Annotated in this window: 48 protein-coding genes (1 of these 48 running past the window's edge); 24 read left to right on the forward strand and 24 right to left on the reverse strand. The window is 40.2% G+C overall.

What is annotated here, in order from left to right:
• Positions 1-164: 164 nt before the first annotated feature.
• Positions 165-578, reverse strand: coding sequence for a hypothetical protein (locus FNH22_RS25310; protein WP_143401304.1), 414 nt, complete (start codon positions 576-578; stop codon positions 165-167).
• A gap of 188 nt (positions 579-766) precedes the next feature.
• Positions 767-1,243 carry a hypothetical protein gene (locus FNH22_RS25315; RefSeq protein WP_143401305.1) on the reverse strand — a complete coding sequence of 159 codons (477 nt, stop codon included), beginning with the start codon at positions 1,241-1,243 and terminating at the stop codon, positions 767-769.
• Positions 1,244-1,407: 164 nt separating this feature from the next.
• Between FNH22_RS25315 and FNH22_RS25320 the strand changes: the two genes are divergently transcribed.
• The 4 genes from FNH22_RS25320 to FNH22_RS25335 are packed head-to-tail and all read left to right on the forward strand — an operon-like array spanning position 1,408 to position 5,489.
• On the forward strand, positions 1,408-1,713 hold the full coding sequence (locus FNH22_RS25320; protein ID WP_143401306.1) for an S-adenosylmethionine decarboxylase family protein: 306 nt from the start codon (positions 1,408-1,410) through the stop codon (positions 1,711-1,713).
• Positions 1,691-2,497: an ion transporter gene (locus FNH22_RS25325; RefSeq protein WP_143401307.1), complete on the forward strand. Its 807-nt coding sequence runs from the start codon at positions 1,691-1,693 to the stop codon at positions 2,495-2,497. The genes FNH22_RS25320 and FNH22_RS25325 overlap by 23 nt, the downstream gene beginning before the upstream one ends.
• Positions 2,484-3,932 carry a hypothetical protein gene (locus FNH22_RS25330; protein WP_143401308.1) on the forward strand — a complete coding sequence of 483 codons (1,449 nt, stop codon included), beginning with the start codon at positions 2,484-2,486 and terminating at the stop codon, positions 3,930-3,932. The genes FNH22_RS25325 and FNH22_RS25330 overlap by 14 nt, the downstream gene beginning before the upstream one ends.
• Before the next feature lie 42 nt (positions 3,933-3,974).
• On the forward strand, positions 3,975-5,489 hold the full coding sequence (locus tag FNH22_RS25335) for an NAD(P)-binding protein (protein WP_143401309.1): 1,515 nt from the start codon (positions 3,975-3,977) through the stop codon (positions 5,487-5,489).
• A 25-nt stretch (positions 5,490-5,514) separates the two neighbouring features.
• On the opposite strand, the gene FNH22_RS25340 is transcribed toward FNH22_RS25335, so the two are convergent.
• Complete coding sequence (locus FNH22_RS25340; RefSeq protein ID WP_143401310.1) at positions 5,515-6,291, reverse strand: hypothetical protein; 777 nt, start codon at positions 6,289-6,291, stop codon at positions 5,515-5,517.
• A gap of 15 nt (positions 6,292-6,306) precedes the next feature.
• A complete protein-coding gene (locus tag FNH22_RS25345) occupies positions 6,307-6,840 on the reverse strand; it encodes a hypothetical protein (protein WP_143401311.1) in 534 nt (177 codons plus the stop codon).
• Between the two features lie 481 nt (positions 6,841-7,321).
• On the opposite strand from FNH22_RS25345, the gene FNH22_RS25350 reads away from it, so the two are divergent.
• Together FNH22_RS25350 and FNH22_RS25355 are read left to right on the forward strand one after the other, a co-directional pair.
• A complete protein-coding gene (locus FNH22_RS25350) occupies positions 7,322-8,482 on the forward strand; it encodes an AraC family transcriptional regulator (protein ID WP_143401312.1) in 1,161 nt (386 codons plus the stop codon).
• 138 nt (positions 8,483-8,620) lie between these two features.
• A complete protein-coding gene (locus FNH22_RS25355; protein WP_143401313.1) occupies positions 8,621-9,703 on the forward strand; it encodes a hypothetical protein in 1,083 nt (360 codons plus the stop codon).
• 19 nt (positions 9,704-9,722) lie between these two features.
• Here the strand turns inward: FNH22_RS25355 and FNH22_RS25360 are convergent, their stop codons facing one another.
• The 4 genes from FNH22_RS25360 to fdhD all read right to left on the reverse strand — a co-directional run bounded on the left by FNH22_RS25360 (position 9,723) and on the right by fdhD (position 14,161).
• Positions 9,723-10,220 (reverse strand): hypothetical protein, encoded by a 498-nt coding sequence (locus FNH22_RS25360; RefSeq protein ID WP_143401314.1) that lies wholly within the window; start codon positions 10,218-10,220, stop codon positions 9,723-9,725.
• 253 nt (positions 10,221-10,473) lie between these two features.
• The gene (locus FNH22_RS25365) at positions 10,474-12,819 is read right to left on the reverse strand and encodes an FdhF/YdeP family oxidoreductase (RefSeq protein WP_143401315.1); all 2,346 of its coding nucleotides are present in this window, start codon (positions 12,817-12,819) and stop codon (positions 10,474-10,476) included.
• Between the two features lie 32 nt (positions 12,820-12,851).
• Entirely contained in the window at positions 12,852-13,223 is a 372-nt protein-coding gene (locus tag FNH22_RS25370; RefSeq protein ID WP_143401316.1) for a hypothetical protein, read from the reverse strand.
• 68 nt (positions 13,224-13,291) lie between these two features.
• Positions 13,292-14,161 (reverse strand): formate dehydrogenase accessory sulfurtransferase FdhD, encoded by an 870-nt coding sequence (gene fdhD / locus FNH22_RS25375; protein ID WP_143401317.1) that lies wholly within the window; start codon positions 14,159-14,161, stop codon positions 13,292-13,294.
• Positions 14,162-14,478: 317 nt separating this feature from the next.
• Here fdhD and FNH22_RS25380 point away from each other — a divergent pair, with 317 nt between their 5' ends.
• The 8 genes from FNH22_RS25380 to FNH22_RS32140 all read left to right on the forward strand — a co-directional run bounded on the left by FNH22_RS25380 (position 14,479) and on the right by FNH22_RS32140 (position 27,039).
• Positions 14,479-15,906, forward strand: coding sequence for an OFA family MFS transporter (locus FNH22_RS25380; RefSeq protein ID WP_221420352.1), 1,428 nt, complete (start codon positions 14,479-14,481; stop codon positions 15,904-15,906).
• Positions 15,907-16,283: 377 nt separating this feature from the next.
• A complete protein-coding gene (locus FNH22_RS25385) occupies positions 16,284-17,402 on the forward strand; it encodes a Cache 3/Cache 2 fusion domain-containing protein (protein ID WP_143401318.1) in 1,119 nt (372 codons plus the stop codon).
• Between the two features lie 170 nt (positions 17,403-17,572).
• Positions 17,573-19,396 carry a sulfatase gene (locus FNH22_RS25390; RefSeq protein ID WP_255518158.1) on the forward strand — a complete coding sequence of 608 codons (1,824 nt, stop codon included), beginning with the start codon at positions 17,573-17,575 and terminating at the stop codon, positions 19,394-19,396.
• 235 nt (positions 19,397-19,631) lie between these two features.
• Positions 19,632-21,731 (forward strand): glycoside hydrolase family 97 protein, encoded by a 2,100-nt coding sequence (locus FNH22_RS25395; RefSeq protein WP_143401320.1) that lies wholly within the window; start codon positions 19,632-19,634, stop codon positions 21,729-21,731.
• Between the two features lie 132 nt (positions 21,732-21,863).
• A complete protein-coding gene (locus FNH22_RS25400) occupies positions 21,864-24,608 on the forward strand; it encodes an AAA domain-containing protein (protein ID WP_143401321.1) in 2,745 nt (914 codons plus the stop codon).
• Positions 24,609-24,700: 92 nt separating this feature from the next.
• Positions 24,701-25,519 carry a 1-acyl-sn-glycerol-3-phosphate acyltransferase gene (locus tag FNH22_RS25405; RefSeq protein WP_143401322.1) on the forward strand — a complete coding sequence of 273 codons (819 nt, stop codon included), beginning with the start codon at positions 24,701-24,703 and terminating at the stop codon, positions 25,517-25,519.
• A gap of 5 nt (positions 25,520-25,524) precedes the next feature.
• A complete protein-coding gene (locus tag FNH22_RS25410; protein WP_143401323.1) occupies positions 25,525-26,460 on the forward strand; it encodes a GNAT family N-acetyltransferase in 936 nt (311 codons plus the stop codon).
• 417 nt (positions 26,461-26,877) lie between these two features.
• Entirely contained in the window at positions 26,878-27,039 is a 162-nt protein-coding gene (locus FNH22_RS32140; protein ID WP_185154404.1) for a hypothetical protein, read from the forward strand.
• On the opposite strand, the gene FNH22_RS25415 is transcribed toward FNH22_RS32140, so the two are convergent.
• A complete protein-coding gene (locus FNH22_RS25415; RefSeq protein WP_143401324.1) occupies positions 27,023-27,598 on the reverse strand; it encodes a Fic family protein in 576 nt (191 codons plus the stop codon). The two genes, FNH22_RS32140 and FNH22_RS25415, sit on opposite strands and share 17 nt — an antisense overlap.
• A 664-nt stretch (positions 27,599-28,262) precedes the next feature.
• Here FNH22_RS25415 and FNH22_RS25420 point away from each other — a divergent pair.
• On the forward strand, positions 28,263-29,681 hold the full coding sequence (locus tag FNH22_RS25420; RefSeq protein ID WP_143401325.1) for a B12-binding domain-containing radical SAM protein: 1,419 nt from the start codon (positions 28,263-28,265) through the stop codon (positions 29,679-29,681).
• 1 nt (position 29,682) lies between these two features.
• Positions 29,683-30,234, forward strand: coding sequence for a hypothetical protein (locus FNH22_RS25425; RefSeq protein ID WP_143401326.1), 552 nt, complete (start codon positions 29,683-29,685; stop codon positions 30,232-30,234).
• An 83-nt stretch (positions 30,235-30,317) separates the two neighbouring features.
• Here FNH22_RS25425 and FNH22_RS25430 read toward each other — a convergent pair whose 3' ends face one another.
• The 9 genes from FNH22_RS25430 to FNH22_RS25470 form a co-directional block, all read right to left on the reverse strand.
• Positions 30,318-31,859, reverse strand: coding sequence for a polyamine aminopropyltransferase (locus tag FNH22_RS25430; protein WP_143401327.1), 1,542 nt, complete (start codon positions 31,857-31,859; stop codon positions 30,318-30,320).
• A 442-nt stretch (positions 31,860-32,301) separates the two neighbouring features.
• Complete coding sequence (locus FNH22_RS25435; protein ID WP_143401328.1) at positions 32,302-33,165, reverse strand: DUF350 domain-containing protein; 864 nt, start codon at positions 33,163-33,165, stop codon at positions 32,302-32,304.
• A 27-nt stretch (positions 33,166-33,192) separates the two neighbouring features.
• On the reverse strand, positions 33,193-33,918 hold the full coding sequence (locus FNH22_RS25440; RefSeq protein ID WP_143401329.1) for a hypothetical protein: 726 nt from the start codon (positions 33,916-33,918) through the stop codon (positions 33,193-33,195).
• Between the two features lie 87 nt (positions 33,919-34,005).
• The gene (locus FNH22_RS25445; RefSeq protein ID WP_143401330.1) at positions 34,006-34,554 is read right to left on the reverse strand and encodes a DUF4178 domain-containing protein; all 549 of its coding nucleotides are present in this window, start codon (positions 34,552-34,554) and stop codon (positions 34,006-34,008) included.
• A 207-nt stretch (positions 34,555-34,761) separates the two neighbouring features.
• Positions 34,762-39,708: a DNA repair ATPase gene (locus tag FNH22_RS25450; RefSeq protein WP_143401331.1), complete on the reverse strand. Its 4,947-nt coding sequence runs from the start codon at positions 39,706-39,708 to the stop codon at positions 34,762-34,764.
• A 175-nt stretch (positions 39,709-39,883) separates the two neighbouring features.
• Positions 39,884-41,968 carry a flotillin family protein gene (locus FNH22_RS25455; RefSeq protein WP_143401332.1) on the reverse strand — a complete coding sequence of 695 codons (2,085 nt, stop codon included), beginning with the start codon at positions 41,966-41,968 and terminating at the stop codon, positions 39,884-39,886.
• A 10-nt stretch (positions 41,969-41,978) separates the two neighbouring features.
• Positions 41,979-42,617 (reverse strand): OB-fold-containig protein, encoded by a 639-nt coding sequence (locus FNH22_RS25460; RefSeq protein WP_143401333.1) that lies wholly within the window; start codon positions 42,615-42,617, stop codon positions 41,979-41,981.
• Between the two features lie 42 nt (positions 42,618-42,659).
• The gene (locus FNH22_RS25465) at positions 42,660-43,376 is read right to left on the reverse strand and encodes a PspA/IM30 family protein (protein ID WP_255518159.1); all 717 of its coding nucleotides are present in this window, start codon (positions 43,374-43,376) and stop codon (positions 42,660-42,662) included.
• A gap of 20 nt (positions 43,377-43,396) precedes the next feature.
• Positions 43,397-43,792, reverse strand: coding sequence for a YbjN domain-containing protein (locus FNH22_RS25470; RefSeq protein ID WP_143401335.1), 396 nt, complete (start codon positions 43,790-43,792; stop codon positions 43,397-43,399).
• Between the two features lie 216 nt (positions 43,793-44,008).
• Here FNH22_RS25470 and FNH22_RS25475 point away from each other — a divergent pair, with 216 nt between their 5' ends.
• Positions 44,009-44,788 carry a LexA family transcriptional regulator gene (locus FNH22_RS25475; protein ID WP_143401336.1) on the forward strand — a complete coding sequence of 260 codons (780 nt, stop codon included), beginning with the start codon at positions 44,009-44,011 and terminating at the stop codon, positions 44,786-44,788.
• On the opposite strand, the gene cls is transcribed toward FNH22_RS25475, so the two are convergent.
• Both cls and dinB read right to left on the reverse strand, forming a co-directional pair.
• Positions 44,783-46,240, reverse strand: coding sequence for a cardiolipin synthase (gene cls, locus FNH22_RS25480; protein WP_143401337.1), 1,458 nt, complete (start codon positions 46,238-46,240; stop codon positions 44,783-44,785). The two genes, FNH22_RS25475 and cls, sit on opposite strands and share 6 nt — an antisense overlap.
• 155 nt (positions 46,241-46,395) lie before the next feature.
• Positions 46,396-47,610 carry a DNA polymerase IV gene (gene dinB / locus FNH22_RS25485; protein ID WP_143401338.1) on the reverse strand — a complete coding sequence of 405 codons (1,215 nt, stop codon included), beginning with the start codon at positions 47,608-47,610 and terminating at the stop codon, positions 46,396-46,398.
• A 290-nt stretch (positions 47,611-47,900) separates the two neighbouring features.
• Between dinB and FNH22_RS25490 the strand changes: the two genes are divergently transcribed.
• Together FNH22_RS25490 and FNH22_RS25495 are read left to right on the forward strand one after the other, a co-directional pair.
• Positions 47,901-48,470: a redoxin domain-containing protein gene (locus FNH22_RS25490; RefSeq protein ID WP_185154405.1), complete on the forward strand. Its 570-nt coding sequence runs from the start codon at positions 47,901-47,903 to the stop codon at positions 48,468-48,470.
• 12 nt (positions 48,471-48,482) lie between these two features.
• Positions 48,483-50,258, forward strand: a complete 1,776-nt coding sequence (locus FNH22_RS25495; RefSeq protein ID WP_185154406.1) for a PAS domain S-box protein — start codon at positions 48,483-48,485, stop codon at positions 50,256-50,258.
• A gap of 14 nt (positions 50,259-50,272) precedes the next feature.
• Here FNH22_RS25495 and FNH22_RS25500 read toward each other — a convergent pair whose 3' ends face one another.
• From FNH22_RS25500 to FNH22_RS25515, 4 genes are all read right to left on the reverse strand, one after another.
• Positions 50,273-50,875: a tetratricopeptide repeat protein gene (locus FNH22_RS25500; RefSeq protein WP_185154407.1), complete on the reverse strand. Its 603-nt coding sequence runs from the start codon at positions 50,873-50,875 to the stop codon at positions 50,273-50,275.
• A 70-nt stretch (positions 50,876-50,945) separates the two neighbouring features.
• Positions 50,946-51,686, reverse strand: coding sequence for an alpha/beta hydrolase (locus FNH22_RS25505; protein ID WP_143401342.1), 741 nt, complete (start codon positions 51,684-51,686; stop codon positions 50,946-50,948).
• A 51-nt stretch (positions 51,687-51,737) separates the two neighbouring features.
• Positions 51,738-52,553 carry a DUF3108 domain-containing protein gene (locus tag FNH22_RS25510; RefSeq protein ID WP_143401343.1) on the reverse strand — a complete coding sequence of 272 codons (816 nt, stop codon included), beginning with the start codon at positions 52,551-52,553 and terminating at the stop codon, positions 51,738-51,740.
• Positions 52,554-52,610: 57 nt separating this feature from the next.
• Complete coding sequence (locus tag FNH22_RS25515) at positions 52,611-53,423, reverse strand: 2,3,4,5-tetrahydropyridine-2,6-dicarboxylate N-succinyltransferase (protein WP_143401344.1); 813 nt, start codon at positions 53,421-53,423, stop codon at positions 52,611-52,613.
• A 36-nt stretch (positions 53,424-53,459) separates the two neighbouring features.
• Here FNH22_RS25515 and FNH22_RS25520 point away from each other — a divergent pair, with 36 nt between their 5' ends.
• From FNH22_RS25520 to FNH22_RS25540, 5 genes are all read left to right on the forward strand, one after another.
• Positions 53,460-54,575 carry a glycosyltransferase family 4 protein gene (locus tag FNH22_RS25520; RefSeq protein WP_143401345.1) on the forward strand — a complete coding sequence of 372 codons (1,116 nt, stop codon included), beginning with the start codon at positions 53,460-53,462 and terminating at the stop codon, positions 54,573-54,575.
• Positions 54,576-54,842: 267 nt separating this feature from the next.
• Entirely contained in the window at positions 54,843-55,499 is a 657-nt protein-coding gene (locus tag FNH22_RS25525; RefSeq protein WP_143401346.1) for a metal-dependent transcriptional regulator, read from the forward strand.
• Positions 55,484-56,401, forward strand: a complete 918-nt coding sequence (locus FNH22_RS25530; RefSeq protein WP_143401347.1) for a metal ABC transporter solute-binding protein, Zn/Mn family — start codon at positions 55,484-55,486, stop codon at positions 56,399-56,401. Before FNH22_RS25525 ends, FNH22_RS25530 begins: the two co-directional genes overlap by 16 nt.
• A gap of 20 nt (positions 56,402-56,421) precedes the next feature.
• Positions 56,422-57,234, forward strand: coding sequence for a metal ABC transporter ATP-binding protein (locus tag FNH22_RS25535; protein ID WP_143401348.1), 813 nt, complete (start codon positions 56,422-56,424; stop codon positions 57,232-57,234).
• Positions 57,234-57,671 carry the 5' portion of an iron chelate uptake ABC transporter family permease subunit gene (locus tag FNH22_RS25540; RefSeq protein ID WP_143401349.1) on the forward strand. Its footprint extends 852 nt past the window's final position, so the window shows 438 of its 1,290 coding nt (coding positions 1-438); it begins with the start codon at positions 57,234-57,236; the stop codon falls past the right edge of the window. Before FNH22_RS25535 ends, FNH22_RS25540 begins: the two co-directional genes overlap by 1 nt.

Consider the following 57,671-nt stretch of genomic DNA (forward strand, 5'->3'; position numbering starts at 1 on the left):
AAAGGCGGCATAGGCTTAGGACAACTCTTGCCTTTTTGAAAAAGAAGCTTGCTAAACGTTAAATCAAAAACTCAATCCTTGTAAAAGTAAAAAGACCGCCTCAATCACTTTTGAGACGGCCTCTCATTCTCAATCAATCCTAAAAAACAACAACAAAAACTGTCTTACTTCCAGGCCACAGAACTACAGAAATCAGTGTTCCCTTTTCTTCGTGTATAATCCGTCACTGAATAGGTCAGCGTAATCTCATAGCCATCCAACCTACCCTCTCCCTCTATATAGTAACCATCTACCTCTTGTCCCGGAATGTATAAATAAGTACCGTCCACATCTGCAATCACATGTATACCAACACCATAAAAATTTTCAAGGTATACAGACTCATCATAAGCGTCGGATTTCACGATCCGGACCGGATATTCGGCATAACTATCGAAAGTTTCACTGTATTCGTCTACCTGATAATAACCGGTGAAATCATTCCTGTAATCGTATACCAATACCGGTTCTTCAATAATTATTTCACAGCTTGTGAATACGATCAATAGGCTAAAAGATAATAGTAGTATTTTTTTCATCCCCTTCGGTAATGGTGTATGAAGAGATAAACAATTATGAGGCCAAAAAGAAAAAATCAACGTAAAACACTGAATATCAGGCGGTAAAATAAAAAAAGAAATACGTTTAATATCGGACTGTTATCGCCTGAGATATAAAGAATTAATCACTAAAGCAGGTGCTTCAGACCTTCAATAAATGGCAAAAACTAGATGCGCCCGTGGAATTCATCGTTGAGCATAAAATTACCATTTTCCTGTACTTCCAGGTCAATTTTTGACAGGACTTCCTTGTCTTTTGTCAGGAAAAAGATGGTGTATTTATAAGAAGTGACCTTGTCTTTGAGGTCATCAGAGAAACCCATATCCAGTATATACACGTCAGCATCCGATTTGAATTTCTTGTTTTTGATAATATTACCTTCCACATTTTCTACCTTAAAGCGGAAATACTCTTTCGGAAGGCCATCAAATACAAATTTCACCTTTAAATAAGGCAATGGCTGTGAGGAATACCGATTTCCCTCAACGAGAGAGACTTGTTGATTATCCGGAGGTGTTCTGATCTTAAAGCTGTAATCTAATTCGAAAGAAAAGTTCTCCACATTTTCATAAGGTACCTTATGCTGTGCCGGCGCGGTAACGGTCACAAACAAAAGACACAGACTAAATAACACACGTATCATGACGATCTAAGATAAGTTGAGAGCTACAGTAGCTATTGCACTGTCTGGCAGCCAAATCCATTGTATTGAACAGATTGTCTTAAAATGCCGCCAACAGACTTAAGTTAGTATAAAAATACGTTAAATTTAAATTTTAGATTTAACCATATACTAGGTTTTAAGGCTTGGAAGCTAAGATTGATAATCATTCGGAATGGGTTCAGGACATTGATCCGGTACGTTTGAAACGGAACTTTGAAGAATTACTGTTGAGATCAGGCTTTGGCATCCTGAATTTCATGGAGCACTATTTCGAGCCTCAAGGGTTTACTGCTATCTGGCTGTTAGCTGAAAGTCATTTCGCCATACATACTTTTCCTGAAGAGCAAAAGACCTATATTGAGCTTAGTAGCTGCAATACAGAAATGTATGATCGTTTTCTAGTTCATTTGCAAGAATATAAAATCAATGAAACGCAGTTTTTCATCTAGGTACAAGCACCGGGTTTTAAGTACGATCAATAAGGCTGAGGAAGCAGATTATATCAGCAAAGGGTTTGATGTTTTCATCATGACCCTCATTCTCCTGAACGTTTTTGTGGTCATTACCGAAACCGTAGAATCTATTTACTCAGAATACAAAGCCATTTTTTACTATTTTGAGATTTTCACCATCACCGTTTTTTCAATTGAATACGTGGTGAGGATATGGGCATGCACATTGATCGAAAAATACCGGCACCCTGTGTTTGGACGTATCAAGTATATGTTTTCTATGGAGGCTCTTATCGACCTTCTGGCCATATTGCCATTTTACTTACCGCTTTTCTTTGCCATAGATGCTCGTTTCGTACGGGTTTTACGCTTGTTCCGTTTGATGCGTGTGTTCAAACTAGGCCGCTATTCAGTAGCCTTTCAGTTAATTGTTTCTGCTGTGAGCAAGCGAAAAGAAGAACTTCTCATTACGCTGACATTACTCATTATTATGCTGATTTTGGCTTCAAGCCTCATGTATTATATTGAACATGAAGTACAGCCCGACACTTTTACCAGCATACCTGCCACCATGTGGTGGGCCATTGCCACCCTCACTACCGTAGGGTACGGAGATGTTTATCCTGTCACGGCTTTAGGAAAACTGCTGGCTTCTACCATCGCCATTTTGGGTATCGGTGTTTTTGCGCTTCCTACCGGTATTATTGCTACCAGCTTTGAACGTGAGTTATCGGAGAGGGACAAAAACAAAAAAGCGGCCCGTCAGAATGAAAATAAGTAATACACTCAAAGAAACGATACGTTTCGCCGCGTTATGCCTGATCTTATTAGCCGTGGTAATGGACCAGATAGAGGCAGTAAATTATTATTTCGGTGAGACCATCAGTGACCCGATCATTGTTATGGCACTTGCTATGATCTCCTTTTTCTCAGGACATCGTTTTTTGCCAAAGGTAAACTATGTCAAGATAACGTTTCTGTCAATACTTCTGACCACTTTCACTTTTGGACTATTCCTAAGCCACCTGACGTACAGAACCTTTCCTTATCCAACAGTATTGACCTATACCTTTGTGGTCCTGTCTGCTTTTACTATTGCACTATGGACGCCCCTGGAAAGGAGGGGTAGCAGCTCAGCTCTATTTTTGCTGATTTTCCTGGTTGGAAGTATATGTTATTTCTTCATACCGTCTGTAAGGCCAGTCCATTTGGCCTTACCGGGTTTAATCCTGTTGTTATCTGAAGCTATATATAGTCAAAAATACAGATGGGTCACACTCTACCTGGTCTTTGCTTTTGGTAATGTATTGCTTTATCTCATACCCACCGCCAAAATACAATTGTATACCAGCCAAAAAAAGTACTACGACCCGGTTATCTATTCAAAAGAAACAGCTTTCCAGACCATAGATATCACCCAGTGGAAAGGTGAACGCTGGTTTTATTATAATAATGTTAACCAATTCAGCTCTATCGACCACTGGTTATATTTTGAACCTATGGTCCATCCCATCACACAATTCAAGAATGGAAAAAACAAAGTGCTGGTGATTGGAGGTGAAAACGGGATGATCGCAAAAGAGCTTTTAGCATATGATGATATAAAGCAAATTGATCTGTTGCCCATTGATACAGCTTTGTACCGTTTAGCCAAAACTTCTGATTTCTTCGTTGCCTTGAACGAGCATTCATTGAGCCATGACCGGGTAAGACTTAAGAAAAACACTCCATTTCATTTTCTGAATATGCACAAAGCGCATTATGACCTTATTTTTGTTGATATCCCTGACCCAGTAGACCTGGAACTTAATCAGTATTACACTAAAGAGTTCTACGAATTATGTCATACCGCTTTGAAGAATGACGGTCTGTTTATAACACAGGCAGGCAGTCCTTATTTTGCCACAAAGGCATTCCAATGTATAAAAAACACCATACAACGTGCCGGTTTTTCCTCTGTGCCAATGCATAACCAGGTGTTGACACTTGGCGAATGGGGTTGGGTCATTGGGTCCAAGAACAAATCGAAAGAAATGTTATTAGAAAGTTTAAAACAGCTTGAATTTAAAGATCCGGAAACCATGTGGCTGAATAATGAAGCCATGAATATGATGCTTTCTTTTGGAAAGTCTGCAATCACCAGGGACACATTGATCAATTCACTCAACACACCAATCGTCCATGAATATTACAGGGATGGTACCTGGAAATTTTAATTAAGTAGTCAAAACACTGAAACTACAAATCCTGGTCAATTCATGAACCGCAGAGACTTCGTAAAAACATCATCACTGATCACGTTACCACTGCTTTTAAAATCATGCCAGTGGACGAATGGTGAGTCGTCCTACCCTGTCCAGGTACATTCTGATGCCAAAACAGGGCATTTACTCTTTGAAAGTAAGACATTTCCGGAAACCATGGCTGATACTGTGGAGGTGCTGATCGTAGGTGGGGGTATAGCAGGTATGGCAGCAGCCTGCGAGTTAAAAGAAAAAGATTTCCTGCTCTGTGAGCTTTCGGGCCAACTGGGAGGCACCTCGTCAGCTTACCTGTCCGGCAACCTGACTTTTGCGCAAGGGGCACATTATGACATGGGCTACCCGGACTACTATGGTAAGGAGGTATTAAAACTATTGGAAGGACTTAATATTATTCAGCCCCAGCCCTGGAAGAACACCTGGGGGTTTGTAGATCAGCAGCACCTGATCATGCACCGGAGAAAAAATCAGTGCTTTGATCGAGGCGAATTCCGAAAAGAAGTCATCAGTGATACGCCTCTGAAAAAACCTTTTTTTGAATTAATGAATAAGTATCAGGGTCAAATGCCTTTGCCTACCCGGCTGATCCATGAGAAACATCACGAGCTCAACCAGCTTTCTTTTGTTGATTTTCTGCAAAATGAGTTGGATGTGAACGATGATCTTATTCGATCTGTAAGCTACCATATGAAGGATGATTATGGTGCAGACGCTTACCAGGTTTCTGCATTGGCCGGCATTCATTATTTTGCCTGTCGGCCTTATACGAAGGATATAGTTGAGCTTTTCTCACCTCCTGAAGGTAATCATTATTTTATCCGTAAGATGGCAGACTATGTTGGCCCTGAACGTTTAAAAACTACCCACCTGGTAAAAAGTATCGAAGAGGTACTGAATGGATTTAGTGTCAAAATTATTGACATTGCAACAAAGACGATTAAGGTGATAAAAACCGGAAAGATTATCTATGCCGGTCAGAAACATGCCTTGAAGTACATTTTCCCACAAGACTATTCTCTGTTTCAAGACGTGAGCTACGCTCCATGGATGGTGGTGAATGTGGTACTTAACGGTTTTAACGATAGTATGGGATATTGGCAAAATGAGATGTTAACAGAAGATGATACTTTCCTGGGCTTCGTAGACTCTTCCACACAGCACACGGCATCCGGGGATCATCGAATATTAACAGCCTATTACTGCCTGCCTCCTACTTCGAGGGAAGACCTGATAAACGCAGAAGTGAACAAGTCTCAAATAGCGCAAATGACGGTAAAACATCTGTCCGGTTATTTCGAAAAAGACCTTTCCAACCAGGTAGAACGCATAGACATCAAAGTAATGGGGCATGCTATGCCAATACCAGGTAAAAACCATTTGTTTAAGGATAAAAACCTGCACAGAAGCAATAAAAACATCGCTTATGCCGGAGTTGACAATGGCCGATTGCCTTTGCTGTTTGAGGCAATGGATTCCGGAATTATAGCTGCCGGTCTGGTGAGCAGCGAGTGATCCAAAGCAACTTGTCCGATCAATATTACTCTTCAAGCATTTTTACATACTTTCCCGTATAGCTAACCTTACCACTATCCCAGATTTTCTCATATACGCTATTGGTGTAAACTCCTTCGACATTATCCGTACCTGACGGAATATTATCCTCGCCTGCTGTCAATAAACTCTCCGGCAAGTGACCTCCTCCATAATAGATAAGTCTTTCTTGCTCATCCCATACCGGATCATAGACAGCATTATAGTTGATATCTGCTATCTCTTTTTTTGTATCCAATGCATAAATACGCAATTGCCTGTCTGAGCCTGTTCCAAAGTCAAGTGCCATTAAATTACCTGAAGGGGATCGGGAATGAATACCTCCGGAAAGAAAATCTTCATAACGTGCGCTCACACTATCGGGGATGTTAATTTCCAGAAGAGCTCCTTTTTTGTGAGGTTCACAGATTACGATGAGATCTGTATAGTTTCCAATAATCAAGTGAACATAATAAAGCCCTGTTTCGAATGAAGTATCCCCCCCATGGTCCATTACTTCCCCGTCATAAGGCCTTTCATAAATCACCGTAGTATCTTCCTTGTTGAAAATCTTTAAAACCTTACCATTTATAGTATGAGTGAGGCCCGTGGGTTTCGATTTATTTGCGAATTTCTGATTAGACTCAACATCATCATCTGTTGACTGGCTTTCGGCAATTTCCTCTGGAGTTGCTTCCTGTGCAATAACTTCTTTGTCTTGATTTCCTGAGCGACAAGCCAGAATGAGCGCTGAAAAAAGAACCGGTATGAGTATTCTTAACATAAGCAATAAAAGGTTTTATTTGTCTGCCGGTTCAACTCGCTTTCCAAATCCATCTACAGTTTGTTCTATCAACACACTTGCTTGTCCAACTTCTTCAATCCATAGCCGTATCCGTGTATTGCCGGCGCTGACCAGGTAGCTGCCCTCACCTGGTGTGTATTCAAACTTTACTACATAAGACTTCCCAGCTTCAAAAGAAAGAAAGTCAAATGATTCCGTTGGAATGGCAATCTCTCCTTTAGAAACAAACCGCATCTTTATGGTATGGTCGCCTGGCAAAAGCAGAATTTCCTGGGCTCCACTCATCAGACTCATATTTGGGATATCTTTTTCATCAACGGCTATGAAGTAAGCATACTTTTTACCTACTGTCTCACTGACCAATCGTACCAGTTGTTCAGGAGGCAGCTCTGGCCCCTCATATACTTTCACGGCCGCAACTTCTGTTTTTTTCCTATTTTGCTTTTTCTTTTTTTTCTTCTGTGCTACTCCCACTGTAATTGTCAACATCATCAGTGTCAAGAGCAATGTAGTCTTTATTATCTTCATCTTTTTTGAGTCTGTGTCCGAAATATTGTTAGGTACTTTTATCCTTTCATTTTTAAAGAGAATTGCATGTTTATTCCTACGGTATTGCCACTTGTAACCAACCCTTCAGCACTCTTAACCATTCCTGGTCAATTTTCAACCAGCTCAGCAATATTCAAAAAACTATTAATCAAATAGTTAAATACATCTGTCCCTTTAAATGGTACGAGCCAAAACATCTTACTCGCTGGCTCTACTTTGTAAAGATGACTGCAAGAATTATTCTTTCCATGTACATATGTAAAGCCATTACCGGCGTATGTGTTTTTTGATGTAACTCAATTATGAAGATGGAAAAGTTTTTTTTGCATAAAAGGTTATTTCCACTCCTTTCATAAACACCACACTTTTTTGAAAGCCAAAAAAAAGATATGTATGTTGCACTGGCCAGGCTATAACAGATTACCATACCAGGCACACAACTCTTTAATCTGCCGATGAATTGAATAACGAAGAAATATATTTCAATTTACATCCCGTCAACTTTTTGATAATTTCCGGAACTCTTCAGGTATATGTCATCGCAGGCATACTGTTTTTCAAACGAACAGATCAGTCACTTTCCAATAAGCTGCTGGCAGCAACGGTACTTGTAGTAAACCTTCACATCACCTATTTGATGTTATTGGATTTAAACCTGGATAATATGTACCCCTTTTTACTTTGGGTTCCATACTCCGGATTAACGGCAATTGGCCCATTTATTTTCCTGTACACTAAATCGCTTACAACGGAAAACTTTACCATCTCAAAAAAAGAATGGATACTATTCATTCCTTTTACGATTGAACTAATACTCCAGGTATTTCAAATTACCTATAGTATTCTTAATAATTCGTTGTACTATAACGCTCCTTCGGATCTGATCATCACCGCTGCGATCTATGCCTTTGCGACCGGATCAATTTTTCACTATCTCCGGTTATCTCTCCAAAAGATCAATGAGCATGAAAAATGGGCGCTGAAAAACTTTTCTGACCTGAAGGAAGTAACATTAGCATGGCTACATCGCCTGATCACTTATTATCGTATTTTCTGGATCTTTTGGATCCCTTTTGTCGCCATTTTTCTATTGATCTTCAGGTTTCAATTGCAATATTTTGCACTAATCCTCATCATTTACCTACTACTACTCATTATCACTTATCTGACGTATTGGATCGGTATCGAAGGAATAAGTAGAATGAACCTGGTCTTTCTCAGGCAGAAGACTGTTCCGGTGGAGAGCAAATCGTATGCAAACCTATCCACACAGAAAATCAAACTTTATATCCAAAAATTTGAGAGCCTGATGAAGGATGAGGAGCTATTCCTGAACGAAAGCCTTAATCTAAGGGAATTTTCCAATCAGGCAGAAGCAGACCCGAACTTAGTGTCGTATATTTTAAATACACATCTTGGCAAAAACTTTTATGAGTTTATTAATTTTTACCGTATTGAAGAGGTCAAGAAAAAGCTTAATGATCCAAAATACAAGCACCTGACTATTCTGGCGCTGGCGCTCCAATCCGGTTTTAATTCCAAAACATCTTTCAACAGGATCTTTAAACAAACCACCGGATTAACGCCCAGTCAATTCCAGAAAAAGGTAAGCGATAAATAGAAATACTCTGAAATAGGTACCATTCTTCCTATTGGTACGCATCACTGCTTCCAAAAGCTGTGGTTTGCAATAAGTATATTCAGTATTTCATTAAATAGCATGGAAGTTATCAAAGGTTCCCATTTAACTGTTGCACTAATGTTCTTAAAGGTATGCTTTTCTATTGCCCAGGAAAGTAGACCAGAGGAAAAGCCAACAATACCTTTAGAACAATTTGTCGGTTATTATTATGTTGGCGTAAAACCCAATAAACCATTCTTCAAAAGCCGTTGGTACATTAAAGATGAGCAGTTATATGTTATTTATGATTCAGACCGGGACAGGAAACTGGAACCGTATAAGAACGGAAAGCTCAAGCCAACTATTTTCCTAAGCGAAGAAGATGTCCAAATCACAGAAAAAGACTCTACCTATTATTTGGTACTCAATTTTGAAAATGAAAAGCTTGAAAGTTTCAAAGTTATACGACCAGGAAGTAAATTGCCCACAGATTTATATGGATATCGCAACGACAAGTTGAACGAGCTTGCAGTTGATACGGAAAGTTCGCTCATATATCACTACGCGACAGCTCATTTCAATTTTTATTACAGTGCATTAGATTCTGACTTGATCCCTCAATTAGGAAACCATCCGGGAAAAAAATACTACGACCTGATGAGGGCTTTTAACCTGGACAGTATATCCACGACCAACATAAGAATTTATCCCGGATCAGCCATTTATCATAATGCGGTACTATCTCCCGGAGCACCAAGCTGGCAAAGAGGACGGGCATGGACTAAAAATGAGATAAGGATGGTCTCCCCTATTATAGCGCAACGAGAAACCAGGGAAAACATCCAAATTAATAACATGGTCTTACACGAGTTTATCCATTGCCTCCATTTAAACCTCGTGAAAAATGGCACCAGGGTGCCCGGTTGGTTATGGGAAGGCCTTGCCATGTACAAAGGATGTTGCCGATGGACGACCAGCCCTAAAGAATTAGACTACATAAAGAATAAGAAATACCCGTCCTTAAGACAAATTCAGAATGATAGATCGTATCAAATGAAGTATGACCTGGGATACTACCTCGTTGAATTTCTTGATCAAAAATATGAGTGGACCAATGTTTTGAAACTGATCAACAAAAATGGTGATATTAAAAAAGCACTAAATATATCGGTAAAGGATTTTCAAGAAGAATTTTATCGCTACCTGGAGGCCAAATATTAACGCAACCGTTTAAATTATCTTAGGGGATGCTCCGATAAGTATTAAAGGCACGCGGGGCATAATTCATTTTTAAAAACACCGAACTATGGCTGGACACTTTATATTGCAGGGCAGCGCCCATTTCAATATGGGGCTGATAATCCAGGTCGTCAAAAAAGGAATTATTGACCCTGCCATACAAAAATGCGGTCAGGCGATTTTCTTTAGGAAGTAGATAATACCGAAATTCAAGCGGTATATCAAAGCTCCACTGATAACGCAGAGCACCCCCTTCTCCACCCTCACGCAATGGCTGATGATAACGGGAATAAGATAAACCATAGACAAATGATGTTCGCCGGGAAATATTATAGATCCGGTTCATGCCAAGGGTTGCGGTATGATTGCTGATGCCCAAATAAGCTTCGGTATTATTTGAGTGGATTGACGAATAATTTCTTTTAGTACTGTCAACGACACTTTGAGCATGACCGACGCTAACCACGCAGAGCAAAATGAATAAAGTGACTGCTTTCATAAATGATGGGGCTAAAATTATCATAAATTAACGTTTCCAATTGAGTAATTCTTTCTCTATAACCGTGTCTCCAATAAGGTATTTAACCAATGGGCCGGAGCTGATCTATCGATTTGAAGAACTACTCATCATGGTATTTGTAACAATGACTGTCAACCACTATCATATACGTAAGTGTGAGCAAAAATAATTTTAGGTCATCTGTATTCAGTACAAGAAAACCGTCTCTTAAGCCTGTGAATATTTCACAAGTTTAAGCCGGAGCTATGGTAATTATAATTGACTTGGAAGTGGGTGTACGGCTATAATCTGCTTTACTTTTTATAGGCACCAACACATTAGCCTCCGGAAAATAAGTAGCTACACAACGACGCGGTATATCGAACGGCACTACCAGAAAACGATAAGCAACCCGTTCTTCTCCTTCAAAATGGCTGAAAAGATCAACTACCTGTTCTTTCTCCAGCCCTGCCTGCTCCATGTCCAGGGGATGCATGAATACTATCCGTCGTTCATTGTATACCCCTCTATAGCGATCATTCATTCCGTAAATGGTGGTATTGAACTGATCATGACTCCGAATGGTCATCATAATATATTCGTGTTCCTTCAAGTCGTAGTGAGGAACGTCATTAACAGTGAAATGCGCCTTACCATCCCGTGTATTGAACTTACCTTCGCGTGGCCCATTGGGCAAATAGAATCCGCCATCTTTGCGCACACGTTCATTATAATTTTCAAAACCGGGAATTACTGCCTCTACAGCATCTCTTATATGATCATAGTCAGACGCCAGGTGTGACCAGTTCACTGTAGAAGATGTACCAAAAATCGCCTCGGCCAAACGCGCAACGATCATCGGCTCGCTCAACAGTTCCGAAGAAGCTGGCGTACGATCACCGCGGGACTGATGTACCACTCCCATAGAGTTTTCTACACTTACAAACTGCTCACCGGAAGACTGTACATCACGCTCACTGCGTCCCAGGCAAGGTAAGATCAGCGCCTCTTTGCCATGTATCAGATGGCTACGATTTGGCTTTGTGGACACCTGTACGGTCATATCGCACTTCATGAGTGCTTTAGCCGTATATTCCGTATCCGGTGTAGCTGATAAGAAGTTTCCTCCCATCGCAAAGAAAAAGCCTGCTTTACCATCGGCCATAGCCTCAATAGCGGCCACGGTATCATAACCATGTTTACGCGGAGGGCTGAAATTAAAGTGCTCCTGTAATTTATCCAGAAACTCTGGCTTGGGCAGCTCCCAGATACCCATGGTACGGTCACCTTGCACGTTACTATGACCACGTACAGGGCAGGTACCTGCACCCGGTTTTCCTATGCTACCACGTAACAAAAGCAGGTTAACAATCTCCTGAATATTGTTCACCCCATTTTTATGTTGGGTCAGCCCCATCGCCCAGCAGACAATGATACGGTCATGTTTGATCAGCAGACTGGCCGCTTCCCTGATTTTTTCTGCCGAAACACCGCAGGCCTTCACCATATCATCAAAATTGACCTGTTGAATGTCATCCAGCAGCGCCTCATATCCTGTAGTTTTTTCCTTGATAAAATCATGATCAAAAACAGAACCCGGATTGCGTTGTTCTTCCTCGTACAAAAGTTTTAGCATCGCTTTTAACAGGGCCACATCTCCATTGATGGTCACCTGGAGGAAAAGATCGGTAAGTTCAGTACCTCCATTGATCATACTCAAACCCTGAGGGTTCTTAAAATTCATCAAACCAACCTCGGGCAATGGATTAATAGAAATAATCTTCGCGCCATGTTTTTTAGCTTCTTCTAAAGCGATCAGCATCCTGGGATGGTTTGTACCAGGGTTCTGTCCCATGATTACAATAACTTCCGCTTTGTTGAAATCATCCAGGGTCACAGAACCTTTGCCTATCCCTAATGTTCTGCCTAATGCAGCTCCACTGGACTCATGACACATATTAGAACAGTCCGGCAGGTTGTTTGTGCCGTACTGACGTACAAAAAGCTGGTAGAGAAAAGCAGCCTCATTACTGGTACGCCCCGAAGTGTAGAAAATGGCCTCATCAGGATGTGCAAGGGCTTTAAGCTTTCGGGCAATCATGTCGAAAGCATCTTCCCACGAGATCGGCTCATAGTATTCCTGCCCTTTACGAAGTACCATAGGGTGTGTAATCCGGCCGGATTTACCTAACTCGTAGTCAGACCACTGCGAAAGCTCATAGATGGAGTGCTTTTTAAAGAAATCCGGATCAGCACGTTTTTTTGTAGCTTCTTCAGCTACCGCTTTCGCACCGTTTTCACAATACTCTGCCAAAAAAGACCTTTTTTCATCAGGATCCGGCCATGCACAACCAGGGCAGTCAAAGCCCTTCATCTGATTCAACCTTGACATGGTAAACATGCCACCAGGTCCCATTTCACTCATAATGTGACCAAGCGCCACAGTGATTCCCTTAAGGCCGGCAGCGGTTTTGCCCGGTTGCGTGATCTTAATGTCCTTAAACGCTAAGGGAGGCTGGGCATTCGGCGTTTTCGTTACCCCTTCAGAAACTTGATCTTGCTTTTCCCCGGCCTGGGCCACACTTTCTTTCGTTTTCATTATGCGCTGATTTATTGCTTTTTTTATTGAAACTATTCTGCCATTGGATGTGAATAGTTATCCGGTTCTTCAGCATTATCACGGTGTAAACACTGAAAATCTTTCTCTACCAGGACATGAATTTGAACACCGCCGGTATCCACCTCCTGTTCAAAACCTACTTCATCCGTCTTTACCCAACGCTCAGCAATAGTCCCGGGCACACTCACACAGATCGTTTGATCCTGATACGTTATATCCAGTGTACTTGCGTTCTCTTCTATTCTTATCTCATAATTAAAGTGGTGAGCGGGTTCTGCGCCAAAACATATACTTTCCTTTATCATCCCCTCTTTGCCAAAGTGTGCTACCTCTGTTCTGGTAAGCCTTAGCCGTACTGTATTTTCTTTTATTCTAAGCTTCATAAATATGTTTTTAAGCACTACTGCCTGCGATGTTCACCTCCGGGTTAATCGTTAGTGTGCCGAAAATCTCAGGCTCCAACACCCGTATATGACGCCAGGTTTATACGTTCTGATCCTGTATAGATATTGTAGCGCTGATTACGTACAAATCCCATTAAAGTCATACCTGATGATTCGGCTAATTTAACGGCCAGGCTGGATGGCGCGCCTATCGCCGAAAGTATGGGTATGCCTGCCACCAGCGCCTTTTGCACCAACTCGAAGCTGGCCCTTCCACTGACCTGTATCAGGTAGTCATGTAACGGAAGCAGTCCTCGGTCAGCAGCAGCGCCCACCAATTTATCCACTGCATTGTGACGGCCAACATCTTCACGCATTAGTAGAAGCTGCCCTTCATTGTCAAAAAGGCCGGCTGCATGTAATCCTCCCGTATATTCAAATACATTCTGGACTTCGAGGAGCTTATCCGGCAACTGATGGATCAGTTGCTGGTCAAATACCGGCCTACCTCGTGGTAATGCTTCACAAGCACTTACCTGTACTGCTTCTATAGAAGATTTACCACATACTCCGCAACTCGAAGAGGTATAAAAATGCCTTTGAAGTTTTTGCAGGTCTATCACAAGTTCTTGCGATAGTTCCACCCGTACTACATTTCCAATCTCTTCCTCTTTTTCTACATTTTGACAGTGTCTTATACTTACAATTTCAGCGACTGAATTTATAATCCCTTCCCCTATCAAAAAGCCAGTGGCTAATTCCAGGTCATTGCCAGGTGTACGCATGGTTATAGAAAGGCTTTTTTCCTTTCGCTGGTGCCCTTCTCCATAGCCAATCCTTATTTCCAGCGGCTCCTCTACCGCTAACAAGTCTGGCTCAGAGACTTGCTCCATCCCTTTTACTCTATGGACATTAACATGTGTTACACTTTGAGACATCTGCTGAAGGGTAAGTGATAAAAATCAAAATAGATCCATGTGCTTAGATTACAAATAAGAAACTCTTCCCACATTACCAAAAGTACGTTGATGATGTTTAAAAAAATAGCAATATAATCTCAATTTGTCTCAAAACATTAATAGTTCTGTTGCATTTTTTCTGAGTAAAAGGTACCAATTTGCATGTATGAAGTGGGATTCGCCGTGTGAGCTAACCGATAGGCAGACACCCCGGATCAGCGCGTAAGCTGAATTTATGATTATCCTTCTTTCAAAGAATACTTCAAATTTCAATCATTCACCTAAAAGTTTGTTTTATGACCGGTTTGGCATTTTTAGATAAGGCCCACAGCATTGCAAAGCCCGGCTATAGTCGCTGGCTGGTACCTCCTGCTGCGTTAGCCATCCATCTTTGCATAGGTCAGATCTATGCTTACAGTGTTTTCAATGAACCTATGACCCGCATCCTCGGGGTCACTGAATCAGGCCCCCTGGACTGGCAATTGACTACTCTTGGCTGGATCTTTAGTATTGCTTTGTTTGTATTGGGTGCATCTGCTGCCTTTTTTGGTAAATGGCTCGAACGCGTAGGTCCCAGAATGGCCATGTTTGCATCAGCCGCCTGTTTTTCCGGTGGATTTATAATAGCTGCCACAGGGGTAATGTTCCACAGCATATGGCTGGTGTATTTAGGACATGGCGTGCTTGGTGGCATAGGTCTTGGGCTTGGTTACATATCACCGGTTTCAACACTTATCAAATGGTTCCCGGACCGGCCAGGCCTGGCTACCGGAATGGCTATTATGGGTTTTGGAGGTGGGGCCATGATCGCTTCCCCTTCATCTGTTTATCTGATGGAATTCTTTAGCTCACCTACTTCAGTTGGTGTCGCAGAAACCTTTCTGGTGATGGGCATTCTCTATTTTCTGTTTATGATGTTTGGAGTATTTACAGTACGTGTCCCCGCCCCGGACTGGAAGCCCGAAGGATATACTGCCCCTGCCAAAGGAAGCAGAAAAATGATCACAGATGCTGATGTAGATGCCGATAATGCTATCAAAACACCGCAATTTTGGTTAATTTTTGCCATACTGATGCTGAATGTTTCAGCGGGTATTGGTGTGTTAGGACAGGCGTCGGTCATGATACAGGAAATGTTTTCTGAAAAAGAAGTAGGGGCGGGTGCTGCCATAACCGTAGCTGCGGCAGCCGGTTTTGTAGGGCTGCTTAGTCTTTTCAATATGGCTGGGCGCTTTTTCTGGTCTTCCGTTTCAGACAAAATAGGTCGTAAGAATACCTACAGTATCTTCTTCTTGCTAGGGGCCACGCTCTATTTTATTGTCCCCTCCTTAGGGACCATGGGCAGCGCAGTATTTTTCATCCTGGCTTTCTGCATCATTATAAGTATGTATGGAGGTGGGTTTGCCACTGTACCTGCCTACCTGCGTGACATGTTTGGCACAATGCAGGTAGGAGCCATCCATGGCAGACTTCTGCTGGCATGGTCTTTAGCTGCCGTATTCGGCCCTTCAATGATCAATTATTTAAGGGCTTATCAAATTGAAACCGTGGGACTCCCTGCATCTCAGGCATATTCTTTCACCATGTACATTATGGCAGGGTTACTTTTAATTGGCTTCATATGCAATATGATGGTAAAACCTGTTGCGGAGAAATATCATTATAATGCTCAGCATACCCATGAGCCACCTAAATCTGAAACAGTCAAAGCAGAAATGACATAAACCACTTTATGATGGAAAAAGAACGAAAAACATCACCGGTATTTATCTTTTTATCGTGGGCATTTGTAAGTATCCCACTGATATGGGGTATCGCCCAGGTAATTGCTAAAACACTGATAATATTTGCCTGATAGTGCACTCAAAGAGTTGAATTTAACGTTTTGAGGCTGGTCGTATACACTATTTTCAATTTATTTATTCATTGAAAAGCCCCATTTACTATTTACATAAAAAACTGACTTTCAACACATAAAATCAACAAACCTCTATATAAAAGGTAAATACATATCTTCTGGGTTCGGTTAAAGAGCAACCTTCCATTTTTTTTCTTGTTGTATTCATTATCGGAATAAAACACCTAATGCCCGAATAATGTAATGCCTGATCCAAACAATACACCTGACTTAAAAGAATTCCTGGTACAGCTCTATAGCTGTTTAGAGGATGAAAATAATGCTAAACAGATCGAGGTCGATCAATCTTTGAAGATTGCAGAACAAATTCTTCATGAAAGGGGAGACATCCTAGAGGACCAAAAACGTATGATCAATGTAATGGCTGCCCATCAGATCAGCGGTTCGATGAGTAAGGTAGAAGTTCCCCTTTGGTATACCCGGGACCAACAAGTCCACTACGACAATCATATGGTAGATCAAATACAGGAAAAAACTTCCAGCACATCTACCGTCTTCCAAAAAATCCCACAGGGTTTTCTACGCATAAGTACCAACGTTTTGAAAAATGACGGCAGCCGGGCCATCAACACTTACATCCCTTCCTACTCTCCTGTAGTAAAAACAGTGGAGCAAGGTAAGACTTACCAGGGCATAGCATTTGTAGTAAACGACTGGTATTCTGCTGCATATAAACCGATTTTCATTGACGGAAAAGTCAAAGGGATGTTTTACGTTGGAGTAAAAGAGTCATTGACCCAAATTGAAGACCATTACCTCAACAAAGAACATGGAGATATTATCAATATACTCTCGCAGCTGTTTGATGATAATCACAATGATTCCGGTTCGGTCATTTCAGAGTTAATACATTTGCTCTATACACAGGAAACCAAACCTCAAAGTAACCATATACTTACTTTGGGGCTCAAACAATTAATTATATTATTTATTCAGGCCAGAGGAAAAAGTGGCCATCTCACACAACATAAAGACTATCTGTTAGGTGATCGGCTTACTTTCATTGGTCAGTATATTCGACTCAATCTGACAGGCAATCTGACCATAGAGAATCTGGCTAAAAAAATACATATGAGTCAACCTAATTTTTTCCGGGTGTTCAAAAATCACTATGGACAGACCCCCATGGAATTTATTAACCGGGAAAGAATACAAAAAGCTTGTGAATTATTAAAAATACCTGAAAAATCCGTAACGGATGTTTGTTTTGACGTAGGCTATAACAACGTTTCCTACTTTATTAAGCAGTTTAAGATATATTATGGGTTTACCCCAAATCAATTCAAAAAAGAAATGTGTTAACGTGTTGGATAAGCATTTGATCGACATAAAAATGTTTCCAGTGGATAAAAGATTATGGCTTTCGCTTATATTTTCCAGGCTGAAAGTGGGATCAAATGTCTTGCAGCCGCCACAATTGCTATGCGTAGGGGTGCAAAATGCCCCCCTCGTCTTTTAGGGAAACCGTCAGTATGAAAAACTCCTTAATTCTATTATCAATATATCTTCTAGTCTCCGTTTCATGCTCACGGTATCAAGAAACAGAGGACGACTTACCACCCCCTAATATACTCTGGATCGTGAGTGAAGATAATAGTCCCTGGCTCGGCTGTTATGGTGACAGCGTGGCCAATACTCCCAGGCTGGACGCACTGGCAGCAGAAGGAATACTATTTTCAAATGCCTACAGCAACGCTCCGGTATGTGCTCCTTCACGTTTTACGCTTATTACAGGTACTTATCCCATTGCATTTGGAACAGAACACATGCGTTCCACCTATAAAATCCCACAACACATCCGTTTTTACCCGCATTATTTAAAAGAGGCAGGTTATTATACTTCCAACAATTCAAAAAAAGACTACAATACGGTTGATCAACCGGAAGTATGGAATGTCAGCAGTAAAGAGGCCAGCTATCATGGCCGCAAGGAAGGCCAACCCTTTTTTCATATTGTGAACCTGATGACCACGCATGAAAGCAGGTTACATCGCGATAGTATCGCCAGGCACGACCCTGAAAGTGTAGATCTTGCACCTTACCACCCGGATGTCCCGGAAATGCGAAATGACTACGCCGTATATTATGACAGAATAGAGGAAATGGACCAACAAGTGGGTAAAATACTGGATCAATTGGCCTCAGAAGGTTTGTCAGAAAACACCATTGTATTTTATTATAGTGATCATGGAGGAGCAATGGCCGGAACAAAGCGTTATGCTACCCAGGCCGGCCTGCACGTACCTCTTATAGTTCGTGTACCCAAAAAGTACCAGGGGCTTACCCCCTATCCGCCTGGAAGTAAGCTAACTCATCCTGTAAGTTTTATTGACCTGGCCCCTACGCTGCTTCATCTGGCAGGTTTAGCACAGCCTGCAGCAATGGAAGGACGATCCATTCTAAAATCAGTTATTGGCAAAAGTTATGCGTATGCTTTTGCCGGCAGAATGGATGAACGGACCAATTTTGTTCGCTCTGTTACCGATGGAAACTATCGTTACACGAGAAATTATCTGCCTCACAGGCCTTATGGCCAGCATTTAGAAACACTCTGGAAAGCCCAGGGTATGAAAGCATGGGCAAAAGCCTACCAAAGCCAAACACTTGACAAAACGCGATCAGCTTTTTTTGAACCACGAGCCTCAGAGGAATTGTATGACCTGGGAGCAGATCCGTACTGCATTAATAACCTGATAAATGATGTGAATTTTGAAGTTGTACGAAAAAGATTATCCGACGTTTTAACCGAATGGCAAGTAGCCCAACGAGACGCCGGTTTTATACCGGAGGCTAAACGCATTGAACTGGATAAAAATGAGACTATTCACCATTATACACATTCTGATAGATACCCTGTAAAAGACCTTATTGGACTGGCACAAAAAGCCGGCGAACGCAATCCGGCAAACCTCTCTTATTTCGTTGATCGACTAACAAATACAGACCCCGTAACACAGTACTGGGCAACCACTGGGATATTAATGTTAAAGGAAAAAGCTTCAGGTACCAGGAATGATCTGTTAAAAGCCCTTGATGAGGCAGAACCCTCTACTGGTATTGTCATAGCAGAGACGCTGTACGGTATGAACGACCAACAGAAAGCCATAGCTTACCTACGAAAGCAGCTTAGCTCTGACAGGATAATGATCCGTGTCCAGGCTCTAAACGCCATTGATCATATGGAAGGCGCTACGCTGAAAATGCTACCGGAGCTAAAGGCACTGGTACCGGAAAACCTTAAAAAAAGACCTTATGACGTGCGTATCGCTAGATCCCTGATCAAAAAATCCGGGTAGGGAAAAACGCCGAATTGCGTTTCAATCATTGACTACATATTCCAATTCCGTCATTTGCTCAAACCCGTCGCCAGGGGCATCTACGTGAAATACGATTAGATAACAACCCAAGCAACACATAATCCGGGGAAAGTACAACGTTTGCGCTCTACTCTAACTTTAAAAGTCAGATCTTGCTACAGATGTACACGTTTGGGTACTCCCTACAGGCAGTTAAAACCAAAATACGGCACGAATGATCAGGCTATTTCTTTTATCTTTTTTAGTGATCCTTGCAGCATGTGACTCGAATAAAAGGATTGCAACTACGGTAAATTCCCCCGGCAAAGAGAATGTTTTCTCATTCTCAATAAATGATGCAGGAGAATTATTTTATACAGTAAGTCATAAAGAGCTACAATTTATCACTTCTTCCGCTTTGGGCTTTGAGCTTAAGGAAACGTCACTCAAAAGTGGCTTTGTCTTGCTGTCATCGGAAGAAAATACCAGCAATACGAAGTGGAATACTGTATGGGGCCAAAGAGAAACCGTAACAGATCATTATAATGAGCTAATACTTCACTTAGAACAGAAAAAAACAGGAATACTACTTGATGTAAAAGCCAGGGCCTATGATGACGGGATCGCCTTCAGGTATATATTCCCTGAACAGGATAATCTCAAAGATTTTATTATTACGAATGAACTGACCGAATTTAATTTTTACGAAGACTATAAGGCATGGTGGAATTTTGCCGATTATGATAATTATGAGAAAGTCTATTACAACTCGCCGATCAGTGCCATCGGAGATACGTTAAACTTCTACAGGAGACCTGACAAGGAAGAGCGCGCTCACATGGCGAATACACCAACTACTATCGAAATTAATGACGATCTGGTAGTTAGCCTCCACGAGGCGGATCTCACAGATTATGCAGGAATGAATTTATTGAATACGCAGGAAGGCACAAAACTAAAAGCCCACCTGACCCCTTGGTTGAATGGTGACCTGGTCAGGGCCAGCACCCCATTCCAGTCCCCGTGGAGAACCCTTCAAATTGCCAACAACGCTGGAGGACTGGTTGAGTCAGATATGATCATGAACCTGAATCCTCCCTGTGCCTATGAAAATACGGACTGGATCGAAACGTATAAATATATAGGCATTTGGTGGGAACTTCACATAGGAAATAGTGCGTGGGCTGAAAAAACCCAATTCGGAAAGCCTATCAACAGGCCCCATGGCGCAAATACCAAAAATGCCAAATACCATATTGACTTTGCTGCAAAACACGGAATCCCTGATGTGCTAATAGAGGGGTGGGACAAAGGATGGGACGATATGGAGGGGTCATGGACCGGATATGGAATTTTCGACTGGAAAACCCCGACGGATGATTTTGACATTGAAGAAGTTTGTCGCTATGGGAAAGAGAAGGGAGTTCGTATGATGATGTATCATGAAACGATATCCGACATTGACCACTATGAGCCTGCCATGGATGAACTGTACCAAATGTGCAGTGACCTGGGCATAAAAACGGTAAAAGTAGGTTATACGGGTGATGTAAATTATGACTACGACAAAAAGACTTACAGAGAGCATCATCATGGACAATATATGGTACGTCATTATAAAAAAATGGTACAAAAAGCCGCCGAATATAAGTTACAAATAGTCAACCATGAGCCTATAAAGTTTACCGGTGAGCAGCGTACTTATCCTAACTTAATGGCCAGAGAAGGCGCGCGCGGACAAGAATACAATGCCTGGAGTGTGGGGAACTCTCCTGAACACGGGGTAGTATTACCCTTCACCAGAATATTGGGAGGCCCCATAGACTTTACTCCCGGCATCTTCAGTATGGTACTTCCTGATAAAGATTGGAGTGATCAGACCTTTCGTATAAGAACTACTTTATGCAAACAGCTGGCTTACTATTTAACCATGTTCAGCCCGATACAAATGGCAGCTGATCTGCCCAAAAACTATGAAAACAATGAGGCCTTTGAATTTATCAAAGATGTTCCCACTAACTGGTTACAGAGTAAAGTACTCCATAGTAAAATAGGGGATTATTATACCGTAGTTCGCCAGGAGCGCGGGACGGAAAACTGGTACCTGGGCAGCATTTCAGATGAAAACCCGAGAACATTTAACATAGACCTGTCTTTTCTTAATACGGAAAAGCAATATGAAGCCGTCATTTACGCTGATGCTAAAGACGCACACTGGAAAGATAACCCGGAGGCTTTTGAAATAACCAGAAAAAAGGTGACTTACACGGATAAACTAGATCTTCAACTAGCCCCCGGAGGAGGACAAGCCATCGCATTTAAGGTTATTGAATAGTTTCTGATTTCAATGACAGTTCGGAGTAACGAGCGTCATTTTTAGCTCCTGGTTTAAGCGCCCTATAAGTTATCCAGATAATCCTGTGATCCTTTGTACTATTACGTGGTTTCATCTACTTTTCACGGGTAAATGGACTACGATAATCTTCTAAACTTTTATAAAAGTTGTTACGAAGCTGACACCAGAACACTCAGCCTTACAAACGTTTTATCTTCTAAAGTAGAAAACAGAAGTTTTTTGGATGGAGAAGATGAGCTACTAAGCGAACACATTCCGAAAATACCGATTCAAGAATCGATCGCTCAACCCATTCTCGATAACTTAAGTGTATACGGACAGGAGAAATCACTGTATTTATGCAGCTTTTTTATTACCGGAAAACAAACCAGCCAGAATGGTAAGTCAACCTCCATCTGTGCACCCTTGTTTTTCTATCCTGCCCATATTTCAGTAAATGACAATTTGTTCTTTTTATCCATTGATAAAAAACTTGCCAGGCCTAACCTTCCTTTTTTAGAAAATCACCGTATCGATGGCTCCATTGAGATTTCAGAGGTTTTCAATGAGATCATTAGCACTCCATTTTCTTTCAAAAATTGTGGTCTGCTCAAGCGGAAACTGGAGTCATCTTTTGTTCAATTTGATGCGGAAGAGTTACTGATGTATCCCAGCTATACCAGTGAATCTAAGTTGAAATCAAAATTAAGGACTAAACATACCGGTTTTAAAATTTATCCGGCGGCGGCCATATGTGTATTGAAGCATTCCACTACTACCCTGGGTATTTTGTCCGAATTGGATAAAATGAGATCTCAGTCCACCCCCTCTTCCGCGATCCAAAATTTCTTCAATTATCAATTGTCTGAACCTGAAGTATCTCAGACGCAGGATATTCACGTACCAGCCGTTCTCAGTCAATCGCAACAAAATGTGATCACGTCGGCCAACAACCATAACGAAACGGTGGTCATTGGACCACCTGGTACAGGAAAGTCATTCACTATATCCACTTTGGCAGTGGACCAGGTAAACCGCGGTAAATCAGTATTAATCGTTTCTAAAACTGATCAGGCCGTTGACGTGATATATCATAAAATTGAACATGAGATCGGCATTCCCGACCTGGCTGTAAGAGCGGGGAAAAAACACCATTTAAAGAAGCTCAAAGAAAAGCTGAAAAACATACTTAGCGGCGTACCTGTGTCCTACAGCTATGGGGACGAAAGATCTGCCGAACTCATTGAAAAAATCTCAGTCCATAAGAAATCCCTGGAAGACCTGACGGAAAAATTATATGCACAGATCTCTGATGATCTGCGTTGGGGAGAATACTTGTTTGAAAATAAAACCGGCAACATTTTTTCGACTATTGTAAAGAAGTATTACCAGTGGCTAAACGGTTTGCAGGAACCGCACTGGGACCTGGCAATGGGCTATTATTCCATAAAAGATCAATACATAACCGATTTAAAAGGCTATGTAGTCAGTCATTTCGAATATCAGCTTTGGAGGACTATAAAGCATCATAGAAAACAACTCAGAGATTTTCTTCAGGCCATCAGGGCCAGAACGCTTTCAAAGCAGGAGGCCCTTTTTGAGGGCATTGATTTTAACATAATTCTTAAAGCTCTACCGGTGTGGATATGCAAGTTAAGTGACCTCTATGAGGTGCTGCCACTTAAAAAGGACCTGTTTGACCTGGTGATCATTGATGAAGCCTCACAATGCGATATCTCCTCGTGCCTGCCAGCCTTACAGCGTGCGAAAAGAGTGGTTATAGTGGGTGATCCACAACAATTAAGACATTATTCTTTTCTATCCAGGGGGTTGATCAGGCTTTTCAGAGAAAAATATGGGCTTTCGGAACATGCTGCGGACCGTTACTTCGAATACCGAGATGCCAGTATTTTAGATGTATATTTTGAAAAAATCCAAAACCAACAGCAGGTCACATTCCTGGATGAGCATTTCAGAGGAAACGACAGCCTGATAGGTTTTAGTAATGAACAATTCTACCAAAGTCGTCTAAAGGTAATAAAAACGCTACCTCACCATGCACAGCAATTTGCCGTCAAACTAACCATAGTAGATGGGAAAAGGTCCAAAGAGGGTATTAACGAAATAGAGGCCGAACAAGTGTTAGAGCTGGTAAGCCGTATGGTTCAGGAACAAACGGAAATAGATCAGGGCAATGCGTTAAGCATCGGAATTCTAAGTCCTTTCAGAAGTCAGGCAGAGTTCTTATTTGACCGGGTCAATGACGTCCTTACTCCTTCTCTCATTGAAAAACATCGCATAAAAGTGGGTACGCCTTATTCATTCCAGGGAGATGAACGTGATATTATCGTCATTTCGTTTTGCATCGACGATGACACACATACTACTGCATTAAATTACTTAAATACGCCTGCAGTATTTAATGTGGCCATTACACGCGCCAAAATCGCTCAGCATGTTTTCTACTCTGTTACCAGACCCTCCATGGAAAGTCTCTTGTCTAAATATGTTCAAAGTATCCAATCTGCTGAAGAGAAAAAAAGGCAAGCATCAGACCCCATGCACGATGAATTTATGCAAGAAGTAGTATCATTCTTTAGCGATAAAGTGGAAGAGGTGTATACAGACTACACTATTGCGGGAATACTGGTGGACATATTACTCTACACAAAAAACGGTTACTTTGGCATCGACCTGATCGGCTACCCGGGTAAATTTTATTCAGCCAATAATATTAACGAATATCAGATATTGGGAAGGTCAGGGGTTAAAATGATCCCTTTGCCTTATTCAAACTGGTACTATGAAAAAGACAAATGCCAGGCCGGGCTAGGTGATATTATTTTAAATTATGATCAACTTCAGTTTTTTTCATGATTTTCTTCTCTTAAGCATCTCTTCATCTTTTTGGCTAAACCCTAAAATAAAATTAAACTTGCCTCTAATCTAAACCCGCTTCACCGATTTGAATGGATAAATTCGTTGATGTCAAAAGACTGATCGTTAGCAAGAACAAAAAGCTGTTAAAGTGGCTTCCGGGCTTTGTCGTCCGGTGGATAGAACGTGTTATTCATCAGGATGAAGTCAATGCCTTCATGGCAAAGTATAAAGATGAAGATGCCTACGGCTTCAGCCAGGGAGCAATTGAAACCTTCAACCTTCAACTCGATACTAAAGGTTTGGAAAATGTGCCAAAACCTCCTCAGAGTTGTATTTTTGTCAGCAATCATCCCTTAGGCGGATTAGATGCCATCGCCATTATTCATTCATTCAAGACTACCAGACCTGACATTAAATTCATTGTTAATGACTTACTAATGAATGTAAGGTCGTTGAAAGAAAAATTCATTGGCGTCAATAAAGTGGGTAGGAATGCGGCAGCATCTTTACAAAAAGTAGAAGAGCAATTTGCCTCAGGTACAGCTACTTTTATTTTTCCGGCAGGCCTGGTAAGCAGAAAGACAAAAGGTAAAATAGAAGACCTTGAGTGGAAAAAAACATTTATATCAAAAGCAAAAAAATACAATAAATCTGTAGTTCCTGTTCATATTGATGGCAGATTAACCAATCGTTTTTATAGATTAGCTAATGTTAGAAAGTTTTTAGGTGTTAAATTGAATATTGAAATGTTTTTTCTGGTGGACGAGTTGTTCAAACAAGCCAATACAAAAATTGACATTGTGATTGGAAACCCAATTAAGCCAGAACATTTTACCTCCGATAAATCAGACAAAGAATGGGCACAGTGGGTAAAAAAACAGGTTTATCAATTAAAAGAGGCCGAGTAGGCGATATGGAATACAACGAACGACAAAATATCATTCCTCCCGTAGAACGCAGGCTTATAGAAGATGAACTAACTGAAGATCGGTTCATTAGAAATACAAATAAAAGTGACAACAAAATCTACATTGTAAACCACCATAACTCACCCAATACTATGCGGGAAATAGGAAGACTTAGGGAAGTCTCTTTCCGCTACGCAGGAGGTGGCACCGGATTAGAAATTGATATAGATGAATGTGATACCTGCGAGCGATGTTATGAACAGTTGATTGTCTACAACCCCCGAGACCGGGAAATCATCGGTGGATATCGCTACATTACCGGTAAACGTTCGTTTAATGATGTTACAGAAGAATATGAGCTTTCTACCGCCCATTATTTCAATTTTTCAGAGCAAATGAAAAAAGATTATCTCCCCTATTCCATCGAATTAGGGAGGTCGTGGGTTCAACCTGATTATCAACCTGCCATAAACCCGAGAAAAGGTGTTTTCGCCTTGATGAATATCTGGGATGGGTTAGGAGCGCTTGTCATCAGATACCCCGAGATCAAGTACTTCTTTGGAAAAGTGACCATGTACACGAACTACAACAAGGAAGCACGTGATATTTTGTTATCCTTTATGGCGCACTATTTTCCGAACAGGCTGGACTTATGCCAACCAAAAAAGGAGCTTTTTGCTGGATTTGATGATGCTTTATTTAAAGAACATTTTGATAAAAACACATCGTACACGGAAGGTTTTAAGCTTCTTTACAAACTGCTAAAGGACCGCGGTGAGTGGATACCCCCTCTCATTAATATTTACATGAACTTATCGTCTACCATGTTAACCTTCGGCACGGCACATAATCCGGATTTCGGAGATGTGGAAGAGACAGGGGTACTGGTAAAAATTGCCGATATACATCAGGAAATAAGGGATCGTCACATCGCTTATTGATGATACAATTTTGAATTTAGTGCCCTATGCCATTCATCAGGCATAATGAGGTTCGAAGAGGAGCTGTAATCTTACATTAAAAGTTATATTGTCCCCAAACGTGTATCCGTTGATCCAGGACCACATATTTCTACCCACCAGATGAAAAACCAAACAATCCATACAGTTTCTCAAGTTTAATCAAGCGGATGTCTCTATCCGCTTTTAGGTCATAGCATCAATGTTACGAACAGAAGGGTAGAAAGCTTATATAGCTTTGCTTTTTATGTGGCTAAGTATCGTATAAACACCGTTGTTCCATATGCAAGATAGTACCATACGCATTAGATACAGTGCCAATCATAACTTTAAACACTATTTTACCGTTTTGTACTTGGGTGAATTCAAATAACTACTTTTTTATTTAACTTTGTTATTATGAAGTTAAAAGACAAATACAAAGTCCTAAGTAGTCCTAAAGCGATCAAAGAACGTATAGTCCGTTCAGTATATGCTTCTATGATGTTAGAAGGACAAGGCGTGTCCCTTGAAAAGCTTCAAAGAATCTATGACGAACTGAAAGCTAATCCAGCTTCTTAAGCTGTGACTTGATCAACTCTTCTAATAAGCTATAATCATAATTATCAGCAGTTCTTACAGCTTTTAAATAAATTGACCTCTCCTGACCCTCTCTATGATAAAGTATGATTTGATCATAACCTTTCAAAAGAGCAATTAGATTAGTCAATAATCTAGCTGTTCTACCATTTCCGTTATTAAAAGGATGAATGAATACGATTCGATGGTGAGCATAAGCCAGCAGATGTATTAAGTCTTTATCTGATTTCACCTTGCCAAACTTAAAATTCAATTCATCAACAAACTGGTACATACGCAAAGGAACTTCATTATAGCCAGGTGGAACATGGGGGCCAACCTGAAAGTCACTTCGTCTCCATGCTCCTGCCCATTCATACAAGTGTGAAAATGCAATATGGTGTAATTTCAAAATCAAATCAGCACTTATCGTTACATCTTCTTCAAGATCATATATGAACTGTTCCGCTTTTATAACACCTCTTGCTTCTTCTTCATTGAGCTTTTGCCGATCACTTATATTCAAAAGGTTATCATCAATCGGTGGTGTGTATTGCCCCATTTTGTCAGTTACAATTTTTATAAAGATATAACTAACCACCGGAACAAATAAACACACACATGATTGACCAAGGTCAACGGATAACCAATGAGTTTCACCCAATACTTTCCGTACTCTATCCTGTTCCTGGCAATGGTGTTTTTTTGGTATGATAGAAACTTCACTCAACTGATATAAGACAAAACAGGTATCTTAACAGGGAACGTCCCCGTCGTTTAGATAATGTATACTATAAATACCACGGTATAGGTAATGACTGGTTCGGTCATAATTCTCAGGAAAATCACACCGTACAAAGTATATAACTCGGTAGAACCTTCTGATAACATGGGTACAATAAAGGGTTTTGTGTTTGGCGTAGCACCCCTTCAAATGAGCCAAATCTCTACATCATGTTTCGGTCTCTACGATCAAGTTAGCGTTTCTCGAATTAATCAAGCGGATGTCTCTATCCGGTTTTAGGTCATAGCATAACTGTGTTAATGCTACCATCAGAGGATCTTAATACGCTTTTTTTGTTTCAGAACCATCTTATATATCAAGATGCAATACGCTTAAATTCATTTAAAAAAAACCAAATGTCAGGAATTTACGTAATAGTTATTATTACTTTGAATTTCAAAGTACTTTTAAATACTTATTAAATATTAAGCTCTGTCACGACATGAAAATCAAGCTCATCCTACCCGCGCTTGCCGAAGCAGAAAGTCCTTTTTGGAGACCCGTCAAATATTCTCTGTTCCCGCCTTTAGGGCTGGCTACTTTAGCAGCTTACCTGGATCCTGAAGATGAAATTGACCTACAGGATCAACACGTTGAACAGCTCAACTTAAATGATGAACCGGATTTGGTCATCATCCAGGTTTACATTACCAACGCCTACAGGTCTTATCAGATTGCCGACCATTATCGTAGCCAGGGCGCTTATGTCATTTTAGGTGGGCTTCATGTCACCTCTTTACCTCATGAAGCTGCTTTACATGCCGATTCCATCTTTTTAGGGCCTGGTGAAGAAACCTTTCCACAATTTCTTAACGATTTCAAAAACAAGCGTCCCGGGAAGGTGTATCGTTCATCCATCAGAACCTTGAACAAGATCCCTCCTATCCGGCGTGATCTCATTAAAAGAAACCACTACCTGGTCCCTAACTCTATTGTGGTGACAAGAGGATGCCCTCATCATTGTGATTTTTGCTACAAAGACGCATTTTTTGAAGGAGGAAAATCATTTTACACACAGGCAGTGGATGATGCGCTGGCGGAAATAGAACGGCTTCCCGGCAGGCACCTTTATTTTCTGGATGACCACCTGCTGGGTAACGCCAAATTTGCCAATACCCTTTTCGAAGGTATGAAAGGAATGGGGAGGGTATTCCAGGGGGCTGCAACCATTGACTCTATTCTAAGAGGAGACTTAATAGAAAAGGCAGCTGAATCAGGGTTAAGAAGTCTGTTTGTTGGGTTTGAAACATTTTCAGCCAAAAACCTCCGGCAGAGTAATAAGAAACAAAATTTAAAAAAGGACTACGAAAAAGCAGTCGCCCGCCTGCACTCCCTGGGTATAATGATCAATGGAAGTTTTGTATTTGGCCTGGATGACGACGATCGGGACGTTTTTAAAAGAACCGTTGATTGGGGCGTTGAAAATGCCATTACCACCTCCACGTATCATATACTCACTCCCTACCCCGGAACCAATTTATACAAAAATATGGACGCTCAACAACGCATCATCAGCCGCGACTGGGACTTGTACGACACACGCCATGTGGTATACAAAACGACAAAACTCACTCCGGAGGAGCTAAAAGAAGGGTACGATTGGGCCTATAAGGAGTTTTACAAATGGACCAATATTTTAAAAGCCAGTGCTCAACATGACTCCATAAGACATAAACTAAAACACCTTTTCTATTCAGGCGGATGGAAGAAGTTTGAACCGGTCTGGAATTTCATTATTAAGACCAGAAATCTGAATAATATGTTACCTGTTTTGGAAGCTATACTCACAAAGGTCAAATCAGAAAAGACCGGCAAGCTGAAAGAATTATCGGTTATTGACAGCATTTCAAAAGCCTCTTAAAATGAGTAAACCCAATGTTCTTGCCATAGTATTTGGAACCTTTCTCCTACTGGCAACTATTTTCGAAAGTTTCCTTTGGCGCACTTTATGGTTTTTGGAACCGGTACTTACTATGATCATTGGACTGGCATGTTTCTTCACATGGCTTATCGGGTTACTGAACAAGGACTGGAAATCCGTTTTTATCATCACATTTTCCAGCTTGATCGCTGGAATGATTTTGCTGTCACGAACTGAAATTCTAAAAAGCGAACCTGTATTAAAAGCAAGATTAATTGATGATTTGAGTTCTTTAAACTTGACATTAAGGGAAGATAACACCTTCGAATTTATACCGGTCACATGGATGGGCGCTTTTGAGAAGTTTGAAGGCAAATATCAACTACAGGAAAATAAAATTATCTTCTTAGATGAACCCTACGGCAAGGGTTTCATTCCTGATACCATTGACATTTACAAGGACAAAATAATTATGAATGGAGACCTTAGTAAGCCAGATACTTCCTTTGCCAATTATTTCATTATTGAATTCAACTCATTAAATACCCAATGATCATCAACATAGCGTAAACTATTTCAGCATATTTACAGAGGTTTTTATCATGCCAATTCAGGCCATATCCCTTGGATTCATATTCAATACAAATCCCAATTCCCATCCAGGTAATACTTATACAATACCGGGTTATGGATCTTATTAATTTCAACGCTGTCTGTACTCCCAAGGAAAACAGGTTTACCAAAAGAAGTAATGAGGGTCATAGCCTCCCGGTTGATCCATTCCGTAGACCTTTGATGAAAATCCAATGATCGTAAAGCGCTTTTAAGGCCTTCTTTATTGCCTCGCTTCGCTCCCAGGACCCAACCCCACTCGCCCAGTGTCACCACCTGGTTGTGTAAAGGTACGGTGCAGAATCCGGCCGAGGACATGGTTTTATCGATGCAATTAAATGCTTTGGCAGCGTAATACGGGCTACCTGCCTGGGTTATGATGAGCCCGTTTGGACGTAATCTTTTATAGCATAACTTATAAAATTCAAAGGAATACAAACGACCCAATTCCACGGTCTTAGGGTCCGGTAGATCCACTATGATCACATCGTAAAATCTATTATCATCTTCCAGGAAGTTAAACCCATCTTCATTGAAAATAGTCACTTTATCATGGTTCATGCTGTTCCTGTTCATCTGTACCAGCCATGGGTGGGTCTGACCAAGTTGAGTCATAGCAGGATCAAGGTCTACTAAAGTAATATCTTCTACCTCTTCATACTTCAATATCTCTCTGACCGCACCGCCGTCCCCTCCACCCATGACAAGTACACTCCCGGGATCACGTGACAACTGCATTACGGGATGGACCAGCGGTTCATGGTACATGACTTCATCAATAGAACTCAACTGTTGGTTTCCATTCAGAAACAACCAATAACCATCTTCGGACCGTGTGATCGTGATCTTTTGATATTTGGTCTGTTCGTCATACACTACACGGTCTTTGTAACGGGATTGCTCTCCATAGGTAATGATAGCTTTCGCAAAGAAAACCCCGGTAAACAACAAAGTCAGCGTACCTATGGTAGCCAGGTTTAACCTCATTTTTAATCTTTCATCCAAGACAGACCGCAGCATCAAAAAAAGCCCGCACGCTACAATAAAATTGATCCCTCCCAAAATGAAAGGGGTATACGTAAGTCCCAGATAGGGCAACCCTATAAAGGCAAAGAATACTCCTCCAAGCAAGCTTCCGTAGTAGTCCTTCTCCATCACAGAAGACACATTAATACGCAGATCTTCAAACTCATCGTTGAGCCTTACCACAAGTGGTATTTCCATGCCTATGAGCAGACCAATCACCACGCTGAGAGAATAGATCACAAAACCGGTATATCCGTAGAAAGCTGAGGCTGAATAAGTGATCACAGACACAAACGCAGCCAGTATCGAGAGGGTAAACTCAATAAAAATGAAGCGCTCTAAGAGATTAACTTTGATATTTTTACTTATTCTGCTCCCCAGTCCCATAGAAAACAACATAATGGAAACGATCATTGTCCATTGAAAGACCGAATCACCAAGAAAATAAGTAGCAAGTGTGGAAAGGATGTATTCAGCCACTATACCAGATAGCCCTGTCGCAAAGAGTGCGAGCTTTAATACATTTGAACGTAGTTTCACAGGCTGACGGTGGTGTAAATGGCTTTGGTTAAACAATTATTTTGGCAAAGTAACCAGACTGGTTGGATTGGATATACATTGACACCTATTATTTGATGCTTACGTTTTGATGAACGCTTGACTTTCAGGCCGCTCTCATGGAGCCAATTCTTTTTTGTTTGCCAACACATGCACCCCTACCGAACTATAAAATTTTAAACCCCAGGCTTCACAGTTGCCATTAGGTTTTGTCTAATTTCAACTGTAAAAAACATGTGAAATGTATAATTGAAAATAGGGATTAGTCATCCGACACAATGCGGCATATTAACTATTTAGATTCGGATACAGTTGATTTTCAGTATCACAACATTTCAATGGGACTTTGGAAATATTTTAACCTTGCCATCGGAATTATCAATAAGTTTTACTTATTAAATACGCATAAACGAAGTTTTTTTTATCAAAGCGCCCAGGTGATCAATACAGACCCACCGATATACGCAAAGGCCTCGACCAATGCCGCTCCGCAGTTAGGGTGCTCCTGGTTTACAATCTCATCGGTAAGGTTTTGTCCTGGCAGTAGTACTTTATCTGCGACAAAGCGTACTAATGGAAGCAATATCAATCCAATACCTACATCAATGCCCACATCTTCCAGGGTAATGATCCAGCTTTCAAAATCGTGCATCAAAGCAAAACGGATCAGATTAGCTATGGCTATCAACGCGCCTGCAAAACCGATACCGACCGCTATGTTCCCTTTTTCGATGTGTTCATGTACATCATAGGGAGTAATAAGGTTATATACCAGTGATGTTACATACATCAATGCCATGCCTAGCAGCCAATACAAAATACCTGTGACAATTGGCCCGCCGTCACCATGTCCTTCACCATGAATAGCTCCCAATACGATTAAACCCGTGGCAACACCTATGGCAGCCTCTACTACACCTGTACCTATATTACGCTGTTCCAGTATTTCCTTTTTTACGCTGAATCGATTCAGGATCAATTTATCTGTAATAATGATGGAGAAATTCAGCAGTAATATCACTAATGCCCCATAAATACCTATGTCCGTCAAATCCAGCCAAATACCATTACTCTCCCCCATCACAGCACTACCTATCGCTAATAACAGGCCAATAAAGTATCCCACATACGCTATCGCAAAAGCGAAATTATCGTTTTCGACTAATTCATGGTTTACTTTTACTTTGGGATGAAACAGTTGATAAACAAATTTGCCTACTAAAAACAGAATAAAAGATGCGACCAGGTAAACGGCCGTGGTAATGATACTATCAATAATGGATGTCATGTTGATTCGTTTTAAATGGCCTTAATGTTATTTACCGAAACCTCCACCCCTGGACCTGGAGCTGGAACTACCATATCTTGAACTTGACCGGGAAGTCCGGTTGGCCACACGCTGCTTGAATGAAGACTTGTTATTGCTCCAAACGGAGTTAGGCCGGGTGCTGCGGGTATAATTACTATTTGTGCCATAGTAAGACCTTCCTCCTGTAGTGGGGCCGTAATATGACCGTCCGGTACCATAATAACTCCCCCTGTAGTTATCGTAATAAGACCGCCTGACAGGGTATGACATCATGTTAAACATGCTACTCATAAAGGCATATTGCCCGTAAAAGGCCCAAAAACTATTTCCCCCGCTGTTGTTCCAATAGCCATATCTTTTATTGCCTACATAATTATTATAACCGGGAGGGCTCACACTCTTCACCAGTTTACCGGTAGAGTCCCGTGACGCCAACTCCATCCCCATATCGTTGGCATGGCGTTCAAAGAAATTCTTATCTACTTCGTACCAATCCGTGATGCGCTCTTCGGGTTTACCAGGTGTTTTTTCTTCGATGATACGATACTGATGATTGTACTTATGAAAAAATGAACCCTCTACATCCATGTCATAGAGAATAATAGAAAACACATGGTCGGAAGGTATATCTTTAGTAATGATATCGACCGGATTCTTTTGAAATTTCTTCCCCCCACAACTCATCATGCCTAAAGCCAAGATGAAAAGTAGTGAGTTTTTTAACGTTTTCATTTGTAAATTATTAATACAGAACCAAATATAACAAATCAAAAGGGCCTGTCAATAGCCAGCCCTATACTAAAAGGCCAATGCCCATGGTTATTGCCCGGGAATAATGTTCGATATCTGGTATGCTTTGACCACCTTACCTACCGAAGCTTCAAAATCACGTTCTCCCCATTGGGTAATAGACAAGATATGTACTTCTTCGTCATCGTAGTAATCCCACGAAACCAGTTCTTCCCAGTCGTCCGTTCCTTTCGTTTTATCGTTAAAATAACCAGCGTTATCGGTATGCAGGTGGTATTTTATCCCTTCATATTCTAATTTTTTCGGTGGCCTTTCTTTTTTTATAGTCTTATCAATAATATCATCCCCCAGTTTACGGATCTTAATATTTTTCATAGCCGTGATGAACAGCTCACCTTCATCTTCCACTCCAAGGTAAATCACTTCATCTCCCGCATCCATCATATATTCGCGTGAGATATTATTACCCCCCCAGTCATATTCATACACCTCCTTTATCTCCCAGGATTTCATGTCATATTCCAGGATAAAACCCTGGTCCAGATCTTTGACACTCAGATTTGTCACATCATATTCCGGCTCTTTTTCTTTTTTCTTTAAAAAATCAAATAGTCCCATGTTTTTTAATCTTATTTATATTTCAATGATCATATGCCAAGGCTAATGCACCATAAAAATGATCTTACTCAGCTACCAAATACTTTTTTAAACAAATACATCCCTGCTAGTATGATCAATGCCAATATACCTAGTTTAAATAAAACTCTGAAAATAAACCCACCTACAAAAGCCAGTAATATCAGGACTATCATGACCTTAAAAACATCACTCGTTCTCATCTTTCTTTGGTTTGTGTTTTAAATTTAACAATAACATCTCTTCTCTTATGCCATCCAGGTGCTTTGATATATTTCCCATTTCTTTCACCACCAAACCTGTCTGATTACCCTCTCCATAACCAGCTAATTCTTGTTTCTTCTGAAAGAGTGTAATAATATCTTCCCAACGTTCTTTTTCCGGCGGACTCATCAGGTCGATCAAAGATTTAAACTTTAATAAATTAGCCTCCGCTCCTGAAGTAAGTGTCTGTGATTCACTTTCGTAATGTGATATAATCAGATTTTGTAATTCATCCTCGTTCATAACGCTCACCACTTTTTCCGCAATTTTGTTCATATCACGGTAAGAGCCCTGAAGTTTAAAAGGGGGTTCAGTTCTATATTCATCAGACTGTGCTGCAGAATAGATATACTGTAGATTGACGGTGAGTATGACATCCCGCACCACCAATAGTTTTTTTATTAATTCCACATATTCTGAGATTTCCTCAGGTGAGTGGCTCGCTTCAAAATCTACTCCCTCCTGTTTACCACTAGCTGCTATCTTCAGAACGGAAAGTACATCTTTATGGCTCTTACCAGCCAGTTTTCCCAATACTGCATTTGAGGTAAGGCAGTTTTCAATGTAGCTTAGTTTGAAAACATCTTCAGTATCTCCGAGAATATCTCCAAGGTTATAAATATCCGCCCTGTTGACTAACATATCCGGAATGCGAAATTTCTCACCACTTTCAGTATATGGATTACCTGCCATGACCACACATACACGCTTACCCCGAAAATCATAGGTTCGGCTTTTCCCTTTATACACTCCCTCTATCTTACGTTGCGCATCACATAAAGAGATGAATTTCTGCAAAAATTCAGGATTACAATGCTGGATATCATCCAAATAGATCATAACATTATCCCCCATCTCAAAAGCAAGGTTCAATTTCTTTAACTCTTCCCGTGCTCCCGAATTTGGAGCCTGTTTGGGGTCAAGCGCCACTACATCATGTCCAAGAGCAGGGCCATTGATCTTCATAAAGATCACCCCCAGACGGTTAGCAATGTATTCCATCAATGTAGTTTTACCATAGCCCGGAGGGGAGATCAGCAAAAGCAATCCCATTAAGTCCGTCCGCTTTTCACTTCCGGCAGCTCCTATCTGCTTTGCCAGATTAGCACCAATTAAGGGTAGATAAACCTCATCAATCAATCGATTACGCACGAAAGAAGACATAATACGAGGCCGAAATTCCTCCAGGCGCAGAGATTCAGCAAAATCATGGGTCATTTCCTTCTTCAACCTGTTATAAGCTTCAAAAAGAGGAACAGTCTCCCGCCGGTATTTTTTCAACTTTTGAGTAAAATGATTGAAATGCAGCTCATATTTATTGTCTGACAGCAATGCATGATTCCCTTGTAGCCCTTCCAGAAAAATGTTTAGCGAAGCATGCACTACTTTACTTTTATGATAATCATCTGCAAGTAATATAACACTTACCTCTTCAGCATAATCTTTCCAATTTTCATTAGTATCCTGAGTTTGGATATAAGAATTCACCCAATTCTTTACATGATAAAAAGCCTGAGATAGATTATTGCCATAACCTTTTAACGAATCATCAAACTGCTTTTGAACTTTTTTCGTTTTCAAGTGAGCCTTAAAAGCGTGCAGCAAATTATCCGCCTCTTTATCTATTACAAATTTATCCCCTCGTGAAAGCTCGTAAAAAAGGTATTCAGCTGCAGTATCTGCATGCTCCGGAGTAAATAATTGCGTATTTTCTGTAAAATCCAACAGGTCATTTCGCAGAGAGACCAACAGGTTATCAAACTCCCTGGAATCAGGAAATACCTGTAAAATAATACCAGCCCCCTTCAGTTGGTGATCCAGTAGTTCTTTTCTATCCGGTGAGATATATTTTTTCCAAAACAACGCTGCCATAGCTCTTGCGGTAGCAGGATATCGCAGTAAATCCGAGGTATGAATAAGGTTGACCAAAGCACGTAGGATATGTGCGGCATCACTGTCATGGACCCCTTTAATATACCCTTCATCGAAACGAACAGACATAAATTTAACCACGTACTCATTCAGATCCTTATCAGACATTTGATAGAGATCTTCCACAGAAGTATCCGGTTGAGTATTAACATCCTCCAAAATCATGTAAGCCAGATATTCCGCACGATACACCAGGTCATTTTCTGATACGAGCACCTGATCCAGCACAGCAGAATAGGTAGCTACAATGTCATTATCAATCGCTTCGAAAAAATTTGTTCCTGCCAAATGAAAATATAACGCATCTTCTTTCCTGACAATAGTCAGGTCAAAAGGTTGTGTATTTACCGCAAACTTATGAGGTCCAAATTTTATCACATCCTGACCATCCACAAACAATTCAGACCGGTCTTTCAGTTGGCGTACAGCATCTTCCTTTAACGTTTTAAGCCTGCTGACGATATCCTCGGATTTAACAGTATCGCCCATTTCCCCTAATTCATCTACGATACCTCTTATCTTTTCAATCATCATATCAGCAGCATAATACCCATTGATCTCTGCGATGGATTCAAAACGTGATATCCTGTTTTCTATCGCCTTTAATATTCGGCCTGCTGCCTGCATCAAAGTATTGGCCCTTCTGTTTTTTTCCTCTATCAGGTTCAGCTTTCTATTCTCAAAAGCATTATACACCTCCTCACGCTTTACACTTATCTTCTCAATGAACTCATCAAACTCTGAAAATTTAGCCTCTAACTCCTCAAGTTGTACCATAGTCTTGCTTAGGTATTCATCACATTTTCCAGGGCTGTCACACAGGTCAATAAAGTTGATCACACCCTGGTCCACCAACTTGATCTGGGCATTGAACTCTGCCTTGCCCTCAACACCCATCAACTCCTTACGTGTTTTTTTCAATGCTGCTTTCAACTGGTTGAACTGAGAGTAAATGGCAGAGATATTATCAATGATCCGTGTAGTCTGAGTGGCATCTTTGATTTTCAGGTTACTCACAATCTCAATTAGCATTTCAAGTTCCTGGGATACTTTATTGATCTGTATTTCAATCTCATTGGCCTCTACAACTTTTTTCACTTCATTAATTCGCTCTTTTAGAGCAGTCACCTTATTTTCATAAGAAGCCAACGCTCTATCCTGCAGGAGAAAACCTACACAATCCTGAGAAACATTTTTATAGAATTCTGCCAATTGGTCATCATATCTATCAATCACTTCCAGGTCCGCATATCTTAACTCTTTCAATGACACCACCTGCCCCCTCACTTTGCGGAGATCAGCAAGGTTTAGTACATACACATCAATATCTTTAGCTGTGCCTTTTTTTATTCTTTTGATAAGTTCATCAGCCGTATTGGTGACTTCTTCAATATGATTACCAGTAGCTTCTTTGATCTTGATTACTTTCTCAAACTCATCCACTGCTGAAGAAGCCACTTGCCGAATCTCTTCTAATGGCACATTCAAACCAAATGTCTCTTCTCTATTCAACCAGTGGTATGAATCAAGAATATCCGTACCAATCCTAATGAGATCGACATACAACCCACTGTAAGAATCATCCTTATGGATCAGATTCAGTAGCTCATTACATTCCGCCATGGCCCTCACTACTTCCTTGTTTCCAATCTTACTTAAATATGAATCGTTGGACCCTTCCACGGCGAAGTCCGGACCGGTATAAGGAGTTTGCCATATTTGAATAACATGATGTTTCTTAGCTTCTTCGTCTGCCCTGAATAGGCACATTTCACCATTTTCAAAAATAGAGAAGCCATGACAAATGGTATGGTTTTCCACTTTCTGTTCTATCAGATTATAATGCATCAACAGATAAGTGCCCGTAGACCGATTATAAAAAACGTATAAATAATCTTCGCCATTAGGAGATGCGATACGTTTCTCAAATATCATAGAAGTTAATGCAGTATCGAATTTCTTAAATTCCCCGGCCTGCAAATAATATCCATTTCTGAAAATGATGCCATGATCGTCCGGTAACAGAATGCATGAATCTTGTAATTCGTCTATCCTTCTGGCTTGATTGACCTTAGCATTAAAAACGATATACCGGTAATCTTCCTGATATGGTCTTATTTTCAAAATAACGATGTTACCAACAATGGCATAATAAATCTCAGCGTCCTCAAGCGTTTGATCCTTATGATCTACCGGTTCCGAATATATTCCTTTACCATCATCGGTATTATCTTCTACCTTGATGGTCAGGTCACCTCCGGTGGTTTCTACAAACACTTTATCTTCAATAGAAACGTGAGAAAAAGTGCCTTGTCTGAAATTATCCCTGGTGGTTTTTTTCCATTTAAAGTCATGCTGTTCAGGAAACTTAAATTCATGGTCACTCCGGTTATCTATGTACTTGAGTTTATCACCTATTATCTTCCACTTAAAGGTTTTTACATCCGTAACATCTTTACCGATTCTAAATACCATATGGAGGTCGACACCATTTTTGAAAAACTTTACGAAATGGGTGTTTTTATAATACTTATAGAGTTTCTTGAAGTCCTCGGCAAATACTTTATCATTAATCAGTCCGAGGTCTTCCTGATGAAACTCATGATCATGATAAGTGTAAATACTAAAAACATCTGAAAGTTGAGTATCTGTTTTAAGACCTAAATGTACGTTATATCCAAAAAGAAAAATACCACCTACAGGTACCATGTCACAAGGCACACAATTGTTATCTGTAGTCACCCTTTCCGTACCTACCAGTACGGTCTCAATGGATCCAAAGACTTTTTTTCGCTCTTCATTTAGCTTTTTTAACAGCCCTTGTAAATCTGATGCACTTTTTTTTAATCTATTTTGAAGTATTTCATAGGTACCACCTTCCAGTTGGTCTGTGGTATCATTTATATTTTCAGATGGATTGACCTCACTGTTTTCTGCCATTGTGCTGCATGTAAGTTATGGTTGAATCAATACGTTTAATTCGGATCAACTCTTTGAGTTCTGAAAGGTGATTTCACCAGAAAACCACTCGGTTTGATTGAAATTATCAGGCCCAAAAAGCTGCTTGTTATATCTTAAACACCTCCTCTATGCAGGAAGAATATAGACAGAGAGCTTATTTAAAGCCCAGACTACCCGCATTATTATTGGATATCCCCAAAGTTTCGGTTAAAGATTTTAATTGACTCAGCACATTTTTAGACTCATCATCCTCGGCTTGTCCTATCATTTTAAGAAGTAACGCAGAGATACTCAGGTTTCTCAACTCTTCTGAAGAAATTCCAAATTGATCAACAAACCCTCGGATTTTGTCTTTAAAGTTTGTACCGGTATCAGTGGAAAAGAAGGTATCTTTTACTTCACTGAGTACGTCGCTATTAGAAATAAGGCGATCCGCAGACTTACCGCTGGTGATGGAACCGACTATCTTATCGAAAAACATGGTCTCCCCTCCTACTATATCAATATTTGCTGCTTTCAGCGCTTCTGAGATCACTTCCGCCTGTGCCATGGCTATGTCTTTCTGAATATTAATTTGCGCCAATTCAATCTGCTTTTCTTTTTCCAATCTCAGTTTAAACTCTTCGTGGTCTTTACTTACGCCATCCAGTATCTTCATGGCTTCCGCTTTTTTCTCTATACCCACGGCATCAGCAGTGAATTTTTCATGCATCACTTTAGCTTCAGCTAATCCAATTTTCTCTTCCGCATCTGCTTTAGCCATACCTTTTAATCGGATGCCCTTAGCCTCAGCCTCAGACTGTGCTTCAATGACAGACGCTTCAGAATCCCCTTGTTTCTCTCTGGCTGCAGCTTTTGCTTCCATCACTTGTGCTTCGGCCATACCTAATGCCGCAGCTTCAGCTGCCTGGGCCTCTGCAAGTGTTTTCTTGGCTTCTGCTTTATGGGTGGCCGATGATTCCTGTGCCTGCGCATCTATCATCATTTGTTTGGCCAGATGCTCTGAAGCCTGCTTCTTGGCTTCCGCACTTTTTATTTCTTTTACCAGAGATTCTTCCGCATCTTTTTCGGCAAGCGTTATCGCCACATTTTTAGTCCTTTCAGCGCCTGCCATGGCCTTGATATCTGCCATCCGCTCTTGCTCTTCTACCACTGTTTTCTCTATGGACACCCGCTCGCGGATAACATCCTGAATATTTTTTCGCTCTTCCTCTATCGCCTTTTCCTTTTCTATTCTCTTCAGCTCTACTATTCTCTCCTTTTCGGTGGCTTCCAGTAACTGGGCCTGTTCTACTCTTTCATTTTCAACCGCTTCTGTTCTTTCCTTGTTTTTTTGAGCTACCACCACTTCGCGAAGTTTGTTTTCTTCTGCTACCATCAACTCTTCATCGGCAGCAATTTTAGCCTTTTCAGCTTTTAACCGTTCTTCTTCTTTGATCTTACTTGTTTCCGACTCTTCACGCGCCTGAACAGATTCAATTTCTCTTTTTTGCTTGGCGGTAGATTCTGCCAGTTGCCGTTCCAATTCCAGTACAGTCTCTTTGGCTTCCACATCTTGCTTTGTTATGGTCTTTTCTTTTTCACGTTGAATGTGATTAGCCTCTATTTTCTGTTTAGAAGTAAGGTCAATGATCTTTTTGATACCTTCTGCATCGAGGATGTTATTTTCATTCATCGACTCGATCGGTGTTTGTTCCAGGTAATCTATAGCACAATCATCCAGCACATATCCATTGAGGTCTGTGCCTATGATGTTTAATATCTCTCTTTTGAATTCATCTCTACTATTGTAAAGGGATACAAATTCAAACTGCTTTCCTACCGTTTTCAATGCCTCAGAAAATTTGGCATCAAATAAAAGCTCTAAACCTTCTTGGTTTGATGCTCTTGAGCAACCAATGGATTGAGCCACTTGCTTCACGTCTTCATGTGTTTGGTTTACTCTTACGAAGAAGGTTACTTTAATATCGGCCCGCATGTTATCCTTACATACCAGTCCTTCTTTACCCGTACGTGCTATGACTACGGTTTTAAGTGTAATGTCCATAATTTCTATTTTGTGCAGGACCGGCACTACAAACATTCCGCTAAAAGATACCTTGGTACCTCCCATACCTGTACGTACAAGAGCCTCGCCCTGTACAGCTTTACGATACATCTTAATAAAGGAGGATACTACACCGATAAGGATGATTACTCCGAATATTATACCAACTATGCCAATGATATTTTCTTCCATTTATTTATTCTTATTGTTGATCAGGTTCTATTAAATAGTGATTTTCATCTTTCATATAATCAATTACCAAGGCATACTCCCCTTTCTTGATCTCTACACCATCCCTTGTAATGGCGTTGATGCGTATAGAAGTACCGTTCGCATTAATTTCAGCCTGTCCGATGCTATCACTTTTTACTGTAAGCAAAACTTTACACTGTTTACCTATTGGGTTTACGGCCTCATCTTCTTTCCTGAGTTTCATGTAAAATTTAGCAATAGGCGTGGTTAGGATTTTCGCTATAAACAGACTTATTACAAAATACAATAGTAACATTCCTGCACTAACCAGCGTGTTGTAGACACCCAGATATTGAGCACTCACTATCGAGAGTATCCACATGGGTAATGCCAGAAAGCTAAGGAATATCATCAATGGCATGTGACCAATATTAAAGAAGGATAAAACACTGGCCAATCCATCGCTGCCTACTCCTACATCACCATCTAAATCTATATCAACATCTGTATCCACATCCAGATCAATATCCAATGTTTCAATATCAATCACACCTATGATCACTATGATCCAATAGACCAGAATGAAAGCCATAAATATCGTAGGTATGATATTGAGACCGGATAATGATGTTTCAATCAGTTGTTGCATGTTATTAACGTTTGATGAGGTGTAGTAAAAAAATAAGGAGAATTACTCCTCCTTATCTTTATCCATACCAAGTTTAGCTTTTAAAGCTGCCAGATCATCAGATACTTTTACTTCTGCTGAACCACCTTCCAGCGCTTTGTCGATTTCATCGTCAACACTTTTACTTTCGTTAGCAATGTCACCGTAAGATTCAGCCAGGGCTTCTTCTTCAGCTACTTTATCTTTCATTCTCTCCAACATCGAAACAGTACTACCGGAATCGATCTGGGCCATTTGCTTATTAAGCTTTTTAGTAGCTGTGCTTACCTTTACCCTGGCTTTGAGTGTTTTAAGCTCATTTTCATACGTACTAATAGTAGATCGGATCTTTTTCACATTCACATCTAATTGAGAAACATTTTTCTCAAACCTATCCTGTTCCTCTTTAGCACGATTCATTTGCCCTGTAGCCTCTTCTTTCTTTACCAATGCTTCACTTGCCAGCCGATCCGCTTCCGCAGGGTCTAACTCACCCCCCTGGGCCCTTTTTAACAAAAGCATGGCTTTATTTTCATAATCCTTCGCCTTGTTCTTATAAGTATTCACATCGTTTTTAGACCGGATGGCCATCGCCTTCACTTCTGCCAACGCCTGCAAACTTTTGTCCAAATCCGACTTGAGATCCCTGATCCCCTGTTCGGTCAACTTAATAGGGTCCTCTAACTTATCAATCGCTGAATGAGCTTCGGATTGTCCTATTTTGAAGAGTCTTTTAAACATGTTCATATCAATTTAATTTATTATTGTTCAGAAAATTTTATTAGTTCTTGCGAGTATTCACCCAGTAGCAAAGCCAGTGAATTTAGTGTAGCTTCAAGTTCGTTTAAATCAAGATTCTCCAGTTCATGGGTATTTCGAAAAATTACTTTTGAGCCTGTTTCATCCAGTACAAAAGCTCCATGGACAATGTCACGATTCTTTTGAAGCAGCTGTTTATACACCTCGGAGCCGGGGTTTTTGAGATCAAACAGAAACTGCTCTATAATAAGAATAGGGTCTGCTACACCGATAACCAGGTTGCTAATTCCATTAGCAGCATTTTCGATGACTATCACACCGTCCTCTTCACTCTCATAAGTCATGTTGTAACCTAGTTCCAGTAAATACTCTTTTACTCTTTGGAAATAGTCGTTCATAGTGGAAATTTTAGTTAGTTATAATTCAATTAATTGGCTGAGTCAAATTTAAAGTTTAGTCGTCCATAATCTTTCTTTACCTTGTATTTATTCACTCTTAAACAAATTGTATCGAACCTTTTTATTTTTGCTTTTGAATAAATTAACTATGTTTACGAGCAATAATACCAAAAGTTTTGGTTTTGCAAATATTTTTAGCTTTCTAATTTTTAATTAATGTCACAAATAGGCAAAAACATTAAACGCATAAGGTCTGCTAAAAAACTGAATCAAAGTCAGTTTGCCGAAATATTCGGACTAACCCGAGGTAGTGTAGGGGCTTATGAAGAAGGACGCGCAGAGCCTAAAATCGACACCATCATACAAATAGCCAATAATTTTAGCCTCTCTATAGATCTATTACTTAACAAAGAATTAACTGTAAATGACCTTTTTCATTTCGATGTGCTCCACCAAAAATTAGACGAAGCCCATCATTTTCAAAAACCTGCAACACAAGCCTTCAGAAAAGGGGGAATAGGACTGGTAAGCCTAGAAAATCAATTGGAATACATCGTCAATCATACTAACAAAGATTTTATTTCCCACCTCCCCTACATAGAACTTCCCATCAATTTCAAAGGAACTACAAGAGCATTTGAGTTAAACGGAAGTGAAATGGAGTACAACCAAAACGGGCTACACCATGGAGACATACTTCTTTGTTTACAAACCGTAAAAACAAAAACAAAAACAAAACCCGGTGACGTTTATGTGATTGTTCATAAAGAAGGAATAATCACCCGGCGTTTAAAGTCTGCCGCAAAATCGGGAATGAATTTTATAAGTGACGACCCCAATTATGCAGATATAGAATTTGCTACGGATGATATACTGGAGCTATGGAATGTAAAGGGCGCTTACAGCACCTATTTAAACCCTCCAAAAATGATTGAAAACAGGGTAATGCTACTTGAGAACAGGCTTAATGAGTTGGAAAAAAAAATCAAATCATAACAAAGGACTGACTATTCTGGCCATTGATTCTTTTATTTTCGACTGAACAGGTCTTTTTCTAAACTCATCCAGTTCAAGTTTTTTACTGGAAGAAAGGTCATCCAAAAAGGACGCTTCCAGCTTTGAAACAGCTTGTTCATCATACATTAAGGCATTCACTTCAAAGTTTTTATCAAAACTTCTCAAATCCATATTTGCCGTACCCACTGACCCGAATATGCCATCTACCATTAATATCTTCCCATGATTAAAGCCTTTCTGGTAAATATAGATATCTACTCCGGCATGTAGCAATCCGGCAACGAACGACATAGAACTCCAAAGGTGAACAGAAATATCCGAACGCCCGGGAAGCAGGACCTTTACCTTTACCCCACTTAAAGCCGCTGTCTTCAATGCAGTGAGAATACTTTCATTAGGAATAAAGTAAGGGGTAGAAATATAGATGTGATGTTCTGCAGTGACAATAGCCATAAAATAAGTTTGCATAATACTGGCCCAATCCGAATCCGGTCCACTGGCTGTAATTTGCACCAAGTGCTCATCATCAACATCATGTTTTGGGAAATAGCGCATATCGTTTAAAGACGTCTGGCTCACAAAGTACCAGTCGGTAAGAAACACCGCCTGTAAGCTATGTACCGCATCACCTTCCAGCTTAACGTGCGTATCTCTCCAAAAACCCACTTCTTTTGCTCCGTGAATATACTTATCTGCTACATTGATCCCTCCAACATACCCTACAATACCGTCTACAATAAGTATCTTCCTGTGATTTCTATAGTTAATACGGTGTGTGAACATAGGAAACCTGACAGGCATAAATGCCTTTACTTCAATTCCTGCATCTTCTAACGTATTAATAAACTTTTTTCGCAATCCCCAACTACCTACATCATCATAAATAAACCTCACCTCTACGCCCTTTTTAGCCTTTTCCATCAGCAAAGCAGCTATTTTATTTCCTATTTCATCCTCCTCATATATATAGTACTCCAAATGGATGTGATCCTTTGCTGCATTTATAGCTTCAAGAATGGAGGCGAAGGTATCTAAACCATTATTTAAAACTTCTATCTTATTCTTATGGGTAAGCAATGCCTTACTGTTATTGATCAGAAGCCGCATGATATGTTTTTTATTCCTGAGTTTCGGGTCCCTTTGAATAAGATCATTCTCCAGATCATCCATCTGATAAGGCTCAAATGTTTTGATACTTAGATAATCCGTTAGCCCTTTTCTGGAGAAAAGTTTTTCTTTTCTGAAATTTCGCCCAAAGTTCAAATACAACACCATACCCAGCACAGGAAGCAATATGACAACGATCAGCCAGGAAATGGTTTTTATAGGGTTATTATCTTCCAGTATAATGATGAATACCGTAAACAGGATAGTAGCAAGGTAGGAAATGCTAAAAACCAGGGTGAGTATGTTATAAGCGTTCCAGGTCATATTACTGATCTATTGAAAAGCCCGCTCCGCTAAGATAGCCCACCTGATCAAAACCTCCTTATTTAAGGCACTTGATATCCAGCTTATTGTTAATAGTAATACATCAAAACACCCTGTCCTTTTTACAAAAGGTTTTCAATCCAGGAAATTACCGGTCAAATTCTTCTGTTTGCCAGCAAAGGTGGCGGCTCTCCTTTAAAAGGATTAAACCGGCTGATCGTTTTTGCCTCTATTCCCGCCGCCCTGAGCAGGCTTCTGTCTCCATGTTTATCTCTTATCCAATCCATGGCCTGGTAAAGGTTGATCATTTCCAGGGAATCTTCAAATAAATTGATTTGATACCCTCCATTTACCAAATGACTAAATCTCACACCAATAAGCCTGACCAGCAATCGTTTATTATATAATTTATCAAACAGCTCCGTGACCCTGGGAATCAATATATGATCTGCTGAAGAATAAGGTATTTTGGACTGCAGCGTATATGTATTAAAATCAGAGTATCTCACTTTAACAGTAATACATGCCGTCAGTTTTTCACCTCTGCGCAGTTGAAATGCCAGGTTCTCCGCCATCGCCAGTATTATCCCCTTAAGCTTTTCTACATCCGTGGTGTCTTTATCAAAGGTGCGCTCTGTAGAGATTGATTTTCGTTCAGAATAGGGGATTACAGGAGAGCTGTCAACCCCATTCGCTTTATTCCATATGGATACACCATTTTTTCCAAATACGTTTTGCATTAACTCAAGGGGCATTTCCTGTATCGATTTTATCTTCTGCACTCCCAGACTACATAACGTATGGTAGGTCTTCTCTCCTATCATAGGGATCTTCTTTACAGAAAGAGGGGCTAAAAATGGCTTTTCAACTCCCTGATCGATCTGCATTTGGTTATTAGGCTTAGCTTCTCCCGTAGCCACTTTTGAGACCGTTTTATTACCCGACAAACCAAATGAAATAGGCAGTCCTGTATCTATCATAATTTTCTTCCTCAACCCTGAAGCTATTTTATAGCTATTGAAAAAGCGATCCATCCCTGAAAGGTCAGCATAAAACTCATCAATAGACGTTTTTTCGTATACAGGGACGCTCTCTTTTATGATCTCCGTTACTTCTTCAGACTTTTTACTATAAATACCGGAATTACCCCTGATTTGAATCGCCTCCGGACAAAGCTGTTTTGCCATTTTCATAGGCATGGCAGAATGTATCCCAAATACGCGCGCCTCATAACTACAAGATGCCACTACCCCCCTGTCCGTAACACCTCCTATAAGGATAGGCTTACCCACTAACTTCCTATCCAACAATCGCTCACAGGAAACAAAAAAAGTATCCAGATCCATGTGAAGAATTGAGCGGTGTGTCATATGGTAAAAATACTAAAAATATTAGTTTTAACTAATTTTAAAAAATTAACACCTTATAAATCAGTTACTAACAATGCCAAAAATCACACATAAAACATTCGAAATGGCTCGATTCCTTACATCAAGCTAACAAAAGAGCATTCTCATCTGTTTTTGTTCAATTGATTTAACCAAATTACTGCCACAAATAAGTAAACTATGAAATATGTACACGTAGTTCATTTTTAATGAAACTCAAAATATTAACATATACAATTCTGTTTGTCAGCATATTATCTCTTATAGGGCTAATGTTTTGGAAACAAGAATATAAATTTCTTCAGCCGACGCCAATACCTGAAAATTTAAAAACCATACATAAGGGTGATACGCTGGATATTCCTTTTTTAAGAACATTTCAAAAAAACACCTATATCCATTTTTACAACTATGATTGCCCATGCTCCAGGTTTAATATAAAGGAGTTTCAGGCCATGGTGAGAAAATACGATGATCAGATAAAGTTCATTGCAGTGCTTCAAACTGAAGATAACGATGCAAAAGCAATAAAAAAATTTAAGAAAAAATATGACCTGGGGATAGAGACCTTACTGGACCCGAAAGGAGAAATTGCCCATACTTTGGGTGTCTACAGTACTCCGCAAGCTGTTATTCTGAAAGGAAACACTTTATTCTACAAAGGCAACTACAACAAGGCACGATTTTGCTTATCCAAAAATACCCGGTTTGCTGAATTAGCCCTGGCTGCACTTCTTAATAATGAACCCTCTCCTTCCTTTCCAGCTATTGCAGAAATTGCATATGGCTGTGAGTTACCCATAAATTCCACCCCAAAAAAACGTTTTTATAACCTTTTTTAAAAAATGATTTATATGGATTATACTGAACAAGTAAAAACTTTTTTCAACAAAATTTATTCAAAATCAAATAAGGTCATTGAGGTATTACTGATAGGTTATTTCCTTTTTGGCATCTTTCTTTCCTTTTTTTATGACACTTATTTTGTGGGGATTAGTGTCGGTTTGCTCAACCTGACTTTATATTTCAGCGCTAAAGCCTTTTTCAAAGGCAGCAGGATCAATCAATACATCGCCAGCCTTGTAGCTGGTATTTTTATGGCCCAGTTCATCTATCAAATGCACGGCATGTTTGAAATGCATTTCACAGCATTCATAGCTATCATAGCTTTGATCACTTATCAGAATAAGTATGCATTTCTGCCTCAATTGATCTTTGTGCTGATCCATCACTCAGTATTTGCTTACATTCAATACATTGGGGTAGTCAATGAAAATGAAGCCTATCAACAGATATACTTTACACAACTTGAGTATATGGACTTAACTACCTTTTCCTTCCATGTCGGCCTGTATGGCATAGGCATTGTCCTGGCTATTTCTTATACACACATCCTTGAGAATAATACAACCCAAAATGCAGAAAGCATCATTAAGCTAAGGGAAATGGAGGAGAGGATGCTGGACAATATTCAATTTGCCAATAACATCGCTGAAGGCAGCTATGAGACAGCTTATGAACCGAACGAAGATGATAAAATGGGATCGGCCTTACTTAACATGCGTGATAACCTTAAATACAGTACAGAACGGGAAGGTCAGGAAAAGTTTATCAATGTTGGTATTGCAGAAATCAGTGAGATCATAAGAAAGTATTCAGAAAACCTGGATGACCTTTCTTTTAATGTTATCTCTTATTTGTCCAAGTACTTGAAAGTTAATCAGGGAGGTATATTTATCTTAATGGATGATGGTGAAGAGAAGTACCTGGAATTAAAAGGGTGTTATGCATATAACCGTAAAAAGTTTGCTGAAAAACGTGTTGCAATTGGTCAGGGACTTGTAGGACAATGTTATATAGAAAAAAGTATTATCCGCCTTAAAGAAATCCCGCAAGACTATATCTCCATTACCTCAGGGCTGGGGGAATCTACTCCCAGTAACCTCATTATTGTACCTATTATGAATGATCAGATCATAGAAGGTGTGATGGAATTGGCTTCATTTCGTGATTTCAATGAATATGAGATCGAATTTCTGAATAAAGTGAGTAAGAGTATCGCTGCCATCATCACTTCTGCAAAAGTAAATGAGCGAACTAAGGTGCTTTATGAGCAATCTCGTGAGCAGGCAGAGATCATGAAATCACAGGAGGAAGAGATGCGGCAGAACATGGAAGAGCTCTCAGCCACACAAGAAGAAATGGAAAGGAAATCTTCAGAGTTTGAAAGTCGATTCAATGCTTTAAATGAGAGTGGGATAGGTTCAATAGAATTTGATATCACAGGAACTATTATAGATGCAAATGATTCATTCTGTGACCTAATGAAATATTCTAAAGAAGAGCTTAAAGGGTATCATCACAAAATATTTGTAGACCCTGAATACTCAAAAAGTAAAGAATATCAAAAATTTTGGAAAGACCTGGCGAATGGCATTGCATATAAAGGAGAATTAGTTCGCTACACCAAGTTGGGTAAGCTTATTCATTTGTATGGTACATATAAAGTGTTATATGATCGAAGTGGTAAGCCAAATGCAGTTTTAAAATTTGTGTTTGATATAACACCTTATGTAAAAGGCAATGAATCATCACAACAAAAAGGTAAACTAGCTGATTCTGTCAGCTAATCCCCTGATCCGGGTTAGCGGCAATACTTTTTGACGAGGTCATCGGCCTGATCAGCCCCTAATGACTTTGCCAAATTAAAATCTGCACAGGCTTTGCTGGTTTGCTTTTTATAGACGCGTAGTGAGCCCCTGGAAAGGTAAGCATCTGCAAACTCTTTGTTGATACTTATGGCAGCGTTATAAGAAGTAAGTGCTTCATCTAACTGACCTAGTTTCTGGTGTGCTTTGCCTTTTAGCGTGTAAGCCAATACGTTGTTTGCGTCAAATTCTAAGGCTTTATCGGAGAAGAAAATAGTATTTTCATAGTCTTTCAGGCGATGGTAGTAATCATTGGCAATACTCAGGTATCCGTTAATATTTAGGGGATCTTCTTTGATAACCTTCCTGAAATCCGTGAGCGCTTTATCATATTGTCCTAACTCTTCATAGGCCCTTCCTCTATTGTATATAGTTTTGATGTCTCTTGGCTGCATGCGCAAATATTCCGTGTAGGCGGCTATGGCCTCCTGATATTTCCCTTCTTTGAAATGCTGATCTCCCAGTTCGGAATTTTCATTTTTGCAAGAAGATAGGGTCAGGCACCCGATTAACGCAACTAATAAATATATTCTCTTCATCAATACCATCTTTATAAAAAAAGTGGCACTGTATACAACGCCACGGGCCGCAAAGATATGGAATAATTTGTCAAATGGATTTTAAAAACGTCTCAACTGCTTGCCAATACTCTCTGGAATCTGAAAACTTTTCCCAAAGCGCGCGTGCGCCATGGTTACCGGCAGTATCAGGAATAAAATACTTCTTTTTATCGGAAGGAATAGCCACATAAATACCCCACCAATTATTCTTCTCTCCTTTTGCAGAAGTGATAAAAACCGGTTGATGGATCTTTATAGCACTAGAAGTAACAAAGTCCCTGGGTTTACCCTGTGATACAAAGTATTCTCCAGGAGAAAATGCTAATGCAGCAGATACCAGGTCAGACATGTCTCCGGCTATTTTAAGCGTTAATGCCGAAGAATATGAACTCCCCCATACTATAAGCTTACCTTCTGCAAAATTTGCTGAAGCGTAGCGTATAGCCGCTTCCATATCTGGTAGTGAATGGACATATTGTGTTTCTTTCATTGCTTTCACTGCATTCTGCTTAGTGATATTCTGTACATCATTGACACTACCTCCTGACCGAAGGTCTACAGCCATACAGTTGTACCCTAACTTATTAAGTCTTGGGGCTATTTCAATATATTCTCCTCTGCTCCAGTTTGCCTGATGAAATAGAATAATAAAAGGCGCCGTCTTTGGGTGGACTATATAAAGTTCAGCCGCTACCTGCAATCCGTCTGCAGATTCAAAATAAATGGTCTCTGCTTTGTGGATAGTATAAGAAGTAAAAATCAGAGTAATTCCAAATAGATATTTGATCATAGTAAAGATTTTTGATATTTAGTTTGGGTAAGACCAACTCTGATAGCATTCTTATTTAACCAGATTTAATGGGTTTTTTACATTTTCGTAGGATTTCAACTCTACTCCAACGTTACCAATAAACATTTTAGCCTGGACTTTTAAAGGGACTTTGTTTTCATCATCAGATATCCAGGCCAGAATAGAATCCTCTCCATCAAAAAGTTCATTATTAGGCATGATAGGTTCTAACTTTATCGCCTTAAACTTTCCTGCTTTGGTCTTGATCTTATCTTTACCTCTATACTTGATATCCAATTCATAGAATGCATCTTCGAAAAATCCCGATATCCTGAATATATCCCCTTTGGCCATGGAAGAAAAGTCTATAGTTCTGAGGTATAAATACCCCGCCAGCATATCCCTTACTTCTTTAGGAGCTACATATACCTTAGGTTCTTTGAATTCACCTGTTTTCTTATTCTTGACTTTGGCTTCTATCAGGTTCACTCTATGGTCAAAACGTACCACTTCATCTTTTTTATACCCTCCCTCTCTTATCTTTCGGTATGAAATATGGGGAACTAACGCAGAAGAATCCACATAGGCACCCCAATGATCGTTGACATTGGCAACCCAGTCTACCATACCGGTGGTTTTTCCATAGATATCTACTTTATAACAATCTCTATGGTTGACTTTATAGAATTTATTATCGATGAGCATTTCAGCCTCTCCAATATTGAATATTCCAAAACTGATTTTATACTCTAGCTTTTCACCCCGGGCAAAGCTTTTATAGGGAATTGACTTATAGATGGAATCATCACTTACCGTAAATGAGGCAAGCGTAACTAAAAGTAATAATGAGTAAAATAGCTTTGCCATAGTCTTTAGCCGCTTTGTTCGTTAATACAATCAGGGTCAACAAAGTAAGTGCCAAAATTAAACTGCCACATTATTTTCTCTTAATGCGTCATTCAGAGACGTTTTTTTGTCAGTGCTCTCTTTTCTGGTGCCAATAATAAGTGCACAAGGCACTTGAAATTCACCTGCTTTAAACTTCTTAGTATATGAACCCGGTATAACCACGGAACGTTCAGGCACGTGCCCTTTCATCTCAACCGGCTCATCTCCTGTCACGTCTATGATCTTAGAGCTGGCTGTAAGCACTACATTCGCACCAAGTACTGCTTCTTTTCCGACCCGTATACCTTCCACCACTATACAACGCGAGCCAATAAAGGCATTATCCTCAATAATAACGGGAGCTGCCTGAACAGGTTCCAAAACACCTCCAATTCCTACTCCGCCACTTAGGTGTACATTTTTACCGATCTGCGCACAGCTACCCACTGTGGCCCAGGTATCCACCATTGTACCGCTGTCTACATATGCACCGATATTTACATAGGAAGGCATCATCACCACTCCTTCGTTGATAAAAGATCCATACCTGGCTATGGCGTGAGGCACTACTCTTACCCCTAATTTTTTATAGTTATTTTTTAACCTGATCTTGTCATGAAACTCAAATGGCCCCACCTCTATGGTTTGCATTTTCATCAATGGGAAATACAAAATGACTGCTTTTTTTATCCATTCGTTCACCACCCATTCGCTGCCATTAGGAGACGCCACACGTATTCTTCCATGGTCAAGATCATCTAGTATAGTTTTGATAGCTATTTGGACGTCTTTTTCGCTAAGTAATGATCGATCATCCCAAGCTTTTTCTACAATTTCCCTTAATTCCATTTATTGATATGAATTTATCTTTTATTATTACTTCCTATGTCTAAAACCAAAATCGTACTCGCCTCTGTGCTGAAACCAATAAATGACACACGTATGTACGAGAAGATTGGTATTTCCCTGAGCCAAACAAAGAAATATGAAATTAATATCATAGGCTTTTGGGTAAAAAAAAAACCAAAGTTTAACAGTTCACTAAAACTGTTCCCTGTTTTTAAATTTGAAAGGCTGACATTCGGGAGACTACTGGCACCTATTACCTGCTTTAAAAAATACCTTCAAGTTAACCCTCAACTTATCATAATCAATACCCATGAATTACTGATCGTTACAGTAGCATACAAAATAATATTTGGCAGTAAAATAGTGTATGATGTACAAGAAAATTACTATAGAAATATTCTGTTCGGGAGTAATTTTCCCGGTATCATTCGCCCATTATTGGCAGGTTACGTAAGACTGAAAGAGTGGATGACACGTCCATGGATTGATCATTATCTACTCGCAGAAAGAGCATATCAAGAGGAATTCCATTTTACCCGGGGAAAGTATACTGTGATTGAAAACAAGTATAAGCCTGCTACACGGATCTCAGCACCCGTCCGATCTCCGAAAAAAATGACACTACTTTTTTCGGGGACTTTGTCAGAGACTACAGGAGTCTTTGAAGCCATCCGATTATCAAAAAAACTATATCAACTTGATGATACTATCCGCTTAATTATTATCGGATTTTGTGCTCACACCGGCACCAGACGTAAGCTTAAAATGGAGGTACAAGGTCACCCATTTATAGAACTCATCGGTGGGGATTACATGGTCCCACATAATGAAATAGTCGACTACATTCAACGTTCAAATTTTGGGATAATCAGCTATCCCAAAAACAAAAGTACAGTAAATGCTATCCCGACAAAACTATACGAGTACCTGGCATTACAACTTCCTATTCTACTTCAACATCACAGAGGCTGGGAAAGTATATGCGCATCTTATAAAGCCTGCCTGGCAATGAATTTTGATACGGTTAATGAGCGCGTAATCCTTGAGAAAATGAAAACCACCACTTTTTATACTCAGGTTCCAAAAGAGGAGGTTTTATGGGGTTTTGAGGAAAAAAAACTTATTCAATTAATGGATTTTTTATTGACATAAACAACTATATATCAGATACTTAATTAATATTAAATCAAGTAATAGATCAATAAAAAAACCTTACTAAAATGACTCTTTTTAGTACTTTTTCTGAATAATCTTCATTCAAAACACCATGCCGGACCATTTTTCCCGTAATCTCGTAATTACTACAACAGACAGAAACCCCCTAAATATGCTTTAAAGAAGCTTTTTCAACATATTTACATTGCTATTAAAAATATTTTTAGATTAATCTAAAAATGGTATATTTGTAAAAAAGCCGCAATGCTCAGTTTTGCAGAAGAGAATTATCTTAAAGCCATTTACCATCTTTCGGAACAATCCGGGGACAGTGTATCCACGAATGCTATAGCGGAAATACTCAATACCAAGGCAGCTTCTGTAACGGATATGATCAAACGGCTTTCCGGTAAGGGCATCCTCTCCTATCAGAAATACAAGGGTGTAAATGTTTCCGAATCCGGAAGGAAAGCAGCCCTGCAGGTCATCCGAAAACACCGGCTCTGGGAAACATTTCTGGTGGAAAAATTAAAGTTTAACTGGGATGAAGTACATGATGTAGCAGAGCAGTTAGAACATATTAAATCTCCTCTGCTGATCAAAAGGATGGACGAGTTTTTAGGATATCCAAAATACGATCCGCATGGCGATCCGATCCCCGACGAGCATGGTGAATTCAAGGCCAAACCCCAGGTAGCTATCAGTGAGTGTGAAGTAAACCGATCGGGCATTGTGGTATCGGTCAAAGATGACAGCCCTGAATTTTTGAGATACCTGGATAAGATCGGGGCCTATCTTGGTGCTAAGGTGAAGGTATTGGATAAAGTAGATTTTGACGGATCCATGGAGATCCAAATTGATAACAAAAAAATAGTATTTATTTCTAGAGAGGTTTCGGAAAATATATGGATTGCAGATTGATTTTTGCTCTGCTGGCAGCGGCACTATTTACAGGCTGTAGCAGTAGTAAGACAGAAGATAAAACAGGCCGCTTGAATATTGTGGTCACCACAGGTATGATTGAAGATGCTGTAAAAAATGTAGTAGGTGATTCAGTACAAGTGACAGCATTGATGGGTCCTGGGGTAGACCCTCATCTTTATAAAGCAACTCAAGGTGATTTGAAAAAACTGACCCAGGCAGACCTGATCTTTTACAATGGTCTCCACCTGGAAGGTAAGATGGGAGAAGTACTTGAAAAACTAGGTCGCGTGAAACCCGTGATAGCAGTTGCTGAAGGCATTGATAATTCACTATTACGGATTGTTCCGGAGTTCAATGACAGCGCTGACCCTCACATTTGGTTTGATGTCAGTCTATGGAAAGAAGCGGTCAAAACTATTCTTTCAGGGATAACGGAATTAGACGGGAAAAACAATGGCTATTACAATGCCAATGCAGAGAATTATCTTGTTCAGTTAGATTCGCTTCACCGCTGGGTGAAATCACAAATACTGACCATACCTGAACAACAACGCACTTTAATTACCGCCCATGATGCCTTTGGCTATTTCGGGGAAGCCTATCACATAGACGTTCGGGGATTGCAAGGAATTTCTACGCTCTCGGAATATGGATTAAGAGACGTATCTGATCTGGTTAACTATATCACAAAAAATAAGATCAAGGCGGTATTTGTGGAAACTTCCGTATCTGAAAAAGCCATTAATGCTGTAGTACAAGGGTGTAGAGATAAAGGCTTTGAAGTACAGATCGGAGGCAATTTATACTCTGATGCCATGGGTGAATCCAATACGCCGGAGGGAACCTACCTTGGTATGGTAAGGACAAATGTCAATACGATCGTAAATGCTTTAAAATAACCGAGGAGAAGGATATGAAGATGAAAGACACAAATAACATAGCGCTGGAAATCCATGATTTGACCGTATCTTATGATAGAAAGCCTGTTTTATGGGATGTGGACCTGTCATTGCCTAAAGGAAAGCTGGTGGGCATAGTGGGGCCTAACGGTGCGGGAAAATCAACGTTGATCAAATCGGTCATGGGCCTGGCGCCAAATAGTAGTGGATATGTACGTCTTTTCGACCGGAACCTGGAGCAAGTGCGACAGAGCATTAGTTATGTACCTCAACGGGAATCTGTGGATTGGGACTTCCCGGCTTCCGTACTTGATGTAGTGTTGATGGGAAGGTATGGTAAGCTAGGACTTTTTAAACGTCCCCGGAAATCTGATAAAGAGGTAGCCATGGATAGCTTACGAAAAGTGGGGATGGAAGCTTATGCCAAACGACAGATCTCCCAACTATCGGGAGGGCAGCAGCAACGTGTATTCCTGGCCCGTGCCCTTGCGCAGCAGGCAGAGCTATATTTCATGGACGAGCCTTTTGCAGGGGTTGATGCCGCTACAGAAAAGATCATCATAAGCCTGTTAAGGGAGATGACTGAAAAGGGAAGCACCGTAGTGGTGGTACATCATGACTTACAATCCGTAACAGAGTACTTTGACTGGGTCATATTATTGAACATGAGATTAGTGGCATGCGGACCTACAGAAGAAGTATTTACCTCTGAACTTTTACAAGAGACCTATGGAGGAAAATTAACACTACTGAGTGAAGTAGGCAATATGATGAAACACAAGCATTTTCCTAATCGTGAGGTCTCTAAGGCAACTAACACCGGATCATCGTAATGCAAAGCCTGCTTGACTTCTTTTCATTCACCGACCCGAATATCCGGTATGTGGTATTGGGTTCGGTATTACTTACGGCTAGTTCGGCTATTGTAGGGTCCTTTACCTTCCTGAAAAAGAAAGCGTTGGTAGGTGATGCCGTGGCCCATTCAGTACTTCCCGGAGTATGCCTTTCATTTATTCTCGTAGGTGAAAAAAATCCATTCGTATTGATCATCGGGGCCTTTTTTACGGGATGGGTCTCTTTGTTACTTATTGATGTCATCACGGCAAAATCCAAGATCAAAGAAGATACGGCTATCGGGTTGATCCTGTCTGTATTTTTTGGGATCGGTATTTTTATTTTGACGATCATTCAAAAATCCGGCATCTCTTCTCAAACAGGATTGGACCAATTCTTATTTGGTAAAGCAGCCTCCCTGGTAGGTCAGGACCTG

Origin of the sequence: Fulvivirga sp. M361 (assembly GCF_007097395.1) — a bacterium.
GTDB lineage: Bacteria > Bacteroidota > Bacteroidia > Cytophagales > Cyclobacteriaceae > Fulvivirga.

Coding starts and splice junctions, on each gene's coding strand:
- FNH22_RS25310 (WP_143401304.1), bottom strand. CDS start 578: ATGAAAAAAATACTACTATTATCTTTTAGCCTATTGATCGTATTCACA.
- FNH22_RS25315 (WP_143401305.1), bottom strand. CDS start 1,243: ATGATACGTGTGTTATTTAGTCTGTGTCTTTTGTTTGTGACCGTTACC.
- FNH22_RS25325 (WP_143401307.1), top strand. CDS start 1,691: ATGAAACGCAGTTTTTCATCTAGGTACAAGCACCGGGTTTTAAGTACG.
- FNH22_RS25330 (WP_143401308.1), top strand. CDS start 2,484: ATGAAAATAAGTAATACACTCAAAGAAACGATACGTTTCGCCGCGTTA.
- FNH22_RS25335 (WP_143401309.1), top strand. CDS start 3,975: ATGAACCGCAGAGACTTCGTAAAAACATCATCACTGATCACGTTACCA.
- FNH22_RS25340 (WP_143401310.1), bottom strand. CDS start 6,291: ATGTTAAGAATACTCATACCGGTTCTTTTTTCAGCGCTCATTCTGGCT.
- FNH22_RS25345 (WP_143401311.1), bottom strand. CDS start 6,840: ATGAAGATAATAAAGACTACATTGCTCTTGACACTGATGATGTTGACA.
- FNH22_RS25355 (WP_143401313.1), top strand. CDS start 8,621: ATGTTCTTAAAGGTATGCTTTTCTATTGCCCAGGAAAGTAGACCAGAG.
- FNH22_RS25360 (WP_143401314.1), bottom strand. CDS start 10,220: ATGAAAGCAGTCACTTTATTCATTTTGCTCTGCGTGGTTAGCGTCGGT.
- FNH22_RS25365 (WP_143401315.1), bottom strand. CDS start 12,819: ATGAAAACGAAAGAAAGTGTGGCCCAGGCCGGGGAAAAGCAAGATCAA.
- FNH22_RS25370 (WP_143401316.1), bottom strand. CDS start 13,223: ATGAAGCTTAGAATAAAAGAAAATACAGTACGGCTAAGGCTTACCAGA.
- fdhD (WP_143401317.1), bottom strand. CDS start 14,161: ATGTCTCAAAGTGTAACACATGTTAATGTCCATAGAGTAAAAGGGATG.
- FNH22_RS25380 (WP_221420352.1), top strand. CDS start 14,479: ATGACCGGTTTGGCATTTTTAGATAAGGCCCACAGCATTGCAAAGCCC.
- FNH22_RS25385 (WP_143401318.1), top strand. CDS start 16,284: ATGCCTGATCCAAACAATACACCTGACTTAAAAGAATTCCTGGTACAG.
- FNH22_RS25390 (WP_255518158.1), top strand. CDS start 17,573: ATGAAAAACTCCTTAATTCTATTATCAATATATCTTCTAGTCTCCGTT.
- FNH22_RS25395 (WP_143401320.1), top strand. CDS start 19,632: ATGATCAGGCTATTTCTTTTATCTTTTTTAGTGATCCTTGCAGCATGT.
- FNH22_RS25400 (WP_143401321.1), top strand. CDS start 21,864: ATGGACTACGATAATCTTCTAAACTTTTATAAAAGTTGTTACGAAGCT.
- FNH22_RS25405 (WP_143401322.1), top strand. CDS start 24,701: ATGGATAAATTCGTTGATGTCAAAAGACTGATCGTTAGCAAGAACAAA.
- FNH22_RS25410 (WP_143401323.1), top strand. CDS start 25,525: ATGGAATACAACGAACGACAAAATATCATTCCTCCCGTAGAACGCAGG.
- FNH22_RS32140 (WP_185154404.1), top strand. CDS start 26,878: ATGAAGTTAAAAGACAAATACAAAGTCCTAAGTAGTCCTAAAGCGATC.
- FNH22_RS25415 (WP_143401324.1), bottom strand. CDS start 27,598: ATGGGGCAATACACACCACCGATTGATGATAACCTTTTGAATATAAGT.
- FNH22_RS25420 (WP_143401325.1), top strand. CDS start 28,263: ATGAAAATCAAGCTCATCCTACCCGCGCTTGCCGAAGCAGAAAGTCCT.
- FNH22_RS25425 (WP_143401326.1), top strand. CDS start 29,683: ATGAGTAAACCCAATGTTCTTGCCATAGTATTTGGAACCTTTCTCCTA.
- FNH22_RS25435 (WP_143401328.1), bottom strand. CDS start 33,165: ATGACATCCATTATTGATAGTATCATTACCACGGCCGTTTACCTGGTC.
- FNH22_RS25440 (WP_143401329.1), bottom strand. CDS start 33,918: ATGAAAACGTTAAAAAACTCACTACTTTTCATCTTGGCTTTAGGCATG.
- FNH22_RS25445 (WP_143401330.1), bottom strand. CDS start 34,554: ATGGGACTATTTGATTTTTTAAAGAAAAAAGAAAAAGAGCCGGAATAT.
- FNH22_RS25450 (WP_143401331.1), bottom strand. CDS start 39,708: ATGGCAGAAAACAGTGAGGTCAATCCATCTGAAAATATAAATGATACC.
- FNH22_RS25455 (WP_143401332.1), bottom strand. CDS start 41,968: ATGGAAGAAAATATCATTGGCATAGTTGGTATAATATTCGGAGTAATC.
- FNH22_RS25460 (WP_143401333.1), bottom strand. CDS start 42,617: ATGCAACAACTGATTGAAACATCATTATCCGGTCTCAATATCATACCT.
- FNH22_RS25465 (WP_255518159.1), bottom strand. CDS start 43,376: ATGTTTAAAAGACTCTTCAAAATAGGACAATCCGAAGCTCATTCAGCG.
- FNH22_RS25470 (WP_143401335.1), bottom strand. CDS start 43,792: ATGAACGACTATTTCCAAAGAGTAAAAGAGTATTTACTGGAACTAGGT.
- FNH22_RS25475 (WP_143401336.1), top strand. CDS start 44,009: ATGTCACAAATAGGCAAAAACATTAAACGCATAAGGTCTGCTAAAAAA.
- cls (WP_143401337.1), bottom strand. CDS start 46,240: ATGACCTGGAACGCTTATAACATACTCACCCTGGTTTTTAGCATTTCC.
- dinB (WP_143401338.1), bottom strand. CDS start 47,610: ATGACACACCGCTCAATTCTTCACATGGATCTGGATACTTTTTTTGTT.
- FNH22_RS25490 (WP_185154405.1), top strand. CDS start 47,901: ATGTTTTGGAAACAAGAATATAAATTTCTTCAGCCGACGCCAATACCT.
- FNH22_RS25495 (WP_185154406.1), top strand. CDS start 48,483: ATGGATTATACTGAACAAGTAAAAACTTTTTTCAACAAAATTTATTCA.
- FNH22_RS25500 (WP_185154407.1), bottom strand. CDS start 50,875: ATGAAGAGAATATATTTATTAGTTGCGTTAATCGGGTGCCTGACCCTA.
- FNH22_RS25505 (WP_143401342.1), bottom strand. CDS start 51,686: ATGATCAAATATCTATTTGGAATTACTCTGATTTTTACTTCTTATACT.
- FNH22_RS25510 (WP_143401343.1), bottom strand. CDS start 52,553: ATGGCAAAGCTATTTTACTCATTATTACTTTTAGTTACGCTTGCCTCA.
- FNH22_RS25515 (WP_143401344.1), bottom strand. CDS start 53,423: ATGGAATTAAGGGAAATTGTAGAAAAAGCTTGGGATGATCGATCATTA.
- FNH22_RS25520 (WP_143401345.1), top strand. CDS start 53,460: ATGTCTAAAACCAAAATCGTACTCGCCTCTGTGCTGAAACCAATAAAT.
- FNH22_RS25525 (WP_143401346.1), top strand. CDS start 54,843: ATGCTCAGTTTTGCAGAAGAGAATTATCTTAAAGCCATTTACCATCTT.
- FNH22_RS25530 (WP_143401347.1), top strand. CDS start 55,484: ATGGATTGCAGATTGATTTTTGCTCTGCTGGCAGCGGCACTATTTACA.
- FNH22_RS25535 (WP_143401348.1), top strand. CDS start 56,422: ATGAAAGACACAAATAACATAGCGCTGGAAATCCATGATTTGACCGTA.